Origin of the sequence: Henriciella mobilis (assembly GCF_003576315.1) — a bacterium.
In the GTDB taxonomy this organism is placed as follows: Bacteria; Pseudomonadota; Alphaproteobacteria; order Caulobacterales; family Hyphomonadaceae; genus Henriciella; species Henriciella mobilis.
On record NZ_QWFZ01000033.1, the window covers coordinates 276,368 to 333,095 of the forward strand.

The 56,728-nt window shown below is 60.5% G+C and carries 53 protein-coding genes and 1 tRNA gene (2 of these 54 cut by a window edge); 30 read left to right on the plus strand and 24 right to left on the minus strand.

The window, feature by feature from the left end; translation table 11 throughout:
• The 6 genes from D1227_RS16030 to D1227_RS16055 all read right to left on the minus strand — a co-directional run.
• Positions 1-243 carry the 5' portion of a tRNA-binding protein gene (locus D1227_RS16030; protein ID WP_119405361.1) on the minus strand. Its footprint begins 129 nt before the window's first position, so the window shows 243 of its 372 coding nt (coding positions 1-243); its start codon is at positions 241-243; the stop codon falls past the left edge of the window.
• 5 nt (positions 244-248) lie between these two features.
• Entirely contained in the window at positions 249-1,019 is a 771-nt protein-coding gene (locus tag D1227_RS16035) for an SDR family NAD(P)-dependent oxidoreductase (RefSeq protein WP_119405429.1), read from the minus strand.
• Positions 1,020-1,164: 145 nt separating this feature from the next.
• Positions 1,165-1,569 carry a globin gene (locus D1227_RS16040; protein WP_119376866.1) on the minus strand — a complete coding sequence of 135 codons (405 nt, stop codon included), beginning with the start codon at positions 1,567-1,569 and terminating at the stop codon, positions 1,165-1,167.
• Between the two features lie 57 nt (positions 1,570-1,626).
• On the minus strand, positions 1,627-1,986 hold the full coding sequence (locus tag D1227_RS16045) for a DUF423 domain-containing protein (RefSeq protein ID WP_119405362.1): 360 nt from the start codon (positions 1,984-1,986) through the stop codon (positions 1,627-1,629).
• 67 nt (positions 1,987-2,053) lie between these two features.
• Complete coding sequence (locus tag D1227_RS16050; RefSeq protein ID WP_119405363.1) at positions 2,054-3,568, minus strand: flavin-containing monooxygenase; 1,515 nt, start codon at positions 3,566-3,568, stop codon at positions 2,054-2,056.
• A 110-nt stretch (positions 3,569-3,678) separates the two neighbouring features.
• Entirely contained in the window at positions 3,679-4,095 is a 417-nt protein-coding gene (locus tag D1227_RS16055) for a PaaI family thioesterase (RefSeq protein WP_119405364.1), read from the minus strand.
• Between the two features lie 110 nt (positions 4,096-4,205).
• Here D1227_RS16055 and D1227_RS16060 point away from each other — a divergent pair, with 110 nt between their 5' ends.
• The 4 genes from D1227_RS16060 (at position 4,206) to D1227_RS16075 (ending at position 7,621) form a co-directional block, all read left to right on the plus strand.
• Positions 4,206-5,309 carry a hypothetical protein gene (locus D1227_RS16060; protein WP_119405365.1) on the plus strand — a complete coding sequence of 368 codons (1,104 nt, stop codon included), beginning with the start codon at positions 4,206-4,208 and terminating at the stop codon, positions 5,307-5,309.
• Positions 5,302-6,363 carry a phosphotransferase family protein gene (locus D1227_RS16065; RefSeq protein WP_233350120.1) on the plus strand — a complete coding sequence of 354 codons (1,062 nt, stop codon included), beginning with the start codon at positions 5,302-5,304 and terminating at the stop codon, positions 6,361-6,363. Before D1227_RS16060 ends, D1227_RS16065 begins: the two co-directional genes overlap by 8 nt.
• Positions 6,360-6,791: a hypothetical protein gene (locus D1227_RS16070; protein WP_119405366.1), complete on the plus strand. Its 432-nt coding sequence runs from the start codon at positions 6,360-6,362 to the stop codon at positions 6,789-6,791. Before D1227_RS16065 ends, D1227_RS16070 begins: the two co-directional genes overlap by 4 nt.
• Before the next feature lie 83 nt (positions 6,792-6,874).
• The gene (locus D1227_RS16075; protein WP_158586683.1) at positions 6,875-7,621 is read left to right on the plus strand and encodes an SDR family oxidoreductase; all 747 of its coding nucleotides are present in this window, start codon (positions 6,875-6,877) and stop codon (positions 7,619-7,621) included.
• A gap of 8 nt (positions 7,622-7,629) precedes the next feature.
• On the opposite strand, the gene dgcA is transcribed toward D1227_RS16075, so the two are convergent.
• On the minus strand, positions 7,630-8,607 hold the full coding sequence (gene dgcA / locus D1227_RS16080; RefSeq protein ID WP_119405368.1) for an N-acetyl-D-Glu racemase DgcA: 978 nt from the start codon (positions 8,605-8,607) through the stop codon (positions 7,630-7,632).
• Positions 8,608-8,710: 103 nt separating this feature from the next.
• Between dgcA and D1227_RS16085 the strand changes: the two genes are divergently transcribed.
• From D1227_RS16085 to D1227_RS16100, 4 genes are read left to right on the plus strand one after another with little or no spacing between them, the layout of a single operon-like run.
• The gene (locus D1227_RS16085) at positions 8,711-9,841 is read left to right on the plus strand and encodes an ABC transporter permease (protein ID WP_119405369.1); all 1,131 of its coding nucleotides are present in this window, start codon (positions 8,711-8,713) and stop codon (positions 9,839-9,841) included.
• On the plus strand, positions 9,841-10,608 hold the full coding sequence (locus D1227_RS16090) for an ABC transporter ATP-binding protein (protein WP_119405431.1): 768 nt from the start codon (positions 9,841-9,843) through the stop codon (positions 10,606-10,608). Before D1227_RS16085 ends, D1227_RS16090 begins: the two co-directional genes overlap by 1 nt.
• Positions 10,608-11,567, plus strand: coding sequence for an MlaD family protein (locus tag D1227_RS16095; RefSeq protein WP_158586684.1), 960 nt, complete (start codon positions 10,608-10,610; stop codon positions 11,565-11,567). Before D1227_RS16090 ends, D1227_RS16095 begins: the two co-directional genes overlap by 1 nt.
• Positions 11,568-11,596: 29 nt before the next feature.
• Positions 11,597-12,169: an ABC-type transport auxiliary lipoprotein family protein gene (locus tag D1227_RS16100; RefSeq protein ID WP_119405371.1), complete on the plus strand. Its 573-nt coding sequence runs from the start codon at positions 11,597-11,599 to the stop codon at positions 12,167-12,169.
• Here the strand turns inward: D1227_RS16100 and D1227_RS16105 are convergent.
• From D1227_RS16105 to D1227_RS16115, 3 genes are all read right to left on the minus strand, one after another.
• A complete protein-coding gene (locus D1227_RS16105) occupies positions 12,166-14,457 on the minus strand; it encodes a PAS domain-containing sensor histidine kinase (RefSeq protein ID WP_119405372.1) in 2,292 nt (763 codons plus the stop codon). The two genes, D1227_RS16100 and D1227_RS16105, sit on opposite strands and share 4 nt — an antisense overlap.
• A 181-nt stretch (positions 14,458-14,638) precedes the next feature.
• The gene (gene pepN / locus D1227_RS16110; protein ID WP_119405373.1) at positions 14,639-17,233 is read right to left on the minus strand and encodes an aminopeptidase N; all 2,595 of its coding nucleotides are present in this window, start codon (positions 17,231-17,233) and stop codon (positions 14,639-14,641) included.
• A gap of 93 nt (positions 17,234-17,326) precedes the next feature.
• Positions 17,327-17,902, minus strand: coding sequence for a hypothetical protein (locus D1227_RS16115; protein ID WP_119405374.1), 576 nt, complete (start codon positions 17,900-17,902; stop codon positions 17,327-17,329).
• A gap of 195 nt (positions 17,903-18,097) precedes the next feature.
• Between D1227_RS16115 and D1227_RS16120 the strand changes: the two genes are divergently transcribed.
• From D1227_RS16120 to D1227_RS16135, 4 genes are all read left to right on the plus strand, one after another.
• The gene (locus tag D1227_RS16120; protein WP_119376851.1) at positions 18,098-19,213 is read left to right on the plus strand and encodes an acyl-CoA dehydrogenase family protein; all 1,116 of its coding nucleotides are present in this window, start codon (positions 18,098-18,100) and stop codon (positions 19,211-19,213) included.
• Between the two features lie 12 nt (positions 19,214-19,225).
• Complete coding sequence (locus tag D1227_RS16125; protein ID WP_119405375.1) at positions 19,226-20,428, plus strand: acyl-CoA dehydrogenase family protein; 1,203 nt, start codon at positions 19,226-19,228, stop codon at positions 20,426-20,428.
• A 71-nt stretch (positions 20,429-20,499) separates the two neighbouring features.
• Positions 20,500-21,198 carry a hypothetical protein gene (locus D1227_RS16130; protein ID WP_147372812.1) on the plus strand — a complete coding sequence of 233 codons (699 nt, stop codon included), beginning with the start codon at positions 20,500-20,502 and terminating at the stop codon, positions 21,196-21,198.
• On the plus strand, positions 21,195-22,160 hold the full coding sequence (locus tag D1227_RS16135; protein ID WP_119405376.1) for an alpha/beta fold hydrolase: 966 nt from the start codon (positions 21,195-21,197) through the stop codon (positions 22,158-22,160). The genes D1227_RS16130 and D1227_RS16135 overlap by 4 nt, the downstream gene beginning before the upstream one ends.
• A gap of 9 nt (positions 22,161-22,169) precedes the next feature.
• On the opposite strand, the gene D1227_RS16140 is transcribed toward D1227_RS16135, so the two are convergent.
• Positions 22,170-23,534, minus strand: coding sequence for an amidohydrolase (locus D1227_RS16140; RefSeq protein ID WP_119405377.1), 1,365 nt, complete (start codon positions 23,532-23,534; stop codon positions 22,170-22,172).
• 159 nt (positions 23,535-23,693) lie between these two features.
• On the opposite strand from D1227_RS16140, the gene D1227_RS16145 reads away from it, so the two are divergent.
• Positions 23,694-24,464, plus strand: coding sequence for a hypothetical protein (locus tag D1227_RS16145; protein ID WP_119405378.1), 771 nt, complete (start codon positions 23,694-23,696; stop codon positions 24,462-24,464).
• On the opposite strand, the gene D1227_RS16150 is transcribed toward D1227_RS16145, so the two are convergent.
• The gene (locus D1227_RS16150; protein ID WP_119405379.1) at positions 24,445-25,077 is read right to left on the minus strand and encodes a hypothetical protein; all 633 of its coding nucleotides are present in this window, start codon (positions 25,075-25,077) and stop codon (positions 24,445-24,447) included. The two genes, D1227_RS16145 and D1227_RS16150, sit on opposite strands and share 20 nt — an antisense overlap.
• 81 nt (positions 25,078-25,158) lie before the next feature.
• On the minus strand, positions 25,159-26,907 hold the full coding sequence (metG, locus tag D1227_RS16155; protein WP_119405380.1) for a methionine--tRNA ligase: 1,749 nt from the start codon (positions 26,905-26,907) through the stop codon (positions 25,159-25,161).
• Between the two features lie 111 nt (positions 26,908-27,018).
• Here metG and D1227_RS16160 point away from each other — a divergent pair, with 111 nt between their 5' ends.
• Positions 27,019-27,480 carry a DUF1761 domain-containing protein gene (locus D1227_RS16160; RefSeq protein ID WP_158586686.1) on the plus strand — a complete coding sequence of 154 codons (462 nt, stop codon included), beginning with the start codon at positions 27,019-27,021 and terminating at the stop codon, positions 27,478-27,480.
• A gap of 64 nt (positions 27,481-27,544) precedes the next feature.
• Here D1227_RS16160 and D1227_RS16165 read toward each other — a convergent pair whose 3' ends face one another.
• Positions 27,545-27,997 carry an OmpA family protein gene (locus tag D1227_RS16165; protein WP_119405382.1) on the minus strand — a complete coding sequence of 151 codons (453 nt, stop codon included), beginning with the start codon at positions 27,995-27,997 and terminating at the stop codon, positions 27,545-27,547.
• Positions 27,998-28,138: 141 nt separating this feature from the next.
• On the opposite strand from D1227_RS16165, the gene D1227_RS16170 reads away from it, so the two are divergent.
• Both D1227_RS16170 and D1227_RS16175 read left to right on the plus strand, forming a co-directional pair.
• A tRNA-Thr gene (locus D1227_RS16170) sits at positions 28,139-28,214 on the plus strand.
• Positions 28,215-28,333: 119 nt separating this feature from the next.
• Positions 28,334-28,669, plus strand: a complete 336-nt coding sequence (locus D1227_RS16175; protein ID WP_158586687.1) for a helix-turn-helix domain-containing protein — start codon at positions 28,334-28,336, stop codon at positions 28,667-28,669.
• Here the strand turns inward: D1227_RS16175 and D1227_RS16180 are convergent.
• Both D1227_RS16180 and D1227_RS16185 read right to left on the minus strand, forming a co-directional pair.
• Positions 28,666-29,604 (minus strand): hypothetical protein, encoded by a 939-nt coding sequence (locus tag D1227_RS16180; protein WP_119405384.1) that lies wholly within the window; start codon positions 29,602-29,604, stop codon positions 28,666-28,668. The two genes, D1227_RS16175 and D1227_RS16180, sit on opposite strands and share 4 nt — an antisense overlap.
• Positions 29,605-29,954: 350 nt before the next feature.
• The gene (locus tag D1227_RS16185) at positions 29,955-30,740 is read right to left on the minus strand and encodes a helix-turn-helix domain-containing protein (RefSeq protein ID WP_119405385.1); all 786 of its coding nucleotides are present in this window, start codon (positions 30,738-30,740) and stop codon (positions 29,955-29,957) included.
• Positions 30,741-31,049: 309 nt separating this feature from the next.
• Between D1227_RS16185 and D1227_RS16190 the strand changes: the two genes are divergently transcribed.
• Positions 31,050-31,496, plus strand: coding sequence for a baeRF12 domain-containing protein (locus tag D1227_RS16190; protein WP_119405386.1), 447 nt, complete (start codon positions 31,050-31,052; stop codon positions 31,494-31,496).
• A 16-nt stretch (positions 31,497-31,512) separates the two neighbouring features.
• Here the strand turns inward: D1227_RS16190 and D1227_RS16195 are convergent, their stop codons facing one another.
• Positions 31,513-32,034, minus strand: coding sequence for a CC0125/CC1285 family lipoprotein (locus D1227_RS16195; protein WP_119405387.1), 522 nt, complete (start codon positions 32,032-32,034; stop codon positions 31,513-31,515).
• Between the two features lie 171 nt (positions 32,035-32,205).
• Here D1227_RS16195 and D1227_RS16200 point away from each other — a divergent pair, with 171 nt between their 5' ends.
• Both D1227_RS16200 and D1227_RS16205 read left to right on the plus strand, forming a co-directional pair.
• Positions 32,206-32,649, plus strand: a complete 444-nt coding sequence (locus D1227_RS16200) for a DUF2267 domain-containing protein (protein WP_158586688.1) — start codon at positions 32,206-32,208, stop codon at positions 32,647-32,649.
• 22 nt (positions 32,650-32,671) lie between these two features.
• Positions 32,672-33,103 carry a DUF3775 domain-containing protein gene (locus D1227_RS16205; protein WP_158586689.1) on the plus strand — a complete coding sequence of 144 codons (432 nt, stop codon included), beginning with the start codon at positions 32,672-32,674 and terminating at the stop codon, positions 33,101-33,103.
• A gap of 26 nt (positions 33,104-33,129) precedes the next feature.
• Here the strand turns inward: D1227_RS16205 and D1227_RS16210 are convergent, their stop codons facing one another.
• On the minus strand, positions 33,130-33,954 hold the full coding sequence (locus D1227_RS16210; protein ID WP_119405390.1) for an SDH family Clp fold serine proteinase: 825 nt from the start codon (positions 33,952-33,954) through the stop codon (positions 33,130-33,132).
• Between the two features lie 71 nt (positions 33,955-34,025).
• On the minus strand, positions 34,026-34,175 hold the full coding sequence (locus D1227_RS19985; protein ID WP_158586690.1) for a hypothetical protein: 150 nt from the start codon (positions 34,173-34,175) through the stop codon (positions 34,026-34,028).
• On the opposite strand from D1227_RS19985, the gene D1227_RS16215 reads away from it, so the two are divergent.
• Complete coding sequence (locus tag D1227_RS16215; protein WP_119405391.1) at positions 34,174-34,698, plus strand: CC0125/CC1285 family lipoprotein; 525 nt, start codon at positions 34,174-34,176, stop codon at positions 34,696-34,698. The two genes, D1227_RS19985 and D1227_RS16215, sit on opposite strands and share 2 nt — an antisense overlap.
• Positions 34,699-34,761: 63 nt before the next feature.
• Entirely contained in the window at positions 34,762-35,526 is a 765-nt protein-coding gene (locus D1227_RS16220) for a YdcF family protein (protein ID WP_119376835.1), read from the plus strand.
• 13 nt (positions 35,527-35,539) lie between these two features.
• Here the strand turns inward: D1227_RS16220 and D1227_RS16225 are convergent, their stop codons facing one another.
• The 4 genes from D1227_RS16225 to D1227_RS16240 all read right to left on the minus strand — a co-directional run bounded on the left by D1227_RS16225 (position 35,540) and on the right by D1227_RS16240 (position 39,750).
• Complete coding sequence (locus tag D1227_RS16225; RefSeq protein ID WP_119405392.1) at positions 35,540-36,175, minus strand: hypothetical protein; 636 nt, start codon at positions 36,173-36,175, stop codon at positions 35,540-35,542.
• 82 nt (positions 36,176-36,257) lie between these two features.
• Positions 36,258-37,541: an acyltransferase family protein gene (locus D1227_RS16230; protein WP_119405393.1), complete on the minus strand. Its 1,284-nt coding sequence runs from the start codon at positions 37,539-37,541 to the stop codon at positions 36,258-36,260.
• Between the two features lie 305 nt (positions 37,542-37,846).
• Entirely contained in the window at positions 37,847-38,281 is a 435-nt protein-coding gene (locus tag D1227_RS16235) for a thiol-disulfide oxidoreductase DCC family protein (RefSeq protein WP_233350113.1), read from the minus strand.
• Positions 38,269-39,750 (minus strand): hypothetical protein, encoded by a 1,482-nt coding sequence (locus D1227_RS16240; RefSeq protein ID WP_147373344.1) that lies wholly within the window; start codon positions 39,748-39,750, stop codon positions 38,269-38,271. Before D1227_RS16240 ends, D1227_RS16235 begins: the two co-directional genes overlap by 13 nt.
• A 551-nt stretch (positions 39,751-40,301) precedes the next feature.
• Here D1227_RS16240 and D1227_RS16245 point away from each other — a divergent pair.
• A complete protein-coding gene (locus D1227_RS16245; protein WP_119405395.1) occupies positions 40,302-42,638 on the plus strand; it encodes a TonB-dependent receptor in 2,337 nt (778 codons plus the stop codon).
• Between the two features lie 77 nt (positions 42,639-42,715).
• On the opposite strand, the gene D1227_RS16250 is transcribed toward D1227_RS16245, so the two are convergent.
• Positions 42,716-43,741 (minus strand): SUMF1/EgtB/PvdO family nonheme iron enzyme, encoded by a 1,026-nt coding sequence (locus D1227_RS16250; protein ID WP_233350111.1) that lies wholly within the window; start codon positions 43,739-43,741, stop codon positions 42,716-42,718.
• A 186-nt stretch (positions 43,742-43,927) separates the two neighbouring features.
• On the opposite strand from D1227_RS16250, the gene D1227_RS16255 reads away from it, so the two are divergent.
• The 8 genes from D1227_RS16255 to gspG all read left to right on the plus strand — a co-directional run.
• The gene (locus D1227_RS16255) at positions 43,928-44,821 is read left to right on the plus strand and encodes a TolB family protein (protein WP_119405396.1); all 894 of its coding nucleotides are present in this window, start codon (positions 43,928-43,930) and stop codon (positions 44,819-44,821) included.
• 403 nt (positions 44,822-45,224) lie between these two features.
• The gene (locus tag D1227_RS16260) at positions 45,225-48,140 is read left to right on the plus strand and encodes a beta strand repeat-containing protein (RefSeq protein WP_119455275.1); all 2,916 of its coding nucleotides are present in this window, start codon (positions 45,225-45,227) and stop codon (positions 48,138-48,140) included.
• Positions 48,141-48,248: 108 nt separating this feature from the next.
• On the plus strand, positions 48,249-50,921 hold the full coding sequence (locus D1227_RS16265; protein WP_119405398.1) for a TonB-dependent receptor domain-containing protein: 2,673 nt from the start codon (positions 48,249-48,251) through the stop codon (positions 50,919-50,921).
• Between the two features lie 114 nt (positions 50,922-51,035).
• On the plus strand, positions 51,036-51,887 hold the full coding sequence (locus tag D1227_RS16270; RefSeq protein WP_158586691.1) for a type II secretion system protein N: 852 nt from the start codon (positions 51,036-51,038) through the stop codon (positions 51,885-51,887).
• Positions 51,888-51,895: 8 nt separating this feature from the next.
• Positions 51,896-53,836, plus strand: coding sequence for a type II secretion system secretin GspD (gene gspD / locus D1227_RS16275; protein ID WP_119405400.1), 1,941 nt, complete (start codon positions 51,896-51,898; stop codon positions 53,834-53,836).
• A gap of 38 nt (positions 53,837-53,874) precedes the next feature.
• A complete protein-coding gene (gene gspE, locus D1227_RS16280) occupies positions 53,875-55,365 on the plus strand; it encodes a type II secretion system ATPase GspE (RefSeq protein ID WP_119405401.1) in 1,491 nt (496 codons plus the stop codon).
• Between the two features lie 2 nt (positions 55,366-55,367).
• On the plus strand, positions 55,368-56,582 hold the full coding sequence (gene gspF, locus D1227_RS16285; protein WP_119405402.1) for a type II secretion system inner membrane protein GspF: 1,215 nt from the start codon (positions 55,368-55,370) through the stop codon (positions 56,580-56,582).
• A gap of 12 nt (positions 56,583-56,594) precedes the next feature.
• Positions 56,595-56,728, plus strand: partial view of a type II secretion system major pseudopilin GspG gene (gene gspG, locus D1227_RS16290; RefSeq protein ID WP_119405403.1) — the 5' portion only. Its footprint extends 319 nt past the window's final position; only the first 134 of its 453 coding nucleotides appear in the window; the start codon lies at positions 56,595-56,597; its stop codon lies off the right edge, out of view.

A 56,728-nucleotide genomic window follows, 5' to 3' on the forward strand; every position in this document is an offset into this window, starting at 1 on the left:
CACGACGGCGGCAACCTGGCGTCCGACAAGCTGTTCGGGCGTGTAGTGATCGGTGATCTGGGCCGAGCTCTTCTTCTTGCCCACGCCTTCGCCGAAATCGATGAGCAGGCGAATGGCCGGCTTGCGGGCGCCCTCGAGCGGGGCGGCTTCGAGGATCGTGCCCATGCGGATATCGACCCGCCTGAACGTGTCGAAATCGGTTTCGGCTTCCGGCGGGTTTCCGGGAAGGTCAGTTTTGTGCATGGCGATCAGACGATGACCGAGCCGCCATCGACGACGATCATCTGGCCGGCCATGTATTTGCCGGCATCGGACGCCAGGAAGATCGCCGCGCCGGCAATGTCGACCGGGTCACCGATCCGGCGCATCGGGGTGCCTTGCTCGACGCGTTTCGCATTCTCCGGGTTTTCCCAGAGGGCGCGGGCAAAATCGGTCTTGATCAGGCCTGGGGCGACGCAGTTGACGCGGATATTGTGGGGGCCGAGTTCGATAGCGTAGTTGCGAGCCAGCTGAAAGTCGGCGGCCTTGGAGATGTTGTAGGCGCCGATGACCGGGGAGCCCTTGAGGCCGCCGATCGAGGAAATGATGACGATGGCGCCGTCCTTGCGCTCCCTCATCTCTGGCGCAACCAGCTGGATCAGCCAGTGATTGGAAATAATGTTGTTGGACAGGATCTTCTCGAACTGCTCGTCGCCGATCTCTTCCATCGGGCCGTAATAGGGGTTCGAGGCAGCGTTGCAGACCAGAACATCGATCTTGCCGAATGCCTTGCGGGTCTCGTCGACAAGGTTGGTGAGGTCTTCCTTGGAGGAAATATTGGCGGGCACGGCGATGGCTGTTCCCTCGCCATGCTTCTCGTTCAGCTCGCCAGCAACCTCCTGACAGGGGCCGGGCTTGCGCGACGAGATGACGACCTTGGCGCCCTGTTCGGCCATCTGCTCGGCAATTGCCTTGCCGATTCCGCGCGAGGAGCCCGTTATGACGGCGACCTTCCCGCTCATGTCGAAGAGACTGGCCATGATTTCCTCCATTTATTTCACGTGTGTAGTATCGCCGGCACCTTATTCAAAACACGCGTCCTGCCAATCCCCGGCAGGAGGGTGCGCCTGGAAAATCTGCGATGCATCTGCAAGAAGGGGCGCGGACGGCTGGTGATGCAAGCGGTCAGCTGTCCAGGTCGCGGCCGATACGGCTGATCTGATCGAGCACAGCACTCCACGATGTTTCAGCGGCTGGCGTCCAGTCGTCAGCCAGCACGTCACGGAAGACGTCTCGAATGATCTCGAACATCTCGTCGATATCGCCGCTCCCCAGGCCATAGCCTTCATGGTGCAGCCGGGCCGCTTCCAGTTCGAGCCGCGGTGTTTCGCTGCCTTCGGCGACCCCGAGTAGGCAGTTCAGGCTTGTCGTGAGCATATTCGCGCGAATGCCGCCATCCGTGTCCATGGCGAAGAGGTCTTCGAAATGCGGATGGCGTTCGAAAAGGCGGGCATAAATCAGGTCATGCGGATCGCCTGCGCGGGCTGCGACCTTCTCGAATGTGTCGATGACAATCTCGGCCTGGTCCATGGTTTTCACCTTATATGTTCGCACGCCCTCTAGAAAGCTAACCAGACCGGTGAAGCGTCAGGCAGACCGCAAAACGCCTACCAGGACGAGCGCCCACCCGGCCAGTAATGCCAGGCCGCCAACAGGCGTGATGGCACCAAACCACCGCGGTGCGCCCAAGGCGAGGAAGTAGAGCGTCGAGGAGAAGATCGCCGAGCCTATGATCATGGCCCAGCCACCTGCCAGGACCTCGTCCTTCCTGCCGGTCAGGCCGATCACAAGCGCGGCGACAGCGTGGACAAGAAGGTAGAATGTTCCCGTGTCCCACCAGGCTTCGGCCTGGGGCGTGAACTGGCCCTTCAGCCCATGTGCGCCGAACGCACCCAGTGCGACACCGACAAACCCGAACAGGGCGGCGAAGAAGGAAAGAGGCGGCATGCAGGAATCCTTTCTGTCCGCCTCTTACCGTGTGTTTGCCGATGCGCCTATGCGGCGAAGCTTCATCTCAGGCGGCATCGGCCTTGTGCGTGTCGATGATGTGGCCCTGGGCATCGGAGTATTCGAAGACATCTCCATCGAGATCGATTTCCGGCAGGTCATCCTTCTCGTGCCAGTAGTCCTGGGTATGCTGCCACTCGGGATGGTCGGCCCGCTTCGGCATCAGGTGTTCGCCGCGCTTGAGGTAACCGGGGTTGAAGTCGTCCGGATTCATCCAGCTGAGGCGTTCCTTTGCCTGGACGCCGGCTGGAACCTTCGGGCAGACTTCAACGGCGCCGACCTCGTCCATATGCTTCAGCAACCGGACCATGAAGTCACCAAGCAGGTCGACACGAAGTGTCCAGCTGGCGCGGAAATATCCGAACACAAACAGCATGTTGGGGACATCCTCGATCATCATGCCACGCCAGGTCAGCCGATCGTTCCAGGCGACGGGCTTGCCGTCCACCTCGAACGGGATGTTGCCAAGGAATTTCAGATTGAAGCCTGTTGCGGTGATGATCACATCGGCTTCGAGCACATCCCCCGATGTCAGCCTGATTCCTTCCGGCACGAACCGGTCGATATGGTCGGTGACGATGCTGGCCTTGCCACTGGCGATGCCCTGGAAGATGTCCCCATCAGGGACGAAGGCGATGCGTTGCTGCCAGGGCCGGTAATGCGGCGTGAAGTGGCTCATATCGAAGTCTTCGCCGAGAAAGGCCTGCACGCCCGCCAGCAATTCATCTTTCACCGATTCAGACTCGTCCTTGGCCCGCTGTGTGAATTCGTGCTGGTCGACAAGAACCTTCTTGCGGATGATCGTATGGATCCAGTCCTCATCGATCTCCAGACGCCGCAGCTCGTCGGCGAGCTCGTTTACGTTGCGGCCCGGTACGAAATAGGTCGGTGAACGCTGGAGAAGCGTCACATGTTCGCATTGGTCGGCAATGTTCGGCACTAGGGTCGCCGCCGTGGCGCCTGATCCGATGACGAGAACCTTCTTGCCGGAAAGGTCGATATCGTCCGGCCAGTTCTGCGGATGAACGATCTCACCCTTGAAGTCGTCCATCCCATCCCAGTCAGGCGTGTAGCCTTTGTCGAGGTCGTAATAACCCTGACACATCCACATGAACCGGGTCTGGACGGTGTGTGCGCCGTCCGGCGTTTCGTAAGTGACGGTCCAGAGCTTGTCTTCGGATGACCAGGCGGCCTTGGTGATCTTGTGATTGTAATGGATCAGCGGACCGAGGTCGTTCTCCTCGATAAACTCGCCCATATAGGCGAGAATCTCATCGGCAGTGGCGATCGGCGGGCCGGTCCAGGGCTTGTCGCGATACCCGAACGTGTAGAGGTCGCTGTCGGAACGAATACCCGGATAGGTGTGGACTTTCCAAGTGCCGCCGAAGCTGTCGAGCGCTTCGAAGACGGCGACCTTCTTGCCGGGACAGCGCGTGCGCAAATGATAGGCCGCACCAACGCCCGATATTCCTGCGCCAACAATGAGGACGTCCAGGATGTCGGTCCCTTTTCCAGTAGGCATGTAATTCCCTCCGCGATCTGTTCTGTTTTCACGACAGGCTACCTCATGAAGACGACAGTCCAATAGGTAATCGCCCGGATGACGTGGCGTCAGTCGGTTTCCGGTGCTGTTCAGGCGGTTGGAATTGAATAAGTCACGATTGCATGGCTCGCGACCTTGCTGGAGCCTTCAGCCCGTATTTCAACCTCGGCCACGGCCAGTGTCCGTCCCAGTTTCATGAGTTTTGCTTCGGCGATGACGGCCTCACCGATACAGGGTCGCAGGAAGTTGATGTTCAGATTGCTCGTCACTGTCATTGGTGTGATCCCGAGCTTTGTGAAGATTGCCATATAGGTCACGCTGTCGGCCATGGTCATCTGCGTCGGGCCAGAGATATAGCCGCCGGGGCGCAAGTTCTCCGGACCGGCTTTCAGATGCATGACCGCGTGGCCGTCCTCCATCAGCATGACTTCGGAGCGGTTCTGCGCGCCGCTGAAAGCCTCGTGCAGGAACGAGTTTGCCTCATCGACAGAGACCTTTGTTGGCATTGGCGTTTTCCTTTTCCCTGACGTCAGCGATTGATCCGCTTGTCCGCTTTGGCCAGTCTAGGAGAGAGAACTGGCCCGCCAAGAGGTCACGCAAGGGAGGTTAGAACCGCATGCTCACCTGGGGCGACGAATATCCAATTCACCAGACACCGGAGCCCGTCTGGGTGGCTGGGTCAGACCGGAACTTTTACGACCGGTACTTCTTCAATGGCTATTCCAAGGATGGCTCGGTGTTCTTCGGCGCCGCTTTCGGGGTGTACCCGCACCTCAACATCATGGATGGCGCCTTCTCTGTCCTCAAGGATGGCGTCCAGAAGTCGGTCCATCTGTCGCGCATCCTGAATTTCGAGCGGATGGATACGCGTGTTGGCCCGATGAGCATTGAGGTGTTCCAGCCGCTCCAGTCTGTCCGCATCAAGCTGGACGATGCCGAGGGCATTTCCGCGGACCTAACTTTCGAGGGGCGTCATTTCCCGGTTGAGGAACCGCGCTTCACCAGGCGCAATGGCTCGCGCATGATGATGGATGTCACGCGCATGACGCAGAATGGCCGCTGGTCTGGGAGCATTACGGTCGATGGCGAGACCATAGAGATTTCGAGCGATAATTTCTGGGGTACGCGGGATCGCAGCTGGGGTGTCCGCCCGCTTGGCGCGCAGGATCCGCAACCCGTCGTGCCGCAGCAGCTGCCGCAGTTCTACTGGATCTGGACGCCGATGAACTTCCCGAATGCCTCGGTCTATTTCCACGTCAATGAAGACCAGCATGGTGACCGCTGGAACACCCGGTCAGTGTTTGCCATGGACGGGGCGGGGGCAGACGGGCTGATGCATCTTGCCAATCCCGTCATCAAACCGGAATTCGAATCCGGAACGCGGCGGGTTCGTTCGGCGGTCCTGACGGCGAGCGATGCCCATGGGCGCGAGCACAGGATTACGTACGAGCCCATCGCGACCTTCCAGATGAAGGGCATCGGCTATGGCCATCCCGAATGGGGCCATGCGGCCTGGAAAGGCGAATACGCCATTGGCCGGGAAGACTTCAAACCGCTGGCCATGCCGTGGAAGCAGCCGGACAATCTTCACATTCAGGCGATTTCCAAGGTCCGTCACGAAGGTCCGGACGGGCAGGGCTCGGAAGGCATCGGCGCCCTCGAGCAGCTCTTTATCGGTCCGCATGATGCATCGGGCTGGAAGGACATGCTGGATGCCTGAGGTGGTCATCGACAATCCGGAGCTTGCCCGCCAGTTCGAACCCTATGCTGAGGCTCATATCCCCGGCGCCAGAAACCTCCGTGTGGTCCAGATGCGCCGGATCCACGGCGGGGCCAGTCGTCAGACCTATTCGGTCGACATCGCCTATGAAGATGCCACCGGTCCCAAGACGAAAGGGGTCATTCTGCGACGTGACCCGGCGGACAGTCTGATCGATACCGAGCGGCGGGTGGAGTTTGCCGCGATCCGGACAGCGCATGGGAAGGCCGGTATTCCGGCGCCTGAAGCGCTGTTTCTCGAGACCGATACCGGGCCGCTTGGTGCGCCTTTCTTTGTGATGGGGCGGATCGAGGGCGGCATGCCGCTCAACCCGTTCCAGATCGATGCGGTGGAACCCCATAGGGCCGAGGTCGGCCGGGAATTCTTCCGCCATCTGGGGGCCATCGCGTCCCTCGAGATCGACGGCACGCCGATTGCCGAAGAGATCGAGACGCCGGCTCCAGACCAGTGCTGGAAGCGCGAGCTCGACTATTGGGCCAATGAAATCCGCACCAATGCGCGCGAGCCGCAACCCGTGGCCGAAGCAGCGATCCGCTATCTTGCCGCCAATCCGCCGCCGCCCGCGCAGAAGCTGTCGCTCGTGCATGGCGATTTCCGCTCGGGGAATTTCCTGCATGACGGGCAGGGCCGGATCAACGCCGTCCTCGACTGGGAGATGGCGCATATTGGCGACCCTTATGAAGACCTTGCCTGGGCAACAGACCTGCTCTGGTGCGGCAACGACCAGGAACGCGCGGCCGGGTTCATCCCCTGGCCTGACGCGATTGCAGTCTGGCAGGAGGCGTCGGGCTGCAGTTTCGATCCGGCGGCATTTGAGTGGTGGAGCCTGTTTGCTCACCTCAAAGGCCTCGGAATCTGGATCACATCGGCGCGCGCGTTTGCTGACGGCAAGAATGACGATCCGATCCTGGCCTGGTCTGGATGGTTTACCCACGCCGCCCACGAACTGATGCTGGCCAGCCGCCTGGCGCCGAAATTCGGAGTGAAGCTATGAGCGATGTCGGCATGATCCTGCAGAGGCTGGGTGCGACGCTGGTCAATGAAGTCGCCCCGAAACTCGAGGGCGACTATTCAGGCGGCCATGCCAGCATGGCGGGGCTCATGGCAGTTATGGCGGGCGAGATGTGGGAAAAGGAGGCAGACCTTCTCGTCAATGAGATCGGTCGCATGAAGGCGCTTCTCGCCGCAGCCGGCATTGGTGAAGCCGAACCGCATATCGAGTCATTCCTGATTTCGGACCTGAAAGCCATGCGGAACGAGCTCGCGATGCAACTGATCGAGCTCCAGGCCTCGCTTGAGGCGAAGGACGACGAGGGATCGAAAGCGCTCAACACGCAGATCTGGGGCCATCTTCTCGCAACATGTGCAGGGCGCATGCCAAGCCCGCCCGCTTTTGGCGCGGCGGGGGAGGGCGAGGGCTGACATAGGATATATGCCACGACTTGACGTTCTGCCTGCGGCGCGGGTGCCCATCTGCTGGGGCGATGCCAACAAAGGAGAATGTCATGGCACGCTTTGAGAACAAGACGGTCCTGGTCACCGGCGGGACGTCCGGTATTGGACTTGCGACCGTGGAAAGATTGGCGGGAGAGGGCGCCCGGCTCGTCGTGACCGGGTCGAATGAGGCGCGTCTGGCAGACCTGCGTCGCCGGTTTCCCGGTATATTGACAATCCAGGCGGACAATCGTGATCCAGCGAGCGCCGACACGATTGCCAATGCCGTTACCGCAGCCGGCCTGACACTGGACGCGATCTTTCTGAATGCCGGTTTTGGCCGCTTTGTCGCGCTCGATCAGACCGACGCGGACGAAATCGATGAGCAATTCGCGATCAACGTCCGCGCGCCAATTCTTCAGGTCCGTGCACTTGCGAGCCTTCTTCGTGACGGCGGGAAGATCGTCTTCAACACATCTGTTGCCCGCAATGCGGGCTTGCCAGGCGCTACGGTCTACAGCTCGACCAAAGGGGCGCTACGAACGGTTGTCCGCGGGATTGCGCGTGAATTTGCGCCAAGAGCGATCAATGTGAATGCCGTCAGCCCTGGGCCAATCGGCACGGACTTCTTCAACCGCAGCGGCTTGAGCGAGGAGGAAAGCAAAGCGCTTTCAGAGCAAATCGTGACAGGCGTGCCGCTCGGCAGGTTTGGCGAGCCGAAAGAAGTTGCCTCGGTCGCGACCTTTCTCCTGTCAGACGATGCGAGTTTCGTGACCGGCTCGGAATACGTGGTCGACGGCGGTCTGAGTGAACTCTAGGTCCGTGTCTAACCCCAAAGCTGGGACGAGGGTGGGAAGACCTTCCCACCCTCGTACTTAAGACCGTGCTCGACATCATGGGCGAGCCATAGCGGGCCATCGAGATCCACCGCATCGGCCAGCATGCCGAGCAGGACAGCCGGTGCCATGCTGATCGAGCCGGCGACCATGCAGCCAACCATCACGCCAAGGCCCGCAGCTTTCGCCTCACGGGCGGCTGCAAGGGCTTCGGTCAGCCCGCCGGTCTTGTCGAGCTTGATGTTCACGACGTCGTAGAGCCGCGCGAGATCCTGGATATCTTTCGATGTGTGCATGCTCTCGTCGGCACAAATCGCCACTTCCGGTGGACGTTTGAGAAGGTATCCATCCTCGCCGGCCGGAAAGGGCTGTTCGATCATGACAACGCCGAGTTCGGCCGCAGAACGGACGATCCCGGGAAACAGGCCGGCATCAAGTCCTTCGTTGGCATCGAGGATGAGCTTCGCGTCCGGACGGGCATCATGCACCGCTTTTACACGTTCAATATCCTGCGCGCCCCCAAGCTTCAGCTTCAGGATGGGACCGGCGGTTTCAGCGGCGGCGTTTGCCATCTCCTCGGCCGGCGCCAGGCTGATTGTGACGGCGGTCGCCAGTGGCTGCGGCTCAGGGAGCCCGGCGAGTTCCCAGGCAGGCTTGCCGGACAGTTTGGCTTCAAGGTCCCAGAAGGCGCAGTCGACAGCACAACGGGCTGCGCCGGGGGGAAGGGCATCCTGCAGGGCAAGCCGGTCCATGCCATCGGCAAGTGCGCTGCGCATGGTTTCAATCTGCTGTGCGACGGAGTCTGTGGTTTCACCATAGCGGCCATAGGGAACGCATTCGCCGACGCCCACCTTGCCATCACGCTTCAGGCTGACCCGGATCGTTTCTGCGCTGGTCTTCGCGCCGCGTGAAATTGCGAAACTCTTGCGGAGCGGCGAGGAAACGGGCTGAAGCTCAAGTTTGGTCATGCATTAGCAGTCTGACAAAAATAGATTTAATTTCACAGTCTGCCCTGCGGCATCCTTAAATTCCGACTGTTAGGGTAAACAGCAAACCAGCCACAAGTGAATTATGCCGACCGCGCCGCGCTACCATTTAAATGTCACCGACCACCGGGCGAAACTGGTGATTGAAGGCGACTGGACGGTGCATACGCTGTCGGCGGTCCAGCCCGAGCTATCGCATCTGGAAGCGGCCGACGTTCAGGCGCTGGAAGTTGATCTGACCGGCGTAGGGCGGTTCGACACCGCGGCTGCCTTTCTTATCGACCGGTTCGCCTGCGTTCAAGGGATCGACGCCATTGAAGTAGAGGGTGGTTCGGACGGCATGCGCCAGCTGTTGACGCAGGCAGCATCCCTTCGTCCCAAGCCCCAGGAAGAAACACCGCACGAAGAACCGCACGGCCTGGTGGATTTGCTGGAGCGCACCGGGCGCACGACGTCCAGCCTGGTGAATGAAGTCGTCGATACGCTAGCCTTTTTTGGCGAAACGCTGATGTCGATGTTCATGGCGCTGGTCCGGCCTACGCGGATGCGTTGGACCGCGCTTGTGGCCGTGATGGAGGACAGCGGTCTCGACGCTGTTCCGATCGTGGCGTTCCTCTCCTTTTTTGTCGGCATGGTCATCGCCTTTATCGGTGCAAGCACCCTGTCCGAATTCGGCGCGACCATCTTCACGGTCGAGTTGGTCGGGATCGCCGTGCTGCGGGAATTCGGCGTCGTCCTGACCGCGGTGATCCTGGCGGGGCGGACGAATTCAGCGTTCACCGCGCAGATTGGTGCCATGCGCATGCGTCAGGAAGTCGATGCGATGACAACACTCGGGCTTGATCCCATGGACGTGCTTGTCGTTCCGCGCGCCTTTGCCATGCTGATCATGACCCCGGTCCTGACGCTTGTCGCCATGCTCTTCGGCATTGGCGGCGGCGCATTCGTCAGCTGGGTCGCGCTTGATATCAACCCGACCGTTTTCTTGAACCGTATCCAGGAATTCGTACCGATCGAGAATTTCTGGGTCGGTATGTCGAAGGCACCCGTCTTTGGCATGATCGTGGCGCTTGTTGGCTGCCGGCAGGGGCTGCTCGTAGGGGGCAGCGTGCAGTCGCTGGGCCGCTCGACGACCAAGTCGGTGGTGCAGGCGCTCTTCTCGGTGATCGTCATCGATGCGCTGTTTGCCGTCTTCTACATGGAGCTCGGCTGGTAATGGCGAAGGTGGCGATCAAGGTCCGCGATCTCAGGACGTCCTACAGTTCGCATGTCGTGCATGAGCATCTCGATATGGATGTCTATGAGGGCGAGATCGTCGGTGTCATTGGCCCGTCGGGATCAGGCAAGTCGGTCCTGCTGAGGGCGATTGTCGGCCTGAAGAAGCCGGACTGTGGTACTGTCGAGGTGTATGGCGAGAACGTAACGGGGCTTGAGGGCGACGAATTGCGCGAAGTGCAGACGCTCTGGGGGATCATGTTTCAGGATGGCGCGCTGTTTTCCAACTTGACCGTTCGAGAGAACGTCATGGCGCCCATGCGCGAGCATACCGACCTGTCCAAGCCTTTCATGCGCCAGCTGGCCGACCAGAAGATCCGGATGGCGGGGCTGGAAACCTCCGCTGGCGACAAGTTCCCGTCGGACCTGTCTGGCGGCATGCGCAAGCGCGCCGCCCTGGCGCGGGCGCTGGCGCTCGACCCGCCGATCCTGTTCCTCGACGAGCCGACAGCTGGACTTGATCCCATCACCGCCGGCGCCTTCGACAAACTGGTTCGCGACTTGCAGCAATCGCTCTCGCTCACCGTGTTCCTTGTTACGCACGATCTCGATACGCTGGCGGCCACGTGCGATCGGATCGTGGCGCTGGGCGACAAGCGGGTGGTTGCGGCCGGGACGATGGATGAGCTGCGTGCGATGGACCAGCCATGGCTGCAGGAGTATTTCGGTGGCCCACGGGGTCGCGCCGCTGCGGCAGGAGTGAAGTGATGGAAACACGTGCCAATTACGCGATGATCGGCGCGTTCGTGATATTCGCCGTGATTGCCGGCCTCGGCTTCATCCTTTGGCTGGGGCAGTCGCAGTTCAATCAGGAATACGATCTCTATGACGTCGTCTTCGACGGCCCGGTCAGTCTCGAGGAAGGGGCGTCTGTGCGCTATATCGGGATCAAGGTCGGCGAGGTGGACCGTATCGGGATTGATCGAAACGACGCCTCGAAGGTCCGCGCGCGTATCCGCATCGACTCCGAGACCCCGGTCAAGACCGACTCCACGGCCAGCATCGAACTGGCAGGGATCACCGGTGTGACCTTCGTCCAGATCAATGCGGGCTCGCCCGATGCTCCAAGACTGACGGTCGGCCCTTACCAGGAAGTGCCGGTCATCCGGTCCATCACCAGCCCCTTCGCCGAGCTTTTTTCCGGCGGTACGGAAGTCATGGGGCGGGCCAATGTCGCGCTGGAACGCTTCGACGCACTGCTCAGCGAAGAAAACATCGAGTCCGTCAGCAACATTCTGGACAATATCGAAGCGGTGACCGACCTGCTGTCGGGTGATGAGGCAATGACCGAAGATGTTGCATCCACGCTCGCAGCCGTGAAGGAAGCGGCCGACAGCATCAATGAAGCTTCCCGGGCCTTCGAGACGCTCAGCCGCAACACCGACGGCGAAGTCGTGCGCGTCGGCCAGGAAATCTCTACCCTGATCGGCGAGCTTGAAACCATGTCGGAAGGCGCCCGCAAGAGCATCGAGGCCAGCCAGGGCGCGATCACGGCTGCAACGGACGTTATCGAAGGGCCGGCGACCGAGGCGATCACCGATTTCCGCCTGATTGCGCAGGACCTGCGGGTCCTGATCCGGCGGCTCGACCGGGTCACGCGGGAGCTTGAGCAGAACCCTCAGGGCTTGCTGCGCAGTGAGCCGCTGCCCTATGAAGGAGACCGCTAGTGACTGCGAAGAGATCTTTCCGATTGGCTATGGCCCTTGCCGGGCTCGCAGGTCTTGCTGCCTGCGTGAGCGTTCTGCCGGAACAACCGACGCCGGAGGCCGTGTTCCGGTTTGCCCAACCTTCTGACCAGCTTCCTTTGCCAGCGATTCTCGTCGTGCGCGAACCGGAAGCGTCTCGCCTCCTGGCTGGACGCCAGGTTGCCGTTGAAGGCGCCAATTCCGGTCTGAAGGTTCTGCGCGGTGTCGCCTGGGCGGACCGTGCCACGCGCCAGTTCCAGGTTGCCATGACCGACAGTTTCAGTGGCGGTGCCGGATATGCCATGGATGATTCCGCCGGGATTAGCGGCGACTATGAGCTCTATTGGCGTGTCGCCGACTTCACGCTGAACGGGGACACCGGTACCTGCAAACTCCGCCTGACCTTGCTTGATGGCGGGTCACGTACACCGCTGGTGCAATGGAGCGCGCAAGCGTCATCAACCGCGGCCAGTAGCAATGCGCAGGCTCGTGTGCGGGCGCTGGCCGAAGCGGGCGACCTGTGCGTGGCAGAGGCGGCGCAAAGGGTTTCCAGCGAGGTTGCAGCGCTCGAGGCTGACGACTAGGCGACGAACCGGTCTTCGCCCGGCTCTTCCTTGGCAACGGGCAGATAGAAACAGACCAGCGTTCCCTTGCCTGGCTCGCTTGCGATCGTGAGCTTTCCGCCGTGCATTTCGGCGAAGGACTTTGTAAGCGCAAGACCAAGCCCTGTGCCCTCAAAGTTGCGTTCGCGCGTGTCCTGGACCTGTTCAAAAGGCTTGGCGAGACGTGGCAGGTGTTCTTTCGGAATGCCAATGCCGGTATCGCGGACAGCAACCCGGATAAATGCGTCGCGGTGCTGGACGCTGACCGTGATCTTGCCGCCCGCATCGGTAAACTTGATTGCATTGGACAGCAGGTTGAGCACCATCTGGCGGATGGCGCGGTGGTCGGCATCGGTCTTTGGCAGGCTGTCTTCTGCCTGCAGGATGACTTTCACACCCTTGTCTTCCGCCTTGCGGCGGATCATCCGCACGGCGGCGTCCACCGGATCGACAAGATCAATCGGCTTCGGATCGATGGTCATCTTGCCGGCCTCGATCTTCGCGATGTCCAGGATGTCATTGATCATGTCGAGCAGGTGCTGGCCCGATGTGAGAATGTCGGTCGCGTAGCCCTTGTAGCGCTCATCACCGAGCGGGCCGTACATTTCATTGACAAGAATTTCCGAGAAGCCGTTGATCGCGTTCAGCGGCGTGCGCAGCTCGTGGCTCATATTGGCGAGGAAGGCAGCCTTTGAGTCGGCGGATCGTTCGGCCTTGGCCTTCTCTTCATTGTACTTTCGAGCCAGCTCCGACTTGTGCCCTTCGGAACGTTCCAGCTCCTGAACAAGGGTTTTCAGCTTTTTCTTCTGCTGCTGGAGTTGCTCTTCATTGCGCACGTCATTGGTAACATCGAGGCCAAAGCTGATCAGCGTTCCGCTGGTCGTCGCACGCTCGACCAACTTGATCCAGATACCATTTCTGAGACCAAGCAGGATCGTGCCGGCCTCTTCGGGACTGGTTTTCTCGCTGATGACATTGCCGCTGCGCGCGACCATCACTGTTTCGTGGCTGACGCCGGGCCGCAGCACGTCCGACAGGTCGAACATTGTCTCGAAGGCCCGGTTCCAGAAGGCCAGCCGTCTGTTGCTGTCCCAAAGCGCAAACGGGCAGGGGAAGCTTTCGATCGCGCCACGAAGGCGGGCTTCGGCTGTCTTCTGGCGCTCGCGGCGACGCACTGCTTCGGTGACGTCGAACATCACGCCGCTGATGATCGCGGTATCGGTTCCCACATCGAAGACCTGACAGCCGCGTAGCTCCAGCCACGTTTCGCCAACCGATGTGGACGTCGCGGCGTCAATGCTGAAGGCGTGGCTGGGCCTTGCATCATCGATCGCTTCAGACAGGTTGTCGCGATGGGCAGCGTGGAATGCTTCGATGAATTCCGCCTGGCTGATGGCGCCCGCGCTCTGTCGTCCGAGCAGGCGGGCGGCCTCATCATTGATCCAGCCCGATCCGTCGCCCGGCCGGATGTCCCAGAGGCCGATGCCGGCATTGGCCGTCGCAAGTTCTGCCTTTGAAATTTCCGTGGTCTCACCACGCCCATGGCGATGTTCGGCCTCGTTGGCGCGATCGCGTTTTGACTGGTTGTAGAGGCCAATGATCGCAAGAGCGGGCGCAGACACGAGAAGGATGTTTAGGAGTAGGGAAAGGAGAGAATCCAGCGTCAGGAGCGGACTTGACCGCGACAGGCACATGGAGAAGCTTGCGCCCTTGATGTCGATGCAGGCCAATGCAGAGCGGTTTTGGATGCCCTCCAGGCGGAAGCCGGTGCCAGCATCCCTGATGGCCCGGTTTGCCGGCAGGATGCCGCTATCGCCCAAAGACACGGTTGCATCGCCGTAAAGCACGAGACGTAGACCGTCATTCAGCTCAGGGATCCAGCGGGGCGCATCCACAATTCCAACGACCGTGCCGCCAACAGTTGGCACATGACTGAGGACCAGCTTGCCGTCGTCCAGCAGGCCGATACTGTTTCCGGAGCTGGCAAGATTGGCGGCGAGTTTGCCGGCCTGCGCCAAGGTTGGATCATCCGATGCCAAGGCAGCGTCGATATTGTGAATGGAATCTAGGCCGATATAGGCCGGATCAATCGAGGACAGGCGAACGCCGGCGCGAAGCTCATTTTCCAGCCGGTCGGAAGCGCGATCTGCGTTTCGGATGAAACGCTCCCCAACCAGTAGGGCATCGCGCTTCAGTACCTTCAGTTCCTGCCCGTTCCGGGCCTGGTGGCTGTTCCAGATCATGAGGCCCAGCGCAGCGCTGAGGACCATGAGCGTCAGAACCAGAATCGCTTTCAGCGATCCAGCTGATCGTGCCTGGGGCCCGCTAACCTCATCCTTGCTATTTGCCCGGCCAAAAGATGCCAACGACTCGGTTCCCGACGCAGATTCAAACGATCCCGGACAATCCGGTCAAATGCTTGCACCCGCGTTAATGAAGCCGAGTCGGTTGTTAATCCAAAGCCCGGGACACAATATCCATGGCGTTCTTGGACAGGCCGGCCTCCTGGAGGCGCTCGAGCACGGTCTTGGCACTGGCGCGGGCTTTCGGTTCAAGCTTTTTCCATTGCTCGAAACTGGTCAGCAGGCGCGCAGCCAGGGCGGGATTGAGCTTGTCGGCGCGCTGGATGATGTCCGCAATGACCTCATGGCCCTTGCCGTCAGGTGCGTGAAACGCGGCGAGGTTGGTCATCGAGAAGGCTGCCGCCACGGAGCGTACGCGGTTCGGGTTCGACATGTCGAAATCGGGATGTTCAGACAGGCGCCTGGCATCCTCGGCTGTGCCCTGACCCGCCTGCACGGCGAACCATTTGTCGATGACAAGCGGATTGTCCTTCCAGCGCGCGTAGAAGGTTTCGATTGCTTCGTCCCGCGCCTTGCCGGGCAGGGGAATGAGAGAGCGCAGGCAGGCAAGACTTTCGGTCATGTTGCTCGCCGAGTCGAAATGGCTTTTCAGCTGGCTCGCGGCCTCCGGCGTGCCAAGGGCGCCCGTCAGGCCGATCATGGCGCCGCGAAGCGCCCTGGTGCCGGCTTGCTCTGCACTGGGCTTGAATGGGGTGGGCGACGGTTGCTCGAGGATCCGGGTGATGTCGCCTGCGAGCGCTTCGGCGAATGCCTTGCGCAGGCGTTTGCGGGCAGAATCCAGCCCCGCCGGGTCGGCAGGCTCCCTGTCCTGGAACAGTTCGCCGACGTCTGGAAGCACGGTCAGAAGAGCCGCAAAGGCCGGATCGCTCTCATTCAGCCGAACCGCATCGGCCATCGCGGACACGAGGGCGTCGTCCGGCGGCGACTGGGGTTCGTCGAGCAGGCGGAAGATCTCGGTCTTGGCGAGGGACTGGAAACAGTCCCAGATGTTGAACGGATCGGTTTCGGCAGCGGCCAGTTTGAGCAAGCCTGCCTTGTCGAGATCGCGGCGGACGCGCACAGGCGCGCTGAATTCGCGGTTGATGGACAGGAGCGGCCGGGCGCTGCCTTTGGCGAGGTTTACCTTCACGGTCTTCTCGGCTTCATCGAGGACGATCACGGTCTCACCATCTTGCCAGCCCCCAGCCTCGACATGGCCGCCCTTGCCATCAAGCAAGGACGCACGCAGTGGAATCGGGACCGGCTTCTTCGTGTCCTGTTTCGGCGTAGGCGGCGTTTTCTGGCTGAGCGTCAGCGTCAGCTCGCTTTTGGCCTCGTCCCATTCCTCCACGACTGTCACTTCGGGCGTACCGGCTTGCGCATACCAGAGGCGGAACTGGCTGAGATCCTGGCCGGAGGCTTTTTCGAAACAGGAATAGAAGTCCTCGATGGTCGAGGCTGTGCCGTCATACTCATCGAAATAGATCTGCATACCCTTGTTGAAGGCATCATCGCCGATCAGCACCGTAAGTGCCCGGATCAGTTCGGCGCCTTTTTCATAGACGGTCGCGGTGTAGAGGTTATCGATCGAGCCGTAGGCCTGCGGGCGAACCGGGTGCGCGAGCGGGCCTCCGTCTTCGGCGAACTGGCGCGCGCGAAGCCGCATGACGTCCTTGATCCGCTGGACCGGCCGGGAGCGCAGGTCGGACGAAAATTCCTGGTCGCGGAAGACGGTCAGGCCTTCCTTCAGGCAGAGCTGGAACCAGTCGCGGCAGGTGATGCGGTTGCCCGTCCAGTTGTGAAAGTACTCGTGACCGACAATGCTTTCGATGGCCTCGAAATCCGCATCGGTCGCGCTGTCCGGGCTTGCAAGCACATAGGCCGAGTTGAAGATGTTGAGACCCTTGTTCTCCATGGCGCCGAAATTGAAGTCGCGGACGGCCACGATGTTGAACACGCCAAGGTCATAGGCGCGCCCGAAGCGTTCCTCGTCCCACTTCATGGACGCCTTCAGACTCTCCATCGCCCATTCGGCGCGGTCTGCCTGACCCTTGTCGACATAGACACCGAGGTCGACATGGTCGCCATTCATCGTGGTGAAGCTGTCTCTCCAGACGTCATAATCGCCAGCACAGAGGGCAAAGAGATAGGACGGCTTGGGATGTGGATCGTCCCATTCTGCGAAATGACGTCCGCCCGGCAGGTCGCCCGCCTTGCCGGGGGTGCCGTTCGACAAAAGGATCGGATAGGTGGCCTTGTCGGCGTCGATACGGACATGGAACCGGCTCATCACGTCCGGACGGTCGGGCCAGTAGGTGATCCGGCGAAATCCTGTGGCCTCGCACTGGCTGCAAAAACGTCCGGCGGAAACATAGAGACCTGACAGTGCGGTATTTGCCTTGGGATTGATCGTCACATCCGTTTCGAGCGTGAATGTGTCGGGGACGTCCGCGATGGTCAGCTTGCTGTCGGCGATCTTGTAGTCCGAGACCTGCAACGGGGTTCCGTCGATGGAGATATCATTCAGGGTCAGCCCCTCGCCATCGAGAACGAACTCACCAGGACGCACGCGCCGTACCGACATCTTCGTGCGCACGCGCGTCGCTTCCAGCTCGAGCGAGAAGTCGAGCGAAACCGAGTCAATTTCGAACGGGTAGGGTGTGTAGTCTTCGAGCTTGACCGAAACCGGCGTTTCCGTGCGCATGGCGTATCCTGTCCTGTCTCTTGGCAAATGTCGTTGCGCTAGAGATAGGACGGTGCGCCGCCAGCCACAATCGCGGCCAGCCTCTGAATGCAGTTATTCAGCCGCGATTTTGGGGGAGTCGCCGACCTCATACACGTGCCGCAGGATGCCCTGGCAATTGCGCACGGCTTTCTGCAGCTCTTCGGGAAGCTCGCCGGAATGGCGCGAGGCGTATTCCGACAGCTGTCGGCAGACCTTCAGCATGCGCGGCGCATTCATGATCAGGCGGGCCTGATACTCGATTTTCGACGGGTCGCGGTCGTATTCCGATCCGGGGACGCGCCATCCGCCCCAATCATTCTCATCGGTCATCACGACCGGAAAGGTGCCGGGATAAGGGTGCGATGCAACTTCATCGCCGTCCTGCCAGCGGTTCTTGGCGCGGTAAATCCGCCAGTTCTCGAGCTCGACAGCATCGTCGGCGGAATTACCGCCCTCTCGCCGGCGCATCACTTCTTCGGATACGAGTTCGCCGGCGGTGAATTCGCGGCCAAGGCCGACATCATAGGTCACCCGCAGCGGTTCTTCGACGTCCTTCACCCAGTGCGGCAGGACTTTCTCTACCAGAGCCCATGTGCCGACAGGCTTCACATAGACGCGTTGCGATTTGTGAAAGAGCGCTTTCGCCATGACCAATCTCCGAAGTTGGTGTCTTTTGGCACGTCTCGTTTGAGAGCCAGTGAAGCCGGTCTGCAAAATTTGATACTTCTCGCATGAAATTGCCGGGGCGACGCTAGGTCCTTCCCCTGCGAGACGGCTTTTAGTCGACACCGGGCGCGCTATTGTCTGGTCAGAACAACCGATAAACCAGGGAGACGAAGTCGTATGAATTTCGACTTTTCCGAGGACCAGAAATTTCTTGCGGGCGAAGCACGCAAATTTCTCAGCGCCCAATGTACGACGGCCCATGTGAGGGAAGTACTGAACGACAAGGCGAAATCCCATCATGAAGGCGTCTGGAAGCAGGTCGTCGAGATGGGCTGGCTCGGCACGGCGATTCCGGAAGAATATGGCGGGCTTGGGCTCGGTATGCTGGAAATGTGTGTCATTGCCGAAGAGATGGGCCGGGCGCTTGCGCCGGTGCCGTTCGCATCCACTGCCTACTTCTTTGCGGAAGCCCTGAAGATCGCCGGATCGGAAGCGCAGAAAAGCGACATCCTGCCCAAGGTCGTCTCCGGCGAAGTCGTCGGCTGCTATGCGTCCAGCGAAGGTCCGGGCAATCCCGACCCGGCCAAACTGTCCACCAGCTTCGACGGTTCGAAGGTTTCGGGCACGAAAATCCCGGTGACGGATGGCGACATTGCCACGCATGCCATTGTGCTTGCCAAGGAAGGTGCTGGTGCCAGTCTCGTCCTGGTGGACCTGAACGGTCCCGGCGTCACCCGCACTCCGGTCGAAACGCTTGAGCCCACACGCAGCCATGCGGAGATCAAGTTCGACGGCGCTCCCGGTCAGAGGATCGGTGAAGCAGGTGCCGGCGGCGATCTGCACGACGCGCTGCTGAACCGCGCGGCTGTCCTTCTTGCTTTCGAACAGCTGGGCGGCGCAGACCGCTGCCTCGAAATGGCGACCGATTTCGCTAAGGAGCGTTATGCCTTTGGCCGTCCGATTGGTGGCAACCAGGCGATCAAGCACAAACTCGCCGAGATGTATGTGAAGAACCAGGTTGCCCGGTCCAACTGCTATTACGGCGCCTGGGCCCTTTCCACCGATGCGGCTGAATTGCCGGAAGCCGCAGCTGCCTCACGCCTCGCCGCGAGCGAGGCCTACTGGTTCGCTTCGAAAGAGAATATCCAGACACATGGGGGCATGGGATTCACCTGGGAGGTGGACTGCCATCTTTTCTACCGCCGCGCCAAGCTGCTTGCCGTGCAGGCCGGCTCACCTAAAGTCTGGAAAGAGAAACTTGTCAGCGCTCTTGAGCGCAAGAACGCCGCTTAAGGAGGAAAAGTCATGGACTTTAACGATACCCCTGAAGAAGCAGAATTCCGCAAGGAAGCCCGCGCTTTCCTTGAAAAACACCTGAAGCTCAAGGACGGGGCTGGTGGCCGTCACCGTTCCTCCGATGACTTCCTGAAACGCGCCAAGGCGTGGCAGAAGACGAAAGCCGAAGGTGGCTTTGCCCAGATCACCTGGCCCAAGGAATGGGGCGGGCGTGGCGGCACGGCCATGCAGCAGGTCATCTGGAACCAGGAAGAAGCCAAGTTTGATGCGCCGGTTGGTCCGTTCGCCATCGGTCTCGGCATGTGTGTGCCGACCGTGATCGCCTTCGGCTCGGATGAGCACAAGAAGCGCTACGTTGAAAAGGCGCTGCGCGGCGAGGAAATCTGGTGCCAGCTCTTCTCCGAGCCAGCCGCCGGTTCTGACGTTGCGGGTGTTAAGACTCGCGCCATCAAGGACGGCGATGAATGGGTGATCAATGGCCAGAAGGTCTGGACCACCGGTGCCCACTTCTCCGATTACGGGATCCTGCTGACCCGCACGGACCCGAAAGCGCCCAAGCACAAGGGCCTGACCATGTTCATCGTGGACATGCATCAGAAAGGTGTCGAGGCAAAGCCGATCCACCAGGCATCCGGCGGCAGGGAATTCAACGAGGTGTACTTCACCGATGTACGCATTCCCGACTCCGATCGCCTTGGTGAAGTCGGTGCCGGCTGGAAGGTCGCGCTCGTCACGCTGATGAATGAACGCTTGGCCGTCGGCGGTTCGCCCGGCCCGGACTGGAAGGAAATCATGGACTACGCCCGTGGGACGGGCTCGCTCACGGACCAGGCCTTCCGCGAGAAACTCGCCGACTGGTACGTTGCTGCACAGGGTTACAACCTGACGAAGTTCCGGACCCAGACAGCACTTTCGCGCGGCGAGACGCCCGGCCCGGAGAACTCCATCGGCAAGATCATCACAGCGAACCAGTTGCAGGATATCTGTAACTCGGCGATCGAGATGCAGGACCATTTCGGGATCATGACCGACTCGGAAACCATGCCGTCCAATGCCCTGTTCCAGCAGAGCTTCATGTGGGCGCCGGGCCTTCGCATTGCCGGCGGTACCGATGAGATTCTTAAGAATATCATCGCCGAACGTGTGCTTGGCCTGCCGCAGGATGTGCGCGTCGACAAGGACGTGCCGTTCGAGTCCCTGAAGCAAGGTTAACAGGCGTTTTCTTGTGCCGCCCGGCCGGGATCCCTAGACTCGGCCGGGAGCAATCCACAAGGAGACTGCCTTTGTTTAAATCAATCATGACCTGCGCCGGCCTGGCCGCTTTCGGCGCAATGGGCCTTGCTGCGACGGCGCAGCAGGCCCCTCAGGCCGAGCCAGCCCAGCAGCAGCAGCAGATTCCGCCAGCCATCGTCGGTGCGCTTGGAGGCTTGCACGTTGCTGTCCTTCAGGACGCGGAAGGCGGCGTCGTCACGGTGCAGAACCCGCAGGGCGAGAATGCTGTTGTGCTGTTCCTTGAACCGGGAGCAGCGGAAGAGGCAATGCAGAACCCCGCGATTGCCGATATGTCCGTTGCGACCATTCCGCTGTTGCAGATGATGGGGAGCTGGCAAGGTCCCGTCGTGTTCGAGGCAAGCAGCGAAGAAATCAGTTACGCGAACGGCCTGAATGCCGATGATGCGGATTACGGCGCACCTGTCTTCTTTGTCCTGATCGACGGGAAGGAAGCCCAGATCGAGGCTGGTGCCGGGCCGATCACGCCCATTCTTCTCAGCTCCGGTGACGCTGCCGACATGGCGGCGCAGGTCTCTGCACAGGGCGTTGAGGCCAGCAATGTAGAAGTCATGCCGATCGAATTCGGGGCCGTGATCAGCCAACTCGCATCCATGCAGCAGGATCAGGGCTACCGCGTGTTTACCCATCCCGATACGGCTGCGCTCATCCAGTCCGCCCAGTCCGGCACAGAAGGAAACAGTCAGCAATGAATCCGGAATTCCGTGACGTGGAGACGAATGGCGTCAAGCTAAGGGTCGCCATCGCTGGCCAGGGGCCACTTGTTCTCTTCGTCCACGGATTTCCGGAAAGCTGGTACTCCTGGCGCCATCAGCTGGAAGCGGTCTCGGCGGCGGGCTTCACCGCAGCGGCCATTGATGTACGTGGCTATGGCGGGTCGGACAAGCCGCATCCCGTCGAAGCCTATTCGATGGAAAACCTGACGGCCGACATTGCAGGCGTTGCAAAGGCTTTGCAGCCGGAAGCGCCGGCAATTGTCGTTGGACATGACTGGGGCGCTCCGCTCGCCTGGAACTCGGCCTTGCTGTTCCCGGACCAGTTTCGCGCCGTTGCCGGGCTGTCGGTTCCCTACATTCCGCCTGGCGACAAACCGGCGATTCAGGTCTTCCGTGAGTTCTTTACTGCGCGCGGGATGTTCTTCTACCAGGTCTATTTCCAGGATGAGGGCCCGCCGGAGGCCGAGCTCGAAGCCGATCCGGCAGCGACGATCCGCCGGTTCTACTACGCGATCAGCGGCGATGCGCCCGACGGGACCTGGCCCATCGACAAAAAGCATGGCGACACGTTGCTTCATCGCCTGCCCGAGCCGGACATGCCGTTGCCATGGCTCAGCAAGGAAGACGTTGATTATTACGCCTCGCAATTTGCCCAGTCCGGCTTTCGCGGCCCGCTCAACCGCTACCGCAATCATGAGCGCGACCATGCTTTTCTGACGGCGCTGGACGATCACAAGATCTATCAGCCTAGCCTTTTTATCGGCGGTACCCGGGATCTCGTGCTGAAGATGTTTCCCGGCGATCCAGTCGAGATGATGAAGCCGAACCTTCCGGGCCTGCGAGGCGCACGTCTCCTCGAAGGGTGTGGTCACTGGACACAGCAGGAACGCCCGAATGAAGTGAACAGGCTCCTCGTCGACTGGCTCGCGACGCTTTAGCGGTTGGCATCACCCATCATTGAACAGCGCCATCGCAGCCGCTGTCATGGATTTCACGCCCGTCTCGATAGTCGGGGCAGCGTCAGGCGCGAAGAAGGGAGAGTGCAGCGAGGGAAGGCTGGTCTCGCCATTCCGGGCCTGTTCATAGGTCTCGGGCGATATGGCGCCGAGCCAGAAGATCAGGCCCGGCACGTCTTCCTGCGTACGGCCGAACTGGGAAAAGTCCTCGCCGCCCATAACGGGTGTGACCTCAGTCACGTTGTCCTCGCCGATCGCGCCGCTAATCGCGGCCATGGCGGTACTGGTGAGTGCGGGATCATTGTAGGTCGACGGCGTGTAGTCGGAATCGATTGAAATTTCCGGTTCTGGGGCGCCGAACGCTTCGGCTTCAGCCTTCGCAATACGCTTGATACCATCGAGCAGAAGCTGGCGTGTGGCATCATCATAGGAGCGAACGGTCAGCAGCAATTCGGCCGAGTCCGAGATGATGTTGTGCTTGGCGCCGGCGGTGAACGCGCCGACTGTCACCACAGCCGGCTTCTGGGGGTCGACATTGCGCGAGACCAGCGTCTGGAGCGCCATCACGATGGCCGAGCCGACCACGATAGGGTCCTTGGTGGTGTGAGGGTAGGCCCCATGACCGCCGACCCCCTTCACGTGGATATCGACGCTGTCGACATTGGCCAGTGCATAGCCGGATGAGTAGGCTACTGTGCCGGCGGGCGCAGAGGCCGACACGTGAAGAGCAAGATTATAGTCCGGCAGCGGGAAATCATCATACAGCCCGTCCTCGATCATCGCCTTGGCGCCCAGGCCGAGTTCCTCTGCCGGCTGGGCGATCATCACCAGCGTGCCTGACCAGTCATCCTTGTTCTCGATCAGCTTGCGGGCTGTGCCGATCCAGCTGGTCATGTGGATATCATGGCCGCAGGCATGCATCACCGGGCTTTCAACGCCCGTCCAGGTCACGCTGGTCACCTTGGAAGCGTATTCGAGCCCGGTCTGCTCGGGCACCGGCAGGGCATCCATGTCAGCGCGGATCAGGACGGTCGGGCCGTCGCCATTCTCATAGACGCCAACGACGCCGTAACCGCCGACGTCGTCTCGCACAGTGCCTTCGTCGCGCATCGATTTCTGGCGAACCCAGTCCTCGCCGATCCGGGTCGAGACGCTGAAACCGAGCGCTTCAAGCTCGGCAGCCATGATCGAGGCTGATGTTGATTCCTTGAAGGAAAGCTCCGGATTGCTGTGTAGCCAGGTGTAGACGTCGATCAGCTCGGTGTCCGGGGTTGGTTTCGATTGCTGGGCTGAAACGGGCAGCGCGGTTGCGATTGCAAGTGCGGAGAGCGAAATGGCGAGACGGCTGAACTTCATCCTGGCATCCTTCCATACGGGTTGGCTTGCGCCACCCTAACAGATGCGGGGCATACGGCCAGCGGTGCTTTGGGCGCGCCGCAGGAAATCTCGAAAAGCTTTTGCGCCATGCGGCCCCTCGGCTACACTGTCCACCAGACGCCACAGTGAGGGGACGCCATGAGCGACACAACACCGCCGTCACCGCCGCCGCCAGACAAGCCGCCGGAGCAGCCATCAGCCGCGGTCAGCCACTCGGCTGCAAAGACGCCCCAGCCGAGCAAGGGTGAGCTTCTGGACCGGAACCTCCTGCAGCCGATGAAGGTCTATACGCACTCGCCCATCCTTTACTGGTGGCCGATCTGGCTGCTTGGCTTTGTCTTCTATTTCCTTCAGGCGACGGGAATCGTGGGGGAGCTGACCAATCAGAAAGTGCTTGGCCTGATTTTCGTTTTCACGCTGGCCTTCGTCATCTTCTCGACAACGGTCAGGCTGCGCGGGGCCAATTCCGTCATATTCGGCCTGATCCTGGTGATTGGGTTTATCCTGCTGACCTTCGCCAACCTCTCTGGCCCGATCGCGGATTTCCTCGCCCAGCTTGATATCCGGATGAGCAACATGTTCTACCTGGTGACGGCCGTGCTGATCTTCGTACAGTGGGCGCTAATGATCTTCGGCTTCGACAAGGTCCGCTACTGGGAGATCGTGCCCGGACAGCTGCATGAGCGCGTCTTCTGGGGCAGCGGGGACAGGGCCGAAAGCGGCGCAAATGCCCGGTGCCGCTACCGTTCGGACGATTTCCTGCGTCACCGTATTCTCGGTCTTGTCGTGACAGGTGATATTGAAGTCACGCTCGGTGATGGCGAGGTCTGGCACATGCACAACGTTCTCTTCGCCAAACAGCGCACGCGCCGCATGAATGAGCTGATCGTCACGCGGCCAGTTGATTGAAGCTCGGGTGAAGTTTCGGCAAGTAACCACCTCTTAGCGCTTCAAGCGATGCCGATGGTGTCAGGCATCCAACGTGATCGGAAGGCAGGTCGGATACGGCCTGGTATCCGCCAAATGACCATAAAAGCGCTCTGTCCTGCCATTTCAGCCAGGCGCGAGCGTCATGTTCGAACATCGCGCCGTCCGGCAGCCAATTTGCCGTGCAGCGAAGAAGTGGTAATTTTTCCTGGCGGCGCGCCTGGACCTCGCCGGCGATCAGCGCATCAAGTTCACTCGCTGAAGGTGTCTCATCGAAAACTTTTCGAGAAATCAGTGCAGCGCGGAAGGCGAGGGCATCGCCGCGCCGGCATTCGAAGCATGGCCTGTGACCGGCCGCGAGCGCCGTCACCTCATCCAAAAAGAACAATTCGGTGTACTGGCCCGGCTGCATGAGTTTGCGGCGCCGCCCCTTGAACGCCAGCAAGCAGGTTATCCAGTGCCGGCTTGCCCAGTGTGTGGGTTTCAGCGTCTGGTCATCTCGGTGGAAACATCCACCGCGATTGCCCATGAACATGCCTCTTTCCGGCGCAGCGTGCACTTCACCAAACGGATCAACGCGGTTCTGAAGGACCATGGCTGAAGCCTTAAGGTCGCCAATAACCCTGATCCGATACCGCTGTTCGGTGTCGAGATTACGACAGCTGACAATCCAGACTCAGCTCTCCCCGCCGAACTGCTCGGTCCAGGCGGTCACCTGATCGTCTTCGATCTTGCGGAAGAGAACGTCTGGCGGGGTGATAGCGAGGCCGTGCGGCAGCGCATCGAGCAGGCCGCCATATCCATCCCGCCCGATCCGGTCGGCGCGCAGGGTCCGGTTGTCCTCAGGGATGCCGAGAGCATCGAGGATCATCCTGGCGGCTTTCGGAATGATCGGCTGGGCGATGATGCCGAACAAGGCAGCGAGGTTCAGGCCAGTCCGGACACCGACTGCGGCTGCGTCGACGTCGCTCTTGTACTTTACCCAGGGCTCGGCCTTGGTGAGGTATTCATTGCCCGCCGCCCAGATCGCCCGCGTCTCGGCGGCAGCCTTCCGGAAGTCCATGTTCTCGTAATGCTCGAAGAGCTGCGGCAGCCGCGTTTCCAGTTCCGAGACCATCCAGGCTTCCGCCTCGCCAGTCTCGCCCGCCGACGGCACCTGTCCGTCGAATTTCGAGGCGCAGTACTTCGTGATCCGGTTGACGAAATTGCCGAGCACATTGGCAAGATCGGAATTGATCGAGGCCTGGAAGCCCTCCCAGGTAAAGGCCGCGTCGGAGCCTTCGGGCGCATTTGCCGTCAGGTACCAACGCCAGTAGTCGGCCGGAAGCAGGTCCAGCGCCTGGTCCATGAAGACGCCGCGCTTGTTCGAGGTCGAGAACTTGCCGCCATACCAGGTGACCCAGTTGAAGGCCTTGAGCTGGTCGACCAGCTTCCAGGGTTCTTTCGACCCGATAATGGTTACCGGGAAGGAGACCGTGTGGAACGCGACATTGTCCTTGCCCATGAACTGGATGTATTCGACATTGTCGGCCCCTTCATCCGTCCGCCACCAGTTGCGCCAGGCGTCGGGTTGGCCGGTGGCTTTGGACCATTCTTCGGTTGCGCCAATATATTCAACCGGAGCATCAAACCAGACATAGAAGACCTTTTTTTCAAAGCCTTCCCGGATCGATCCGTCCGGGTTTGTGACGGGCACGCCCCATGACAGGTCGCGCGTGATGGCGCGGTCGCGCAGGCCTTCATCCAGCCATTTCAGGGCGATCGAGCGGGCAAGCTGCGGCCAGTCCTTTGACTGCTCGACCCATTGCCGGATCGTGTCCTGCATCTTTGACTGCAAGAGGAAGAGGTGGCGCGTCTCGCGGACCTCGACATTCTTCGATCCGGAGACCGCAGAATAGGGATCAATCAGGTCGACCGGGTCGAGCAGGCGCCCGCAATTGTCGCACTGGTCGCCGCGGGCCTTCTCGAAGTCGCAATGCGGGCAGGTGCCTTCGACATAGCGGTCCGGCAGGAAACGCCCGTCATCGATGGAGTAGACCTGTTCCATCACCCGCTCTTCGATCAGGCCTTCGGCCTCGAGCACATGTGCGAAATGCTGGGTGAGGCGGGCATTCTCCTCGCCCGAGGACCGGCCGAAATAATCGTAGGAGAGCTCAAAGCCTTCACCAGCCTTCTTCTGGATCTCGTGTTGCTCGTCGCAATAGGCGCGAACCGACATGCCGGCCGCCTGTGCGGCGAGTTCGGCAGGCGTGCCGTGTTCGTCCGTCGCGCAGATATACAGGACATCGTGTCCGCGAAGGCGCTGGAAGCGCGCATAGACATCAGCCGGCAGCATCGATCCTGCGAGATTGCCGAGATGCTTGACCCCATTGATGTAGGGCAGGGCGGACGTAACGAGAATGCGGCGTTGGCCTGGTGTCGTCATGGTGTCTTCCGTCGATCAGCGATTGAGGGCAAGCTGCATGCCCCGCGCGGGTGGGCGACACTCATAGCGCGGTGAATACAAAATGAAACGGGGCAAGGGAGGATCATGCACATGCCACGTCTGGCGAATGTAAACCTGTTGGGCGTCCTGCTCGCGGCAATCGCAATCTATTTTGTCGGCTTCCTATGGTACGGACTATTGTTTTCCGAAGCCTACATGAACGGCATCGGCGTTTTTTTCAATGAGGCCGGAGACACGGTCCGCTGGCTTGAGGCGGACGGGATCAGCACGCGCACCGGCATGGGCGAGGAGGGGGCCTGGATGGCCGCCGGCTTCCTGATTCCGCTCGTGCTTTCCTTCGGACTGGGCTATTTTCTGAAGACACAGGCTATTTCTTCGATCGGGGGCGCTGCGGGCTTTGGCCTTGTTCTGTCACTTCTGATTGGAGTGCCGCTGATGGCCTACGGGCTGGTCTATTCACCCTGGCATTCCTGGCCGGCGTTCCTGGTCGATGCGTCTCACACAGTCGTAAGCTTCGTTGCAGGCTGTATCGTGCTGTCATTCTTCGACTGATGCGAAAGGCCCGCCGCTGCTCAGGCAGGGCGGGCCTTGTCCGGACTATCCTTGTTGGGCGGGTCTAGCCGACCTGGGCGGGTGTTGCCTGCAGGGTCAGCTTGACGTTCCGTGCCATGACGGCGTCCTGCGGGGCCGCAGAGACGTCCATTTTGAGATTGGCGTTAACGGCGCGAATGCCGTGGGAATCGAGCGCCTCGACAATGGCGGCGCGGCGGGCCGCGGCGAGCGTCAGCTTGTCAGCTTCCGCTTCGGCATCGTTGGCGCTGGCAAGGCCGGTGATCGACGTCACGGCGCAACCGCTCAGCTGATCATGGGTCTCGCGGATGACACCGCGGGCAAAGGGTGTGAGCTCGGCCTGGCCGGGTTCGAAATAGATCGTCAGGTCTATGTCGTCGCAGGCCTGTGCGGCTGGCGCGAAGTACGGGTCGGAGGGAGGTGTGCGCGCATCGTCGGCCAGGGCCGGCATCGTGAAGACAGAAATCGCAGCGCAGGCAGTGATGATCGACTTGCTCATTTTATTGCTCCTTCTTGCGATACTGAAGGAACAACGCAGCGGCGGCGAAAAAGTGCCGCAAACCGGGTCAAATGTGGCAATGCGGTGATCTTACAAAGGAATCTTGCCCTCCAGCGCCGCGCGCCTTAAACGGACTGCGTCGCCGGTATAGCTCAGCTGGTAGAGCACCTGATTTGTAATCAGGGGGTCGGGGGTTCAAGTCCCTCTGCCGGCACCACTGTCACCATTGCAGTTTCAGCGATTTGTGAGCGGTTTCATTCCGACTCTCATTCCGACTCGCATTCCGACTCCTGTTCTAGTTAGGTGCTCAGAAGAGAGCGGATGGGGAAAGGCGGGATGGTCGAATCTGAGCAAAAAGAGGGAAACAGACCGCAGTTTAAGGCGTGGAGGCAATATGCTGGTCTGACGCAAGGGCAAGTTGCGGAAAAAATCAATTTTACAAGGAGCTACGTTGCCAAACTCGAAGGAGGCGACCGAAATGTGTCGCTTGGCTATCTCGTGGCCTTTGCTCAAGCTGTCTGTGCACCCTCGGTGCACGCGCTTTTTTTGCTACCGCATAATGTGACTGGCGAGGCAGGACGTCTGACCGAGTGCTATCTTGGTTTGCCTCAACACAAACAATTGTTACTCGTCGGCTTGGCTGAGGCTCTGTCGGACAACGGCTCTGACTAGCTGTCGCAATCAAGCACGCCTTCTTCCATGACAAACCAGCACAGTTCACGACCGTTGCTCACTTCAGAGTATTCCTGAGGTTTGAAGTCGACCAGGTCTGCCTCGATAACGCTGCGAACAGCCGCTGCTGTCTCGGCCTTAGTACGTGGGCGCGTTCCTGCTTCAGTCTCGACGTGTATAAGAACAAGCGCGCGCTGCTTTCGGTCTGCTTTGGCGTCGTCTGCCTTTTTCTCATTAAAACCCAGACCGATTCCAGCGAGCAACGGAGCGTCATCCAGCTTTTTCATTTGTGCGGCGACTTCTGCACAAAGAATCCGAGCTCGCTTATCAGACATCATTCTCAGTTTCTCATCTCTATCGGGATCGAGTCGCAGACTCGGCTGCATCCGGCTCGAGACCAGACCAACACATACAATTGCGTCAGCCTCCGAGAGTGCGCGTTGATAGTCAGAACTTTCAAAGAACTCCCGGAGCCGAGTTTCGTTAAATTTGTAATCGCCGCTGTGCCACGACGGTTCTTTCCATATCGTCCAGACTTTCGCGCGGCCACCTAATGGAGAGGCGTCGTCTACAATCTGGCGGCTGCTTTTCATTTCAGTGGTATCCGAGGTCACTACGTAAATTTGCTCGGCATTGAAGTTGTGTGTGACGTTGTCCCGCCCGGCTACGTTGGTTTCGCCTAGAACTTCTGTTTCCATCTGCTGAAAATTCACGGCGCTCGATTGCGAGTCTTTCTCCTGAGAAACAGTAGGATTGTTTTCGATTGTTCTTGCGTTGCCAGCAGAAGCCGGGCCGTCTTTTCCGAGCCGATTCAGCGCGACACCGAGCGATGCCCAAAACACGATGCCGGACACAACAACAGTTGCTATCAGAGGCGCGCCGACTTTTCCTGCCATCTCCCCAAGGTCTCCCACCCAGTTCACCCAGTCGCTCATCTAGGTTCTCTCCGCACTCAGTTTGAACGAGTCTACTCTGAGTTGGCTATCCTTAACAAACGCGCGCCGGGGCGCCGCTGGCTTTCGCGTTCAGAAAGTATATGAGAGTAGGTCTGCCGAAACTAAGGTTTCCATTCCGACTCGAAAAAAATCCTAAGTGTTTTCAATGGAGAACAAAGAAGCAATTGTCGGAATAGGCCTACAGTTTTCGCCCTTTTAAGCACGCTTTGTAATCAGGGGGTCGGGGGTTCAAGTCCCTCTGCCGGCACCACCCAGACCTTGAAGAATGGACCCTGCTTGTCCCAGGAAAGGCTATCCTGGCAATCGCGCGCCAAGGCGGGCAGGCTGGTTCAGTGCGAACGGGCGATGCTCGAATCGACAGGCCGGCAGTCATTTGCGTGACGCAGGCGGCTGGCCCCCTCAACAGCGCTCGTCCGGCTGCGCCCGGCAAGGCCAGGCATGCGGGCGGGCCTTGGCTCGACCCATCGTTGCGCCGACTGCTTGCCGGCCAGTTTCGCAAGCGCTTGCCAGTCTAGAACCTTGAACCGGTCCGGTTTGGGCAGGTCAATCACGCCGAGGTCTTTCATACGATGCAACATCCGGCTGACGGTTTCGAAGGTCAGCCCGAGATAGTCTGCAATGTCGCTGCGGCTCATGCGGATCACGATGTAGGCGCCAGGCGCGCGAGCGGGTGATTTCTCGTACAGAAAGCAGAGGAAGGACGCCGTGCGTTCGAGCGCGGATTTGCAGCCGAGCAGGGCGGCCTGTTCCTGCGCCGCAAGGAGGCTTTCGGTGAGATAGCTGAAAATCGCGCGACGGAAGTCGGCGTCGCGCTGAAGGGCCTGTTCGAAGGAGGTGCGTTCATAGACCTCGACCGATACCTCGGTAATGGCCTCAGCGTAATGGCGATATGTATGGCCAAGGTCGAGGGCGAGAAAGTCGCCCTGAGTCGCAAAGGAATAAATCTGGCGGCGACCATCGGGGAGCAGGCGGTAGACGATGACAACGCCTGACGTGACACGAAAAACCGAGTGGGCCGGGTCGCCGTCGAGATAGAGTGACTGATGGGGTCTGTATCGGACCTCGTGCTCGCTTTTAATGTCGCTGGCAAGTCTGCGGGACGTAAGCTCCATCATATGCACGTCTTTCTCTCCGAACGAAGTCGTTCCTCCCACCTCGCGAGAAATGTGCGCACTTGCGGCCAATTGGTTAATTCGGAAAACTACCTAACCGTTTCTTGCGGTCTCCGGCCGGCCGCACCGTGACCCGAACACAGGCCCGAATCCGGCACATCCTGGATTCCTGTGGTGGACCCGGCGGTGTTTGCGAACAGAAATATTCGTTTCAGGTCGCGAACATGCTTTGATCGGCGTCAACTCTGGCACGATGTGGGTTCGATACAAAAGAGCCTGGACCCGTGATGCCGATCAGGAAGAGGACACCGCATGAAACTGCCCAACAAGACAATCGTTGCGCTCGCCGACGGCGGCCGGCAATTGCTTCTCGTCAATCAGGGCGACGAGCAGATCATTGACTTGCGCCATGTCGATCATGACGAGCTGGATAATCCGCCGGCGCGGGAGCAGGGACGTTCGAAGCCGGGTCAGTTTCAGGCAAGCGGCCATGCTGGCGGCGGGCCCGAGGGGCCTGACAAGCATGAACGTGCAGAACGCCGTTTTGCCGAAAGGATGGTCGAAAAGCTGTCGAGCCTTGCGGCCAGCGGGACGTTGAAAAACCTCGTCATTGCGGCGGATCCAAAGACGCTCGGCGAGTTGAGGAGCTGTTATACAGATCCGGTAAGAGCGGCTCTCAAACATGAGATTCCAAAGGATCTGACAAAATTGCCCATAAAGGATATCGAGCAGGCCATAACAGCCTGGACCGCCGACTAAGACGGGGCGCGCCCGTTTATTCTCCGCCCACGCAGGATGCGAGATAATCCAGGGTCTCCTGCGTCCGGAAAACCTGCGCATCATCCGCCCCCGCTGGCGCGGGACCCAGCTTGATGTCGATATATGCCTCGAAACGCGTCGCGGGCGATGGGTCGTCAACAACCGCTTCCGCGTCGGGGTAGAAGACAAACTGGGAGAAATCTGCCGGAGAATAATGACAGACGGTGGTTTCCAGACGGCTTTCGATGAACGTCGACGGCTCGGTGTTGCGGAGCACGGTGAATGTATCGGCCTGATGCTCATGGGCCACTTCGGCTGCCCTGTAGAGGAGATAGTCCTCAACGGTCTTGTAGGACGTTACCGCATTGCCTTCGAAGCTTATCCGGTAAATGCCTTCCCCTAGGCTTGTTTCGCTATACCCGGCGCCGGACTCTCTGGCTTGATAGGGGGTTGGCTCTATTGTCTGACATGCTGCGACCGCAAGCGAAGCTGCCAGTGCAAGACTTTTGGGCAGATGTACGAGATTGGTCCGACGCATTGACACTTTTCCTGCTCTCTTTGGAATACACATAGGCGGCCCCACCCGGCCTGCGGAACGCATTCGAATGTGCCTGATTGCCATCATGCGGCTTTGATCTTGATCAAGGCGCGGTGACCGGCTCGCCGTAACCTTCAGCCATCAGAAGTCTTCTCCGAAAGGATGACCGCCATGAGTGAGGCTCTTCCCGTTTTCGCGCAAACGCAGACTGAGACGTATGAGTTCATCGACCGTGTGGCCGAGGAACTTCAGCTGAATGACCGTCATCATGGCTACGCGGCACTGCGGGCGGTCCTGCATGCGCTTCGCGATCGTTTGCCGCCGGCTGCGGCTGTGCATCTGAGCGCGCAGATGCCGATGCTGCTTCGGGGTATATTCTTCGAAAGCTGGAAATTTTCGGAGTCGCCGACAAAGGAACGAAGCGCCGACGATTTCGTGGGCCGTGTGGATGACCGGTTGCCACCTGGCTATCCCCTTGATTCCTGGCCAACCACGCGGGGCGTCTTCGCCGTGTTGTGGGAGCGAATGGATCCAGGCGAAATCGATAATGTCATCGCGACCTTGCCCGAGGCGATCAAGCGCCTCTGGCCGCAGAAGTACGTGGCCGGCCTTTGAGAGGATTGGGAAAGCAGACGCAATGACACAGAGATCTTTCGACCTGACAATCGATCCGGCCGTGGCTTACCGGATCGCGGAACTCGCACGTGAGTTTACGGCCGAGGATTACGGCCCGCAGCCTGATGATGATGAGCGCGAAAGTGATCCGGTCCAGTACGACGAGGCGGAGCTCGACGAGGATGTGAATGCAGGGCCAGTCGACCCGGTTCATGCCGAGCTAACAGGCGTGATCGAAGCGCTTGATATTGACGAGTTGCGTGACCTGCTCGCACTGATCTGGCTCGGCCGGGGCGATTTCGATGGCCGTTGGGACGCCGCCCGGCGACAGGCGCGCGAAACCGAAAGCCTCCACCTCATTTCCTATCTCGAACAGACCCCGCTGGCGGACGAGTATCTAAGCCAGGCGCTCGACCAGTTGGGCTATCCAGCCGAGGAATACGGCCAGCAATAGCGGCGGAGTGGCGAACGCCGTCCGGATCACCGCGGGCCGGATGGCGGACGGGTCCTTGGTTCAGGGGCATATTCGACGCTCTGGCCCATCCGCGTCGGCTGGGGATACATCGTCATCAGATCGAGAACCGATGAGGGCATATCCAGGGAGATGTTGAGACCGAGGGCGGAGGCTTCCTCAGCTGAAATCGGATAGTCATGCGTCCAGTGCCCGCTGCTGAGCGCGTCAACCAGGGCGGATCGCTTGCCCGGATCGACATCGGGAGACAGAAGCGCTTCTACCGTTTTGCGCAGCTGATCGAGTGCCTTGCGGGCGACATCGGCCTGGATCAGCGTTTCATCGTCGATTTCGGCAACCGGCTTTCGGGCAACCACGTCGAGGATGGACACGGCCGGGTACTGGTTGATCTGCGGATCGACGGGCCCGAGCACCGAATGCGGTGACATGACGATCTCGTCCGCCGCCAGGGCGATCAGCGTTCCACCGGACATGGCCATATGGGGAATGTAGACGGTGACCTTGGCGGGATGTGCGCGGATAGCCCTTGCAATCTGGGTCGAAGCGAGGACCAGCCCGCCCGGTGTATGGAGGATCAGGTCGATCGGGACATTGTTCCCCGTCATCTGGATGGCCCGAAGGACGGCTTCGGAATCCTGCATGTCGATGTAGCGCATGACCGGAAATCCCAGCAGCCGCATGGTTTCCTGCCGGTGGATGAGCGCGATTGCCCGGGAACCATTGGCCCGTTCGATCTGCGATAACTTCCCGCGCCGGGACCATTCCATGACGCGAGTGCTTATGATCGGCTGGAGCGCGAAGACGAGAAATAGGATCCATATCAGGTCAGTCATGTCGTTGCGTTTTCTCTCCGGTTTAGCCCATCGCCGTCACTGTATTCAGTTGTCGCCCGGAAGCCATGCCTTCAATAGCGCAGCAAAGCGCCGAAATTTCGGTTCAGGTCACCTCGCTTATGGTCATTGCGGCGCAGGCCGGATTTGACATTGCGCAAGGCGCCCGCTTCGCAGCTGCGCCAATGTCCAGCGGCAATCAGGCCGAGGAGGACCAGTTTCATGCGTATTGCACTTCTGACCGCACTTGTTTCCGCTACGCTGCTTGCCGCCTGCCAGACGGCAACACCCTACGGGCCAATGGACGGACAGTATGGCTACAGCGACCAGCAGATCGAGAGCGATCGCTATCAGGTCGCGTTCCGGGGCAACAGCGCCACGCCGAGGGAAACCGTAGAGGCTTTCCTGCTTTATCGGGCCGCTGAGCTCACCGTGGCGAATGGTGCCGACTATTTCATGGTCGTCGAGCGCGCGACCGATACGAGCTCAACCTGGCGCGCCGCCGGCCATACACCCGCAGTATACGGATATTATCCCTATGCGCGCCACCGCTTCCCATACTATTCCTATGGCTATCCTTGGGCATACGATGCCACCTACCGTGAAAGCCGCCGCTACGAGGCACATGCCTATATAAAGCTATTTAGCGGCGATAAGCCGGAAGATGGCGCAAACGTTTATGATGCGCGTGAAGTGTTGGCTAATCTCGAGCCGATGATCCTGAGTTCGCAGGCCAGTAGCGGCTAGAAAACCGGCCCGCGTGTTGGCGTCGTTGGCCTCGGTCTGCTAAGTCTGCCGGCAGGGGACAACATGTATCTGATTGCGCAGGTCATACATTTCGTGATCCAGCCCTGGCACCTTTGCCTTGGTCTGGTCGGGCTCGGGCTCGCCATGCTGGCCCTCGATTACCGCCGGCTGGCCAAATACAGCTTCTGGGCGTCCGGGGGGCTTGTGGCCCTGATCTCCCTCACCCCTTTTGCAGACTGGCTAGCCTGGTCGCTCGAGGACCGCATAGAGCCGGCCGCATATGACATCGATGAGATCCAAGGCGCCATCGTCCTCGGTGGTTCGACCGGCTCGGGAGAACTGACGGATCTGCGCGGCGTCTACCTTCTCACCGGCTCGGGTGAGCGGCTGGCGGCCATTCCTTCCCTGCGTCGCCATCGCCCGGACCTGCCAATCATCGTCACGGGCAATCCCGATGAGGCGAGGATTACACGCGCTTTCCTCGCCGATGTCGGCGTCGATCCGGAGACGATTATCTTTGAGGACGAGTCGCGAAACACGCATGAAAATGCGATGTTTTCAGCCGACATGCTGCCGGATCCGGCCGGCCAGTATCTTCTCATTACCTCGGCGCGTCACATGCCTCGTTCGGTCGGAACGTTCCGGCAGGCCGGCGTGGACGTTATTCCGTACCCGGTCGATTACAGGGCATTGCCACCATCCTGGGCGGTGAGCCGCATGAATCCGACCACACGGTTCGAACTGCTGGATGACGTCGTCGATGAGTGGGTCGGCCTCGTTTCCTACCGACTGCTCGGGCGGACGGACGCGCTCTATCCCGACGATTGACACCGTCCCTGCATCACCTGAGGTCCTGCGTTCCGGAGGTGCCGGCGCGGTCGGGGGGTGGGGCGTCAGAAATGGCTTCATAGACCGGGTCGAACCAGCCGATCCTGTCAATCCGCCGGCCGAAGAATCGGGCCCCCACGAGGGTATGATGGCCATAATCGTAGAAGAACTTGTTCAGCTTCTCATCCATCGAGTAGCAGGTCGCCCGTTCGAGGGCGCACGCATAGCCCATCCTGTCGAGCTGGATCAGCCGTGGGAACTGCACCGACAGATCGTCCAGCAGGCGGACTGAGGGTTTGGAGCGCCGCTCGCGGCTGAGCGCATCAAGGTCTTCATAATATCGCTCGTCGGCCTCGTCACGGATGGTGTCGCCATCCTCGATACCAGCGCGCGTCTGTTCGATGACAGCGATATCCGCAAGGGTGAGCGTGCCGCCAAGGTGCTCATCGAAAGAAACGATATTGCGCAGTATGGCGACGATCTTCCCGTCTGCCTCGAAGCGCTCAAGGACTGTCTCGAGATGTTTCAGGTCCTGCCAGTTGTTCTTCGATGCCAGGATGATGACGTCGGCATTTACATAATTAGGTGACCCGAAGAAGGTCTCGTCGATATGGCCGGTCTGAACGCCATATCGGGCCAGTTGGAACACCTTGCTGACCTCGCTGAACGACAGGACATTGTAGAGATCTTTCGAGAACGAGTTGCCAACAAGCAGAAGCCTCGGCCGCTCATCATCGAGATCGAACCAGAGCGTCCTGTCGAATGGATTGTTGTCGACGCGATAGTGCGGGTCGCCGCTTAGGTCCCGCAGGGGGGTCCCAGGTCGCCTCCTGCAAGGTCCGGTTGTCAGGATTATAGTCCAGCAGCTCCACATGATAGGTCGTGGCATCGGGTTGCAGCAACTTGCCATTTGTGGCCATGCCGACAATGCCAAGGGACATGCAGGCCGCTATGCCTGCCGCCGACGCCCTGAAGACCTGACCGCGCGAATAGAGCGCTCGGTTGCGGAAAGGTGTCTCAACATATTTCCAGCTGAGATAGGCGAGAATGAAAGTCAGGATGGCGAGCGAGGCCATCACGAACATGGATGGCCCCTCAATGGCGAACTGATAGCGCGCGAAGACGAGCAGAGGCTGATGCCACAGATACGCGCTGTAGGAAATCAGGCCGATCCCTACCAGAACCTTCAGGCTCAGCAGTGCCTTGACCCATGTGCCTGGCCTGGCGAACAGGATCACCAGCGCGGTGCCGAGGGTTGGCGCGACGGTATAGAGGCTCGGATATGGAGTGTCGGCGCTGTAGGCGAACACCGAGAATACAATCAGCGCAAAGCCTGCAAGGCTCGCACCCTGGCTGACCATGCGGGACGGCGTCCAGCTGGAATACATGAGCTGGAACGCCACGAGAGAGCCGATGGCCAGCTCCCAGGCACGGGTGGGCAGCAGGTAGAAGGTTGCGACCGGCTTTGCCGATGAGCCCCACTGGGCCAGGCCGAGGCTCATCACCAGCGCGACAACGAGAACGATAAACGTCTTGCGCGTGCCGAAGGGCTTCATGAACATCAGGAAGAGCGGGAAGAGGATGTAGTACTGCTCTTCAATGGCGAGCGTCCATGTGTGCAGGAGGGGCTTAAGCTCCGTCGCGGTGTCGAAATAGCCGCTCTCCTGCCAGAAGAAGATGTTGGATGAGAAGAGCGAGACCGAGAAGATGCTCTGTAGAAACTCTTCCATGGCGCGGGGCGGCAGCCATATCCAGGCGAGCGGCAGGGCAACCAGGATGACGAGAAAGAGCGCAGGCAGGATTCGCCTGGCGCGCCGTTCGTAGAACTGGACGAGGCTGAAACGATCCTCATCAAGTTCGGTCTTGATGATGGTGGTGATCAGGTATCCGCTGATGACAAAGAAGATGTCGACGCCGACAAAGCCGCCTTTCAGCACGTCGAACCCGGCATGGTAAAACACGACCGGGATCACGGCGATGGCGCGAAGTCCGTCGATTTCCGCTCTGTACTTCATGGTTCTAGCCGGGAATGCCACCGGAGCAGACGCAAGGGCACGCCGGCCGGGGCCTTATAGCGGCCGAATTCCGCGCGATGCCGGCTCTGGCCGCGGCGCCGCCTGTGATTGAAGGTCTTGCGTTCCACATTGCTGTCCCCTTGTGGATCAATAACAATCAGCACGGGCGCCCTGAGGCCGCCTGCACGTTTTCTGTTGATTGTCCCCACCCAAGCACTGCGCTCACATCATATTTGTATTCCGTTTCCCATCGATGAGAATGCCATTTTCATCTGGTTCGCCGGCCCCTTGGTGAGACCGTCAATCTATCCGTTCCTTGCCTGGAGTTTTCTGCGCCCCAGCAGGCGAAGCGTGATGTTCCGGCCCGTGCGAAGGACTGGATAGATCAGGGCAGACCGCAGCCGGGACTTGAAGACCCAGCTGTTGAACCGGCTGAACAGACCCTTTGGCGCGCTGAGAAGGGCGAGCATGTGGACGCAGTCGTCGCCATGGTAAAGCCGGTCTGACACTTTCAGCACCATGCCCTCATCAAGGTCGAGGCCTTCGGCCAATGCCTCCTTCAGCTCCGGTCCTCCATTCCGCGCATCGATCAGTCGGAGCGGGCCGGCCGTCTCACGGATCCGCAGGAGCTGGACATACCGGCTGCAGAACGGGCATTCACCGTCGTAGAGCAGCCAGTTATCGAGCTTTGGGGGAGGGCCCGGTTTGCCGTCCGCGCTGTTATCGTTCAGTGCAGGCAATAGGACACCTCGCCTTTGAATACAGGACGGAAATAGGCGAGCTTGGCCAAGACAACCGGCGGGCGGACATCAAGGTCCGCATCCACATTGTCGTCTGCACCGCGCCTGAACTCACGCAACTCGCCATTGCGCCGATAGGTGATCTGAAGGTCATTTGGGCCTTCAAGGCTGCTCACCGCGCGGCGGAACTCGAAGTATGGGATGTAGACTTCGAATTCCTCACCCACAAAGCCATAGCGCGCCGGATGGGTCTTGAGATCGAGTATGTCCGGTGAGTTCGAATCGACGATTTCGACCAGGTCGTCCTGAAAGTCGAAAAGTGCCACCTTTGGCATGAAGAGGTGGTTGTTCACCCCGCCTTCGGTCCGCATGTTGCTGTACATCGCGACATTGGATTCAGTCTTGAAGCCGATATAGGGCGAGGCGGAATTGGCAATCGCCAGGACAAAGAAGACCCAGAGTATGCCCGGCCTCGTCGTCCACATCGGCGTTGCGCCCGTGCCGGAAAAGAGGCCATGGTGAAAGTGCTCGCGCATGACGGCGACCATCAGGACCGCTGACAGGGCGCTGGTCCAGAGCAGCCAAATCCAGCTCGGTTTCAGTACCACGACGCTGGCCAGAAGCAGGCCGTTCGCTGCGGCAAACAGCAATGTGCCCGGTATGGCCGGCACGACGCGTTGCCTCATCTCTTCCAGACGCGCCACCAGTTCCTGCGCCACCCCTTTCAGCGCGGGCATGGCGACCAGGACATAGAGCGAGATCATGAATGACGAGAACGGCCAGTGCCCCATCAGGCCCAGCAGGATGTGGAATGGCACGCCGAAATAGAAGGCGGCCAGCCGCGTGCGCCGGAAGGCGAGCATGACGGGCAGGGCGGCTTCGGCGACGATGAAGAACCAGAAGAAGAACTCCACGCTGAACAGGGATAAAGGCCCGGAAATCAGAGGCCGGTTAGCCTGCGCTTCCTCGATCATGCCCGACAGGCAGCTGACATCGAGATCGAAGAAGCCTGCGTTCAGTTTCGAGATGATGATCGAGAAATACATGAAGGCAAAGATCGCCCCGCAGACGGGAGCAAACTTCACGAACCAGGCCTCAGCCGTCTGCCGGCTGAATTGCGACGGTGACGTCATGTATCGCAATGCCATCAAGCCAAAAGCGACAAGCATGGTCAGCGACACAAAGGTATCGACGAACACGTGGTTCACCACAAATGGCCACTGCGACACGAAATAGGTGACGCTGGCGATCACCATCGGCACGAACAGGAAGAGCCGTCCCGGAAAGACGAAGACGGCAATGGCCAGGGCCGCGAAAATGTAGCCGAGGATGTTTCCCTGGCTTGCCCATTCCTTGAAAAAGACCAGTTGAACCAGGCTCTGCGCCGCCCAGGCATATGAGAATATTGTCAGGGAGTCGGGCACAGCTGATCGCGCCCGGTCACTCGGGATAGTTGCTTGTCCGCTCACGATGTCCCCCAACGTTAGCGATGATTGTCCCCGAGCGCGCAAGGCGCACGCTCCGCCTCAGTCTCTGGATTATTGTTAATCATGTCAATACTCGGTGAAGGCGAATATCCAAGGACGTGATGCCGGTCGTGCGCAGTATAATTTCCGCGATGACCGGGCATTTTGGACTGAGAATTGGCATTCTGGAAAATCATCAGATGGATGCGGCCGTGCGAATACTGGGATAAAGGGCATCCGGTGTATTTTCCCAAAAGGAAGACGAATTCAGAGACTCTTGCCACGCCCGGCATGTGGCCAATTTGCGTCACTGATCGATCAAATTCGGATGGGAGAACAACTCCCTTAGAAAGCTATTGTGCATAGCGATTAAAAAGCTATACTCCATAGCGTTCAGGCTAGCCGGCTACGAGAGAATGGCCCGGCAGTTGAGCGTGGAGGAATGACTGGCGGGATGGCGAACAACGCTGGCTGCGCGCCTTTTGGTTCGTGAGCATCGTTGTAATTCAGTTCCAGCCAGTCGGGCCTCCTCGATAAACAAAAGGGAGGAATTCATGTTTATTGGAAAATCACTTGCGCGCACCTTGCTGGGCGCAACCGTCCTCAGTTCTGCGCTCGCCGGCCACGCCTTCGCCCAGGATGAAGGCGGCGAGGAGGAGGCGTCCGAACAACGCACCCTGAAATCAGTCCAGGTGACGGCCCGCCGGCGCAGCGAGAGCCTTCAGGATGTTCCTGTATCGGTCAGTGTGGCCGATGCAGAAGACCTTGAACGCCAGGGCATTTCGGCCACGACTGACCTGACACAGATCGTGCCGAACCTTCAATTTGCCACTTACGGAACGCTGACGGGCAACAATTCGGCAGCGCAGGTCTTCATCCGTGGTATCGGCCAGACCGATGCGACGCCCGGGGTCGATCCCGGGGTCGGTGTCTATATCGACGAAGTCTACATGGGGCGGTCGGTTGGCGGCGCGATGGATTTTCGCGATATCGCCACAACGCAGGTCCTTCGCGGGCCGCAGGGCACACTATTTGGCCGCAACACGATCGGCGGCGCTGTCTTGTTGACCACAAACCGTCCAGGAGCCGGCAACACGATCCGCGTTGGTGTGGGTGAGGATAATCTCTTCGAGGGGTTTGCCGCGGTAGATCTTCTCGATCTGGATACGGTAGGCGTAAGGGCGTCGCTGGGCGCGCGGTCGCGCGACGGCTATGTCACGCGGGCTGTGGATGGCGCCGATCTTGGCGATGAGAACAGCTGGACAGGTCAGGTGTCGCTCGAATGGGATCCGACTTCGTCCCTGAACGTCCTCGTGCGCGGCGACTACGCCAAGGAGGACGAAAACGGCTCGCCCTTTGTCTTCCTCGACATCAATGAAACCGCGGCCTTCCCGATGATTGCCAGCGCATTTGCCGGATGTCCCGGATCGTCTTTCCCTCCGCCGACGCCGGTTCCGAACGTTGACGACCCGCGCTGCGCGAATGACTTTCAGGACAGGGGTCCGTTCGTGAATGGCGGCACAGGGCGCATATTCTCGACGCTTGAGAATAGTGGACTGTCTGCGGTCGTTACCTGGGACGTCAATGAACAGTGGACGCTGAAGTCGATTTCTTCGGGACGGAAGCTCGAATGGGCTGGGGCCCGAGATGCCGACAATACCCCGCTGCTCATTTTGTACACGAACTATTCGTCGGAAAGCGACCAGTTCTCGCAGGAGCTTCAGGCGCAATATACCGGAGACCGCCTGAATGGTGTGGTCGGCGCCTACTATTTCGATGAAACCAGCAAGGACCGTGTCATTGTCCAGCTGGGCACACCGGGGACATCCTACGATACCAACCGCGTCGAACTGACCACGGAAGCCGTGGCCCTGTTCACGGAGTGGACGTATGACCTTACCGAGGCGCTGAGCGTCACCGGCGGTCTTCGCTACACCGAAGAAGAAAAGGGCATTCAGGGCGCCTGGTTCAATGTTGCTGGGGTTGGCACGCCAGAACCGTCGATCCCGACGGACCTTTGCCCGGTTGTCGGCGCGCCTGTTGCTGGATGCCTGTTCGTGGCCCGCACGCCTTTCACCGAGGATTTCAGCTCTGTCACCGGCTCGGCCAACGTTACTTATCGTTTCAACGAGGGCCTGATGGCCTACGCATCGTTCTCGCAGGGTTTCAAGTCGGGCGGGTTCAACCAGCGTTACAATGCGCTGCTGAATACCGATGGCAGCCCGCTGGCCTTCGATGAGGAAACCGCGCAGTCCTTCGAGGTCGGTTTCAAGTCAAACCCGGCGCCGTCGGTCAGGCTGAACGGTGCCATCTTCTCGAATGCCTATGACGATATCCAGCTGACTTACCGCGTTGGTCCGGCGCCGCTCCTGTTCAATGCGGGGGAGGCGACCATCAATGGCGCGGAACTCGAACTCTATTATGCGCCGACGGATGCGCTGATCGTCGACGCCAGCATCGGCTACCTGGATGCTGAGATGGACACGGTTCGCACGGTGCCCGACCTCGGTGCACAGACGCCAACTGCGACAACACAGGCGGGCGACCGTCTTCCGCGGGCGCCAGAGACCGAATTTCATATCGGCGCATCATACGTGTTCGACATCGGATCGCGCTTCGAACTGACGCCGCGTCTTGATGTGAGCTACCGGGACTCGATCTTCTTCGATGCCGGCAATGATATTGGCGAGGACTCCGTGACCCTGCTGACGGGTTCGCTCACGCTGGCAGATGTCATGAATGACTGGCGCATCAGTCTGCGCGGGGACAATCTCACCGATGAATTGTACCTTCTGTCGGGAACGACGTCCGCGTCCACGGCGACCGGCTATTCGGAGGGCATCTACGCCCGGCCGCGCACCTTCAGCCTTGTCTTCACCAAGGATTTCTAGGCGCTCATATCCTGCGCAGGAAAATGCCCCTCCCGGATAGATGGCCGGGAGGGGCTTTTTTCATCTGGCGGCGCTCTCTAGTCGTCCGCCGGTGCCTCGTCATAGACGAGCCGGAACCCGATATGGTTGGTGCCGAGGCCTGTTTCCTGTGGGTGACGCGCGGCCGGACGATAACGATGGCAGTAATTGTCTGCGCACAGAAAACTGCCACCCTTCAGCACCCTCGACGGCACACCTGGATTGGCGGGGTCGAAGCTGCGGTTGCGTGGAACGCCCTTCGGATTCTCGGTCCCCGTGTCATGGACAGGCGCATACCAGTCGGCTGTCCATTCCCATACATTGCCGAGCATGTCGTAAAGCCCGTTGCCGTTTGGCTGGAAACAACCCACAGGGGCGACGCCCTCAAAGCCGTCGCCAGCCGTATTGGCGATTGGAAAGATACCTTGCCAGGTGTTCGCATTCTCGGGGGCGGGTTGGGCCGCGAAGGCAGCCTGCGCCTTGCCACCGAGCGCGGCATATTCCCACTCCGCTTCAGTGGGCAGCCGGCCACCTTTCCACGCCGCATAGGCGGCTGCGTCGTCGAATGCGATCTGGGTGACGGGCGCCTCATCGCTCGCTGCGGGCGCGTCAGGCCCCTGTGGATACCGCCAGGTAGCGCCCGGTACATATGTCCACCAGCTGAGGCCGCGTGAGATGCTGGCGCTGTCGGGCGTAAACACCGCACCGCCGGGTTTGAAGAGGTCTGCCAGCTCCGGATTGGCTTCAAGATCAATGCTTGGGTAGTCGGCCGGATCAAGCGCCTGTTCTGCGAGTGTTACATAGCCGGTCGCTTCGACGAAGGCGCGAAACTGGCCGACCGTGACCTCGGTCGGGTCGATCCAGAAACCCGATACCCGCACCGTCCGGGCAGGGCCTTCTTCGCGATAGGTCTGATTGCTCCCCATCACAAATTCACCCGGTTCTATCTGCACAGGTGTGCGTCCAGGGTGGCAAACAGGCGCGGCGAGTGCGGCCCCGCCGAACCAGACACAGGCAAGACAAAGCGCGCCCAGTACTGAGCCTTTCGGGCGATGTTTCCGGTCACTTCTTGGCTGTTCGCTCATGGCCGGCTCGTCCTCATATGACGTGAACGGGTGTCTCTGTGTTCGTTCTGCAGGGGCTTCCGGTTTTACTGTGCGGCCTAAGGCCATGGCAGGCAATGCGCGCGGTGTATGCAGCGGCTGTAGAAAAAGCGTCACACGCCGGGGCTATGACGGCGCGCGTTTCGTCACAAACCGCTGGAGGCTTTCATGAAACGCGCGCTTTGCCTGTTTGCAACCGCTGTCATCGCTGCCTGCAGTGCGGGTGAAACGTCTGCTCCGTCTCTGCCACATGCTCCGGTTGAAGTCTTTCCCGGGCAGGCGCCTCCGACGCCCTTTACCCGCGCCTACGGGCTGACGGAATCGCCAGATGGGTCGGTGCGTGTCTTTGCGCGCGAGCAGAACGACCTCACAAATCTGTACGAGCTTCGCCGCCAGCCGGATGGCAGCTGGAGCGAGCCGCAGGAACTCGACTTCCCGCGCCGCAACAAGCTAACCAACCCGTCCTTCAGCTTTGCCGACGGGATGCTTTACTACGCGTCGGATGTCGACATTCTCGAACGGGGCCAGCGCGACGCGAATATCTGGCGGGTGGCGCTGACAGAAGAGGGGTGGGGCACACCCGAGCACCTGCCGGCGTCGATCAATACCGGCGCCGACGAATTGAACCCGGCCATGGACCGGGCCGGACGGCTCTATTTCACCTCGAATGGCTATGACAGCATTGGGGGGCACGACATCTTCGAAGCGGCCCTCGACGCCGAAACGGGTGAGTGGCAGGTCACCGCCATGCCGGATGGGATCAACAGTGCCAAGGCGGAAGCCCATCTTGCTGTCACTCCGGATGGCAACCGGCTCTTCTTCTACAGCCATCGCAATCCCAAACTCGGCGTCGTCGATATCTGGACGATCGCACGCGGCGAAGATGGCCAGTGGGGCAAACCCGAGAATCTTGGTGCGCCCGTCAATACGCCTGGAATCGACTTCGGTCCTGGAATGTCAGGTGACGGACAAATCCTGTTCTTCTCCCGAGACGGCGTGCTTATGGAAGTCGCCCTCGACTCGGCGCTTGAAGGTGTGGGCACGCTGGAGCCGGACAGCTGAGCAGGCAGCGGCTCCTGAAGGCCGATCAGGTTACATTCTTCGCAACCGCTGCAATTGATTGAGCGTGTGGTATTTCCGCAGCATGCCTCTTAGTGCCCGGAAAACGTGCTAAAAAATAGTTATTTGGAGTTTCCGGAAGTCAAACTGTCAGTATACGCATATCGCGACTGCATGTCTTCCTGTGGCGAAAACGACCGAAGTAACGTGAGTTGTAATACTGCCTCTAATACTGTCTGCGTCACGCATCCGTCGTAAAAGCTAAACAAAACTGACATCGAATAGTTTTGTGAATGTTTTGTGATGTCGCAATAGTGTTAATGAGCTGTGCAATAGCCCCGCCGAGTTCGGCACATCCCCGATGATGCCGCTCGTCAGATGGATCGAAAAGCCTAAGGGGGCTCCCATGAAAACGGCTAAAAGCCTACGTCTCATTTTCCTTGCCAGCGCCGCGGTTCTCGCAATCGCCGGTTGTTCTGATACGGACATTTCCTCCCCCGGCGCAGCAGCGCCGCCGACTTCCCCTCCACCGCCGCCTCCGCCGCCCCCGCCGCCTGCTGCGTCCACCATTGACCTGGTGCCAACTGCGGGCTGCCCGACCGGCACAAGCGAGACCACTTTCGCTGCGATCGCGTCGGAAGGCTTCTCCAGCATCGACGTTTGCGCAATCGGTGATGCCGGTGCGACGACGACGACGATCACCAGCGACCTGACCATCCCCGCGAACACCACGGTTGCCGTACGCGGCGCGGTGTTTATCGGTGAAGATGGCGGCACATCCGCCACGCTCACCCTCGAAGAAGGCGCCGTTCTTTATGGCGCGGCCGCTGCCGGGACCGGCGACGGCTCTGATGACTATGTCGTCATCAGCCGCGGGTCGCAGCTTGTCGTTAACGGTACCGAGACCAACCCGGTCCGGATGACGGCGCGCGCAGCCATCAACGACGAGAACACCAGCTCCTCGATCATCGAGGCCGGCACGAACGCCCAGTGGGGCGGTCTGATCATCAACGGCTTCGCGCCGATCAACGCCTGTATCGACGCGACGGCCGCTGGCGGCTCGGCCGGTTGTGAAAAATCCGGCGAAGGCGCCTCCGGCCTCTTCGGCGGCGACGATCCGACCGATTCTTCCGGTTCCATCGACTATCTGATCGTCGAGTATGCAGGCGCCCGCCTGACAAATGAAGACGAACTCAACGGCATCGCCTTCCAGGGTGTCGGTTCCGGGACGTCTGTCAGCCACGTCCAGGTCCACAACAATCTCGACGACGGTATCGAATGGTTCGGCGGCACGGTCAGTGCGCAATACGTCGTCATCACCGGCGCGGGCGACGATTCGCTTGATTGGACCGACGGCTGGCAGGGTTCGCTGCAATACGCCGTCGTCAATTCGACGGTTCCGTCCTCTGGCGATCCGCGCGGCATCGAAGCTGATAACCGCGACGGCGATAACTCCAAGACGCCGATCTCCAGCCCGAACCTCTCGAACTTCACGCTGATCGGTTCGGCCGGCAACCAGCAGGGCATCCTGCTGCGCCGCGGCACCCGCGGCAATGTCGTCAACGGCATCGTGGCCGGTGGCTACACGCCGGGTCTCGATATCGACAACAGCTTCACCTACGAGAACCTCGCCAATGGCGACCTCGTGGTTGGCTCGCTGTTCATCGACGCGGACGCAACGCTCGCATCCGACACAGACGACACCACGGATTTCGATCCGGCCACGGCAGGTGTCCAGACGCTGGCGACCTATGCTGCTGCCAACAATATCGTCGGCGGCAACAACTCGCTTTCGGATCGCTACTTCCCGGGCGTCGAGGAGCTGGGTGTACCGGTCTTCGCGACCGCTGGTATCGGAAACCTCGTCGCAACGAGCTTCATCGGCGCGTTCAGCGACACCGAAACCGAAGCCAACAACTGGGCGAACTTCGCACTGCCGGGCACGCTCTTCCCGCCAGCTGACTGCCCGGTCGGCACGACCGAGAACGGTACGCTGGACGGCAAGCGTCTCTGCCAGATCCCGGGCGGTGCGCTGACCAGCGACATGACGCTCGCCAATGGCGATGAGCTGATCTACGAGCTGAACGGTACGGTCGTCGTCGGCGCGGACCTTGGTCCCGACCCGGCATCGCCGCTGGCCGGTGGCAACTCCGTCACGCTGACCATCGATCCGGGTGTCACCGTGGTTGCCGAAGGCAATGACGATTACCTGATCGTTGCTCGCGGCTCGCAACTCGTTGCAAACGGCACGGCAAGCGCGCCAGTCGTCTTCACGGCGAAGGGTGTCGTCGATGGTTCGGTCACCGCAACCGACAGCCTGAAAGGCGTCTGGGGCGGCCTGGTCATCAATGGCCGTGCGCCGATCAATGCCTGTATCGACGCGTCCGCCACGGGCGGCACGGTCGGCTGTGAAAAGTCGGGCGAGGGCGCCTCTGGCCTCTTCGGCGGTGCGACCGCTGACGACAATAGCGGCCGTCTTCGCTACACCCGCGTCCAGTATGCTGGCGTCCGCCTTACCAATGAGGACGAGCTTAACGGCATCGCCTTCCAAGGCGTCGGTTCGGGCACGGATGTCAGCTATGTGCAGGTTGCCAACAACCTCGACGATGGCATCGAGTGGTTCGGCGGCACGGTCTCGGCCAGCAACATTGTCGTGACGGGCGTCGGCGACGACTCGATCGACTGGACGGATGGCTGGCAGGGCTCGCTGCAATATGCGATCGCCTATCCGGGCGTCGCTGGAACCGATGGCGGCATGTCTGGCGACCCCCGCGGCATCGAGGCCGATAACCGCGATGGTGCCAACGACAAGACGCCGTTCTCGGCGCCCGACCTGTCGAACATCACGCTCATCAACTCCGGCGATCCGGCAACCCAGCAGGGCGTCCTGCTGCGCCGCGGCACGCAGGGCACGCTGGCGAACAGCATTGTTGCTGACTGGTCCACCGGTCTCGACGTCGACAGCGCGCAGACCTTCACGAACTTCACCAATGGTGACCTCGTGATCGCTTCGCTCTTCCTCGACAACAGCGCCAACTTCGCCACCGATGGCGACAATCCGGCGGATGCGAGCCTCGGTGTTCCGGCCTTTGTGGCGGGCGACAACATCGTCACCGGCACGAAGTCGCTGTCGGGCTTCAGCTTCGTCAGTGGTGCGACCGGGGTTGTTCCGGGCACAGCCGAGGCTGGTGTTCCGGTCTACGACGTGACCGGTATCGGCAACCTGGTTCCGACAACCTATGTCGGCGCCGTCGAAGACGCGAATGACGACTGGTTCCTCGGCTGGACGGTCGACCTCTCAGGCAATGCTACGAGCAACTAAAACCTGTTGAATAACCGGGGCAGAGCGGTCCGGAAACGGTCGCTCTGCCTCATCGCATTCTCGGATATCTCACAGAGGAGGAAACTCCTCTCCTCCCAGGGGGAACCCATGTTGAAACCTTCCACCTACTTCCGTCTGGCGCTGCTGACAGGTGCTTCACTTGTCTGCATGTCCAGCCTGGCCGTCAGCCAGGAAACCGAAGAGTCGCAGGAAGAACTGCGCCAGCAGAGCGTCGTTGTTCGCGGCCAGTTCATTCCGGACGAAAAGCGCTCGACCTCTGAGGTCTCAAGCCTCATCGACGCGAGCGACTTCCAGGTCTCCGGCGACACCGATGCCGCTGCGGCTCTTGCGCGCGTGGCGGGTATCTCGACCGCCGACAATCGTTTCGTCTATGTCCGCGGCCTCAATGAGCGCTATTCCAGCGCGACGCTGAACGGATCGCCACTGCCGAGCCCCGAGCCGCTGCGCCGGGTCGCCCCGCTCGATCTCTTCCCGACCTCTGTCCTGCGCAGCATCCTCGTGCAGAAGACCTTCTCGCCCAACCTTCCGGGCGAGTTCGGCGGCGGCCTGGTCGATATCCGCACCAAGACCGTGCCTGACGAAGCCTTTTTCGAGGTGTCGGCCTCTGTCAGCGGCAATACGCAGACGACCTTTCAGGACGGCCTGCTCTATGACGGTGGCGATCTCGATTTCCTCGGCTTCTCCGACAATACCCGCACCATGCCGGACATTCCGGAGACGGGTGTGGACGCCAACTTCGCGCGTTCACTGACCAACAATTCCGGCCTCCTGATCATCCAGGAAGGCATCGTGCCGGCCAATATCGGCCTCAGTGCGACAGGCGGCCAGCGCTATGACATCAATCAGGACATTTCGATGGGCCTGCTGGGGGCTGTGTCCTATTCCAATGACTGGACCACGAAAGAGGGCACGCGCGGTTTTGCCGACAATAATGGCGATGGCCTGTCCGCCCGGTTCGAGAACGAGCTCTACTCGACCGAGAACTCTGTCGGCCTGAATGGCTTTGCAACGGTCGGTTTCGACCTGTTCGACAATCACGAAATCCGCGGCACGGCGCTGATCGCCCGCTCCAGCGACAAGAGAGCACGGACCGTCCAGGGCATCGACTTTGACGACAACTTCGAGCGCGATGACAATATCGAATGGTTCGAGCGCCAGCTGTGGACGACCCAGATTTCTGGCGAGCACTTCTTCCCGTCGCTGATGGACCTGAAGGTCGAGTGGCGGGCGTCCTATTCCGAAGCCCTTCGGGATGCACCCTACCAGTTCTCGATCCTCTACCAGGACTCCGGTAATGGCCTGCAGACGCTCGCGAACTCAGCCGATACGACCTTCACCTTCAGCCGGATCGATGATGATTCCACCGATCTCGGCATCGACTTCGAGCTGCCGCTCGAACGGGGCAGTGACTGCTATCTCTTCTGCGAAACGGACCTGAAAGCCGGTTACGCCTATGTCGAGAATGACCGGTCTGCGACCTCGCGTATCTTCGCGATCGAAGGCGTCCCGGTCTCCAGCACACGGATCGACTATCTGTTCGCCAACCTGTTTGCGACCGACCAGCTCGGCGCAAGTTCGATTGGCGGCGCCACCTTCCCGGAAAAATATATCGCCACGCTCGAAGTCGACGCGCTCTATGCCGGCTTCGACACCCAGATCACGCCATTCCTGCGCGGTGCGATCGGTGCGCGGTATGAGCGGGCGATCGAGGCGGTCGACACCATGTCGATCGGCGCAGATCCGGCCCTCAATTATGTCGAAGCTTGCGTCGACCGTGAGCCGGATGGCAGCTGCGACTATGAGTACGATATCCTGCCGGCGGCGACGATCACCTGGAACCCGTTCGATGACCTTCAGGTGCGTGGTGGCTATTCCGAAACCGTGACCCGCCCACAATTCCGCGAGCTGGCGCCGACGGAATTCCTCAACACCGAGACGGACGTGAATTTCCTCGGCAACCCGTTCCTGATCAATGCGTCGATCAAGAACTATGACGTGCGGGCCGAGTACTATTTCGGCCGCGACCAGTTCATCACGTTCGGCCTGTTCTACAAGGACATGGAACGCCCGATCGAGGAGATCAACCAGCGCACCGGCGACACGCCGAAGACGACCTTCATCAACGTGCCGAGCGCCGAGTTGTATGGTCTCGAGGTGGAGTATGAGCAGATCCTGCCGCTGTTCGATGTGCTCGGCCTCGACTTCTTCCGCGATCGGGACCTGACGGTGAAGGCCAACTATACCTGGTCCGACTCCGAAGTGACGGCCGGGCGTAGCCCGTCAGATCTCGGCCTGACGACAGCGCAGTTCTGTGCTCAGTATGCTGACGAGTGTGTCGTTACGAACCAGACGCCGCTCAATCCGGAACCGTTCCTGCTGCCGGCTGCCGGCCTCATCGAAGGGGGGCGCCGCCTGCAGGGCCAATCGGAGCACCTGTTCAATCTTCAGCTTGTTTACACGGACGAGATGAAGGGGACGGAGGCCAACCTTCTCGTAAACTATGCGAGCGAGCGGATCCGTTCGGGTGAAGCGCTTGCACTGAATATCCCCGCCATCCTTGAAGAGCCGCCGATTTCGCTCGATTTCGTGCTCAACCAGGCCTTCGAACTGGCTGGGGGCGATTATGAGTTCAGCTTCAAGGTACAGAACCTGCTTGGCGACGAGTACGAAGCCTACCAGGCGCGCGGTGGCGACCGGGTGGACGTCGATGTCTATGACATTGGCACGTCCATCTCGTTCGGCCTGAAGCGCCGCTTTTAGGATGACCTGTAGCGGGCGGTCGCGAGACCGCCTGTTCTGGCCTAGTATGTAGCGTTGAGGGCGGGGTGACCCGCCCTCGTTCATTCTGTCCCGTCAGAGGGCATGAGGAAAAAGATGAGGGTGATGGACCCAAGGCTCGTTGAAACAGCCAGGACCGGCGCGATGCTGGTGCTGCTGGTTCTGCTTGCCTGGTTGGTGGCCCGGATCGCCTGGCTGCTGATTGCGCCCACTGATGCCGTATCGACGCTGACGCCGCGCGCCCTGCCAACGCCGGTCTCGCAGACCAGCGGGCAGGCCGTGCGTGCCGATCTCAGCCTGCTCATGAAGGCCAACCCGTTTTCCGCCAGCGAAAGCACGGCGCCTGCGATCGAGGACGCGCCGGAAACCGACCTTAATCTGAAGCTGGTCGCCCTGTTCATGTCGAGCGGGGAGGATGGGGTCTCGTCCGCCACAATTACAACCCCGGACAACAAGACGACCCGTTATGAGCCCGGTGATGAAGTCCTGCCGGGCGTGGTGCTGGAACGTGTCCTGGCCGACCGAGCAATCATTTCGCGCGATGGCCGCGATGAGACGATCATGCGCAGCGGCCGCGATGCGGGCCTTAGCGTGATTGAGGACCGCGACGACCTTCGCACGGAAGGCGGCATTGTCGAGGCGGCAAGCCCTCCAGTGTTCGCCCCCGGCGTGTCTGCGCGCACGCTGCTGGCAGGTCTCGAAATTGCGCCTGAGGTCGAGAATGGCGAGGTTCGCGCCTTCGTCGTCGGGCCTCAGGGAAACAGTCGTCTGATGGGCGCAGCTGGTCTGGCGCCCGGCGACCGCCTGGTCAGCGTCAATGGAAACGGGGTAGCGAGGATTGATGTCGCCAGCCTCGCGGACGAACTCGCCAGCGGCGGTGTCGCCAGAGTCGGTCTGGTTCGTGCAGGTACGTCCCGGTCGATTGATATTCGCGTCGAGGAGGAGTGATACAGCTCATGAAGAAAATCGTGATCGCGCTCTCGGCGCTTGCGTTGGCCGGACAGGCCGCCCAGGCAGAAATGCAGTCGCCTCAATCGGCGCGCCATGTACTCAGCCTCGACAATGTTGAGATCACGTCGCTCATCGACGATGTCTCGATCATCACGGGCTACACCTTCATTCTGCACCCGGATGTCGCGCGCACCCGTGTGACGGTGCTTTCACAGGCGCCTATGACGACCGACGAGGTCTTCCAGGTCTTCCTGTCGACGCTTCGCGTTCACGGCTTTGCAGCGATCCCGGCCGGCAAGGGCGTTTACCGCGTTGTGCCTGAACAGCTGGCCGTGGGCGAAGCGGGAGGCGCGAACACGGGGCCGAACACCTTCATCACGCAGGTCTTCAGCCTTGAGACGTTCGGGGCGGTCGAAGCTGCTCAGATGGTAAAGCCACTGGTGGATGCGCAGGGGCAGGTGGTCGCGAACGCGCGCTCCAATTCGCTCGTTGTTGTCGACTATGCCTCGAACATGCCGCGTATCCGCGACGTCATCCAGACGCTCGATCAGGATGACCGTACCGATGTGCGCACACTGGCATTGAAGAGCGTGCCATCGCGCGAGATGGCGCAGCTGCTGACCGACCTGCTGGGTACGCGAAACGGAAACCCGGTGGACAATTTTGAAGTGACGTCGTCCCCAACCAGCAATTCGGTTGTCATCCGCGGCGATGGTGCGCTTGTCGAGCGTGCCCTGAGTGTTGCCTCTGAACTCGATCGTGCCGAGCCGACGCGCGATAATCTGCGGGTCATCCAGCTCAACAATTCCAAGGCGGAGGAGATCGTCCCCATCCTGGAAAAACTGGCTGCGACAATGGCCGACCAGCAGGGACCGGCGGACACAGGCACACCGCGGGCGACGATTGCGCACCATCCGGAAACGAACTCGCTCATCATCAGCGCAACGCCTGATACGCTGATGTCGATGGAGCGTGTCGTTGAAGCCCTGGACAAGCGCCGGGCCCAGGTCCTTGTCGAGGCCATCATCGTGGAGATGTCCGACGATACGGCGCGCGAACTTGGTGTGCAGTTTCTGCTGTCCGGCACCGGCGATTCAACTACGCCGTTTGCGACGACGAACTTCTCACGGTCTGCGCCGAACCTGCTGGCACTTGCGGGCGCTCTGATCACGGATGGTGACCTGCCGGGCGGTTCGAACGGTAGTCCGTTCACGGATGCGGCGCTGAGTTCGCTGCTCGGCGTTAACGGCGCGCTGCTCGGTGTGGGCGGTCAGAGCGGCGATACGCTGTTCGGCGCCGTCATTACTGCCGTGGAGCAGGACACGAATTCCCGCGTTCTTTCCAAGCCATTCAACATGACACTGGACAATGGCACGTCATCGCTGCTCGTTGGCCAGAATGTCCCGCTGACGTCCGGCGAAGTGCTGGGCTCGGCCAATACCAACCCGTTCCGAACCGTGCAGCGCGAGGAAGTCGGCGTCAAACTGGAAGTGACCCCGCGCATTTCGTCCGATAATACGATCCGGCTGGATATCTTCCAGGAGGTGTCGAGCGTCTTTGGGGCCGTTGGCAACACGTCGCCGGACCTTATCCTGAGCACGCGGAACATCTCGACCAGCGTCCTGGCCGACGACGGTGAAATCATCGTACTTGGCGGCCTGATCGAGCAGACGGAATCGACGCAGAATTCGAAGGTGCCGATCCTTGGTGACATCCCTGTGGCCGGTAATCTGTTCAAATCGGAAGGAAAGGGCGGCACACGGACAAATCTGATGGTGTTTATCAAGCCGACAATCGTCCGGGATCGCGAGGATGCGTCGCGCGTAACGGCGCGCAGCTACAATTACATTCGCGCACAGGAGATCATGCGCGGAGAGGATGTCGATGTTTCGATCGACGAGTTTCTCGGCGAAGTCCTGGGTGCGCCCGTGCTGGATGAGGAGTAAGCTGGTAGGCTGACGTGCCTTCGGCGTAAGATGTAATCATGAGTGAGGCCGAGACCAGACCGCTGCTGACCTATGCCTTTGCCCGCGACAAGGGACTGGTGGTCCTGTCGCAGGAGGATGGTGCTGTCGCGCTTGGCGTGCGGGCAGGCGCCGACCCGATCGCTATCCTTGAAGCGCGCCGCGCCATCGGCCGGCCTTTGCGGTTCCAGCATCTTGACGCCACGCGCTTCGAGCGCGCCCTGTCCGAACACTATGCGCGTGCGGCGATTGACGGTGGTGAGACCGAAGCCGCCATGGATGGCGCTGGCGACCTCATGTCGCTCATTGACGATATCCCGCAGACCGCTGACCTTCTTGATGGGGATGATGATGCCCCGGTTGTCCGCCTGATCAACGGTCTCATTTACGAGGCTGTGAAGCGCCGCGCCTCGGACATCCATATCGAGCCGCATGAGGACAATCTGTCCGTCCGTTACCGGATCGATGGCGTTCTGCAGGAAGTGCTGACGCCGTCGCGGCGGCTGGCGGCGCCCTTGACCAGTCGGGTCAAGGTCATGGCGCGCCTGGATATTGCCGAGAAGCGGGTGCCGCAGGATGGCCGCATATCACTGTCCATCGGCGGGCGCTCCATCGATGTACGGGTTTCGACACTGCCTTCGCGCTATGGCGAGCGGGTCACGATGCGCCTGCTGGATACCCGCAATGCGCTGCTCGGCCTTGATGAGCTCGGCATGGATGAGGACACGCTGGCTCGCTTCCGTTCTGTGCTCGCACAACCGAACGGGATTACCCTCGTCACGGGGCCGACCGGGTCCGGCAAGACGACAACGCTTTATTCGGCGCTGTCGGTGCTGAACAATGGCCAGCGCAATGTCATGACGCTGGAAGACCCGATCGAGTATGGCCTGGAGGGGATCAGCCAGACCCAGATGCACCACAAGGTCGGCCTGACCTTTGCCGCCACGCTACGTGCGATCCTGCGCCATGACCCCGATGTCGTCATGGTCGGCGAGATCCGCGACCTTGAGACCGCCAAGGTCGCGTTCGAATTCGCCTCGACCGGGCGCCCGGTCCTCTCGACCGTTCACACCAACAGCGCCGCGGGCGCCATTCAGCGCCTGCGCGACATGGGTATCGAGCCCTATGTGCTCGCCGCCACGATGCGCGCCGTGCTCGCCCAGCGCCTGGTTCGAAAGCTTTGCGATCACTGCAAGGAGCCGCATGAGGCAAGCGCGGACGAAAAGCAGATGTTCGGCTTGCCGGCTGACCAGCACTACGATTTCTACCGCCCGCGCGGCTGCATGTCCTGCGCACAGACCGGCTATGAAGGCCGGCTTGGCGTCTACGAACTGCTCCTCGTCGACCAGGAGGTGCGTCAGCTGATCCGGGACGATGTCTCCGACGATGAACTGGAAGCGCGCGCCTTCAGGGACCACGACACACTGTTCCGCAATGCCCGCCGATACGTCGTCTCCGGCCAGACCAGCGTCGAGGAAGTCCTGCGCGTCTGCCGCAAGGATGAGGACTAGAGATGGCAGTCTACGACTATCAGGCCATCGGTGCGGACGGAAAGCGGACCTCGGGCGTGATCACGGCCGACTCGGCGCGCGCGGCCCGAAAGGAGTTGCGCCTGCGCCAGCTCTCACCGCTCGATGTCAGCGAGAGCCGCAAGAAGGCTTCGCAAGCAACGGCAAGCGGTCATGACCAGAAACTGCCCGGTGGCGATCTCGTCGTCGCGACCCGCCAGCTCGCCCTGCTGGTCAAGGCCGGTACGCCCGTTGAGGAAGCGATTGGTTCTGTCGCGGCAGAGGCGGAGAAGACGGCCACACGCAAGGTCTTCATGGGGGTGCGGTCTGCGATCACGGACGGCTATTCGGTGTCGGAAGCGCTCAACAGCGCCCCGCGCGCCTTTCCGGCTTTCTATCGCGCTGTGGTATCGGCCGGGCAGGCATCGGGACGCCTCGATGAGGTGCTGGAGCGCCTTGCCACCCACCTCGAGAAATCGAGGAAGATGAAAAACAAGATCCTGTCGGCGCTGATCTATCCGATTGTTCTCAGCGTCATTGCGCTGATTGTCGTGACGCTTCTGATGATCTTCGTCGTGCCCGCCATTGTCGAGCAGTTCGACACGCTCGGCCAGGACTTGCCATGGCTGACCGAAGCAGTGATCGGCCTGTCTACCTTCCTGCGACAGTGGGGCATCGCGGTATTGATCGCAGCGCTTGCATTCGGCTGGGCATTCCGCCGCCTGATGCAGGCCGAAGCCGCAAGGGAAGCGCGCGACCGTTTCCTGCTCTCGCTGCCGGTCATCGGCCGGCTCGCACGCGGCGTGGCAGCGGCCTCTTTTGCCCGGACCTTCGCAACCTTGTCCGGCAGCGGCGCACCCGTCCCCGAATGTCTTGGCGCGGCCCGCAATGCGAACGGCAACGCTGTCTTTCGGCGGGCAGTCGCCAGTGTCCGGCGCAAGGTCGAGGAAGGCTCGACGCTCGCGCGGGCGATGCGCGCCGAGGCGGTCTTCCCGCCCATGCTGTTGCACATGGTGGCCAGCGGCGAACGCGGCGGCGACCTCGCCGGCATGATGGAGCGGGCCGCGGAATACCTGGAAGACGAATTCGACAATGCGTCGACTGTAGCACTCGGACTGCTGGAGCCGATCATGATCGTCTTCCTGGCCAGCATCGTGGCGCTGATCGTCCTGTCCATCATGCTGCCCATCCTGCAGATCAACACATTTGCCATCGGCTAGGAGGTGACCTCGATGAAACTACGCAAACCCGCCCGGCGCCCGTCAAAGGAAGCCGGTTTCACGCTGACCGAGATCATGGTGGTCGTCTTCATCATCGGCCTCCTGTCGACGGTGGTCCTGATCAATGTTCTGGGGGCGCGTACCGA

Coding starts and splice junctions, on each gene's coding strand:
- D1227_RS16035 (WP_119405429.1), bottom strand. CDS start 1,019: ATGGCCAGTCTCTTCGACATGAGCGGGAAGGTCGCCGTCATAACGGGC.
- D1227_RS16040 (WP_119376866.1), bottom strand. CDS start 1,569: ATGGACCAGGCCGAGATTGTCATCGACACATTCGAGAAGGTCGCAGCC.
- D1227_RS16045 (WP_119405362.1), bottom strand. CDS start 1,986: ATGCCGCCTCTTTCCTTCTTCGCCGCCCTGTTCGGGTTTGTCGGTGTC.
- D1227_RS16050 (WP_119405363.1), bottom strand. CDS start 3,568: ATGCCTACTGGAAAAGGGACCGACATCCTGGACGTCCTCATTGTTGGC.
- D1227_RS16055 (WP_119405364.1), bottom strand. CDS start 4,095: ATGCCAACAAAGGTCTCTGTCGATGAGGCAAACTCGTTCCTGCACGAG.
- D1227_RS16060 (WP_119405365.1), top strand. CDS start 4,206: ATGCTCACCTGGGGCGACGAATATCCAATTCACCAGACACCGGAGCCC.
- D1227_RS16065 (WP_233350120.1), top strand. CDS start 5,302: ATGCCTGAGGTGGTCATCGACAATCCGGAGCTTGCCCGCCAGTTCGAA.
- D1227_RS16070 (WP_119405366.1), top strand. CDS start 6,360: ATGAGCGATGTCGGCATGATCCTGCAGAGGCTGGGTGCGACGCTGGTC.
- D1227_RS16075 (WP_158586683.1), top strand. CDS start 6,875: ATGGCACGCTTTGAGAACAAGACGGTCCTGGTCACCGGCGGGACGTCC.
- dgcA (WP_119405368.1), bottom strand. CDS start 8,607: ATGACCAAACTTGAGCTTCAGCCCGTTTCCTCGCCGCTCCGCAAGAGT.
- D1227_RS16085 (WP_119405369.1), top strand. CDS start 8,711: ATGCCGACCGCGCCGCGCTACCATTTAAATGTCACCGACCACCGGGCG.
- D1227_RS16090 (WP_119405431.1), top strand. CDS start 9,841: ATGGCGAAGGTGGCGATCAAGGTCCGCGATCTCAGGACGTCCTACAGT.
- D1227_RS16095 (WP_158586684.1), top strand. CDS start 10,608: ATGGAAACACGTGCCAATTACGCGATGATCGGCGCGTTCGTGATATTC.
- D1227_RS16100 (WP_119405371.1), top strand. CDS start 11,597: ATGGCCCTTGCCGGGCTCGCAGGTCTTGCTGCCTGCGTGAGCGTTCTG.
- D1227_RS16105 (WP_119405372.1), bottom strand. CDS start 14,457: ATGGTCCTCAGCGCTGCGCTGGGCCTCATGATCTGGAACAGCCACCAG.
- pepN (WP_119405373.1), bottom strand. CDS start 17,233: ATGCGCACGGAAACGCCGGTTTCGGTCAAGCTCGAAGACTACACACCC.
- D1227_RS16115 (WP_119405374.1), bottom strand. CDS start 17,902: ATGGCGAAAGCGCTCTTTCACAAATCGCAACGCGTCTATGTGAAGCCT.
- D1227_RS16120 (WP_119376851.1), top strand. CDS start 18,098: ATGAATTTCGACTTTTCCGAGGACCAGAAATTTCTTGCGGGCGAAGCA.
- D1227_RS16125 (WP_119405375.1), top strand. CDS start 19,226: ATGGACTTTAACGATACCCCTGAAGAAGCAGAATTCCGCAAGGAAGCC.
- D1227_RS16135 (WP_119405376.1), top strand. CDS start 21,195: ATGAATCCGGAATTCCGTGACGTGGAGACGAATGGCGTCAAGCTAAGG.
- D1227_RS16140 (WP_119405377.1), bottom strand. CDS start 23,534: ATGAAGTTCAGCCGTCTCGCCATTTCGCTCTCCGCACTTGCAATCGCA.
- D1227_RS16145 (WP_119405378.1), top strand. CDS start 23,694: ATGAGCGACACAACACCGCCGTCACCGCCGCCGCCAGACAAGCCGCCG.
- D1227_RS16150 (WP_119405379.1), bottom strand. CDS start 25,077: ATGGTCCTTCAGAACCGCGTTGATCCGTTTGGTGAAGTGCACGCTGCG.
- metG (WP_119405380.1), bottom strand. CDS start 26,907: ATGACGACACCAGGCCAACGCCGCATTCTCGTTACGTCCGCCCTGCCC.
- D1227_RS16160 (WP_158586686.1), top strand. CDS start 27,019: ATGCCACGTCTGGCGAATGTAAACCTGTTGGGCGTCCTGCTCGCGGCA.
- D1227_RS16165 (WP_119405382.1), bottom strand. CDS start 27,997: ATGAGCAAGTCGATCATCACTGCCTGCGCTGCGATTTCTGTCTTCACG.
- D1227_RS16175 (WP_158586687.1), top strand. CDS start 28,334: ATGGTCGAATCTGAGCAAAAAGAGGGAAACAGACCGCAGTTTAAGGCG.
- D1227_RS16180 (WP_119405384.1), bottom strand. CDS start 29,604: ATGAGCGACTGGGTGAACTGGGTGGGAGACCTTGGGGAGATGGCAGGA.
- D1227_RS16185 (WP_119405385.1), bottom strand. CDS start 30,740: ATGATGGAGCTTACGTCCCGCAGACTTGCCAGCGACATTAAAAGCGAG.
- D1227_RS16190 (WP_119405386.1), top strand. CDS start 31,050: ATGAAACTGCCCAACAAGACAATCGTTGCGCTCGCCGACGGCGGCCGG.
- D1227_RS16195 (WP_119405387.1), bottom strand. CDS start 32,034: ATGCGTCGGACCAATCTCGTACATCTGCCCAAAAGTCTTGCACTGGCA.
- D1227_RS16200 (WP_158586688.1), top strand. CDS start 32,206: ATGAGTGAGGCTCTTCCCGTTTTCGCGCAAACGCAGACTGAGACGTAT.
- D1227_RS16205 (WP_158586689.1), top strand. CDS start 32,672: ATGACACAGAGATCTTTCGACCTGACAATCGATCCGGCCGTGGCTTAC.
- D1227_RS16210 (WP_119405390.1), bottom strand. CDS start 33,954: ATGACTGACCTGATATGGATCCTATTTCTCGTCTTCGCGCTCCAGCCG.
- D1227_RS16215 (WP_119405391.1), top strand. CDS start 34,174: ATGCGTATTGCACTTCTGACCGCACTTGTTTCCGCTACGCTGCTTGCC.
- D1227_RS19985 (WP_158586690.1), bottom strand. CDS start 34,175: ATGAAACTGGTCCTCCTCGGCCTGATTGCCGCTGGACATTGGCGCAGC.
- D1227_RS16220 (WP_119376835.1), top strand. CDS start 34,762: ATGTATCTGATTGCGCAGGTCATACATTTCGTGATCCAGCCCTGGCAC.
- D1227_RS16230 (WP_119405393.1), bottom strand. CDS start 37,541: ATGAAGTACAGAGCGGAAATCGACGGACTTCGCGCCATCGCCGTGATC.
- D1227_RS16245 (WP_119405395.1), top strand. CDS start 40,302: ATGTTTATTGGAAAATCACTTGCGCGCACCTTGCTGGGCGCAACCGTC.
- D1227_RS16250 (WP_233350111.1), bottom strand. CDS start 43,741: ATGAGCGAACAGCCAAGAAGTGACCGGAAACATCGCCCGAAAGGCTCA.
- D1227_RS16255 (WP_119405396.1), top strand. CDS start 43,928: ATGAAACGCGCGCTTTGCCTGTTTGCAACCGCTGTCATCGCTGCCTGC.
- D1227_RS16260 (WP_119455275.1), top strand. CDS start 45,225: ATGAAAACGGCTAAAAGCCTACGTCTCATTTTCCTTGCCAGCGCCGCG.
- D1227_RS16265 (WP_119405398.1), top strand. CDS start 48,249: ATGTTGAAACCTTCCACCTACTTCCGTCTGGCGCTGCTGACAGGTGCT.
- D1227_RS16270 (WP_158586691.1), top strand. CDS start 51,036: ATGAGGGTGATGGACCCAAGGCTCGTTGAAACAGCCAGGACCGGCGCG.
- gspD (WP_119405400.1), top strand. CDS start 51,896: ATGAAGAAAATCGTGATCGCGCTCTCGGCGCTTGCGTTGGCCGGACAG.
- gspE (WP_119405401.1), top strand. CDS start 53,875: ATGAGTGAGGCCGAGACCAGACCGCTGCTGACCTATGCCTTTGCCCGC.
- gspF (WP_119405402.1), top strand. CDS start 55,368: ATGGCAGTCTACGACTATCAGGCCATCGGTGCGGACGGAAAGCGGACC.